The organism is Lysobacter sp. CCNWLW3 (genome assembly GCF_036697405.1).
Lineage (GTDB): Bacteria > Pseudomonadota > Gammaproteobacteria > Xanthomonadales > Xanthomonadaceae > Lysobacter.
Genome location: NZ_JBAHWA010000011.1, coordinates 55,927 through 99,661, shown reverse-complemented (window position 1 = coordinate 99,661; position 43,735 = coordinate 55,927). Strand labels below are relative to the sequence as shown.

The following is a 43,735-nucleotide window of genomic DNA, read 5'->3' as shown; positions in this document are numbered from 1 at the left end:
CGCGCGTCTGCGGTGCGGGCGCGGCCAGGGCGGCGGCCGCAGCGGCGGCGCCGGAGCCGCGCGCGCTTTCGCCCGTGCCCGTGCCCGTGCCCGTGCCGGAGGCCGCGGGCGCCGCGCCGCGCCCGTCCTCGCCCGCGGCGGGACGGAAGGCCAGCATGCGCAGCACGCTCATCTCGAAACCGGCGCGCGGGCTCGGCGCCAGCGGCAGATCGCGGCGGCCGTTGAGCGCCATCTGATACCACAGCTGCACCAGCTCGGGCCGAAGCCGCGCCGCCAGCGCGTCGACGTCGACGCCGTCGGTCTCCATCGGCGCGTCCGGCACCAGCTGGCGCACCTGCACGCGGTGCAGGGCCTCGCTCAAGGTGTCCAGCACCCCGCCCCAGTCGGGCGAGAACTCGGCCAGCGCCGCGACCTGCGCCAGCAAGGCATTGCCGTTGCCGTCGGCCAGGGCCTGCAGCAGCGCGCCGACGCGGGTGCGGTCGACGGTGCCCAGCATGGTCGCGACCGCGCCGTCGCTGAGCTGGCCGCCGGTGTAAGCGATGGCCTGGTCCAGCAGCGACAAGCCGTCGCGCAGGCTGCCGTCGGCGGCCTTGCTGAGCTGGCGGATCGCGCCCGGTTCGGCGGCGATGCCCTCGGCCTCCAGGATGCGGCCGATCTGGCCCGAGATCTGGGCCTCGTCCAGGCGCTTGAGGTTGAACTGCAGGCAGCGCGACAGCACCGTCACCGGCAGCTTCTGCGGGTCGGTGGTCGCGAGCAGGAATTTGACGTGGCCCGGCGGCTCTTCCAGGGTCTTGAGCAGGGCGTTGAAGGCCGACTTGGACAGCATGTGGACTTCGTCGATCAGGTAGACCTTGACCCGTCCGCGGCTGGGCATGTACTGGGCGTTGTCGATCACCTCGCGCACGTCGTCCACGCCGGTGTTGCTGGCGGCGTCGATCTCCAGCAGGTCGATGAAGCGGCCGGCGTCGATGTCGCGGCAGGAATTGCACTCGCCGCAGGGATCGGCCGAGGTGCCGCGCTCGCAGTTCAACGACTTGGCGAAGATGCGCGCGATCGTGGTCTTGCCCACGCCGCGGGTGCCGGTGAACAGGAAGGCGTGGTGGACGCGGCCGGAGTCGAGCGCATTGGTCAGCGCGCGGACCACGTGCTCCTGCCCGACCAGTTCGGCGAAACGCTTGGGGCGCCATTTGCGGGCGAGGACGAGGTAGGACATCGGACCCTTTGGTTGCGTGTGCTGGACTGGCTTGCGGCGGACCGGCCGGCTTCGGAGCGGCCGGCGCGCTGCCGCCACGGCCTCCGCCGCAGCGGCCGGCGCGGCGCAGGAACGGATCGGTCCATTGTGCCACGCCCGTTCGCGACGGCCGCCACCGCGGCAGCTCGACTTGTGGCGAACCGCCGCGACAGCTAGAATTCTCGGCCCTGAGTCCGACCGGATGTCGCTGTCGGCCCAGGCCCGGAGAGGTGTCCGAGTGGTTGAAGGAGCACGCCTGGAAAGTGTGTAAGCGGCTAAACCCCGCTTCGCGGGTTCGAATCCCGCTCTCTCCGCCAGAATCCAGCTTTGTCGCTCCAGTCCTGTCGCCGCGTCATGCGACACGTCTCGCGCCAGATGCGCACGTCCTATGGTGGCCCCGTCGGCCCCTCGCGACGCTAGGTCGAAAATCCCGCCAGGGCCGGAAGGCAGCAACGGTATCGACTGATGCGGGCGCCGAGGTCAGCCGGCGGGGCCGCCACCTTTTGGGGCGGCCTCATCGGGCGATGCCGAGCGGTTCGGCGCTCGCGCGCGGGAATCCCGCCGAGCCCCAAGCGATCCCGGAACCGTTAGCGGCGAGCTGTCGAGGCATGAACGGCGGACCTGCGCGGCCGTAAAAGCAAATCCCCCTCAATCCCCTTTTTCAAAGGGGGAAGACGAGCGGGGGCGGTCGCGACGCCAGGAGACGTGCGTGGCGAGCCTGTCGAACCATGGACGGCGAGCGCGCACAGCTGCGAGTACGAGCCTCTGGGAACGAGCGAGGCAGCGCCCGCGCTAAGGCGCCGTCAGCGCCAAGGCGTCCGGCTCGCGTCCGGTCGTCCAATGGGCGACCACTTTCCAGCGCTTGCGATCCACCACGGCCACCTCGTCGCCGCCGCTGATCGCCACGTACACGCGCGGCCGTTTCGGGTCGGCGATCACCCCGATCGGCAAGGCCGCGCGTCCGAGCAGGGTGTCGCGGTACTCCACGCCCTTGCGCGTCAGCTCGACCGTCGCCAACGGCTTGCGGCGGACGGCGTCGAACACCGCCAGGGTGCCGGCGCGCGCGTTGCTGACCAGGGCCTGGCGCCCGTCGGCGGTGAATGCGACCCGGATCGGAAAGCCGGGGCTGGGCAGGGTCGCCAGGACTTTCAGCGTGCGCGCGTCGTGCACGGTCACGCTGCCGGCTTCGCGATTGCTGACCCAGACCTCCTCGCTGCCCGGCCGCACCGCGATGCCCTCCGCACCCGCGCCGGCCTCGGCCTCGGCAAGCTTGGCGCCGGTCGTCAGATCGACCCGGCTGAGCGTGCCGCGATCGATCTTGCTGACGAAGGCGAACCGGCCGTCGGCCGAGACCGCGACCATATGCCCGCGCCCCTCGCCCATCGGGATTTCGGCCAGGATCTTGCCGCTGGCGATGTCGATGCGCAGCAGCTGCGCCGAGGCCTCGGTGGTGACCACCGCTTCGCGCCCGCCGGGCAGGAAGCGCAGGCCGTGCGGGCGGCCGTGCCGGCCCAGGTCCAGCACGCGCGGCGCGCCGCCGCGCAGGTCGAGCACGCTCAAACTGTTGCCCGGCGTTGAGCCGCCGTAATTGGCGACCAGCGCGGTCGCGCCGTCCGGACTCACCACGATCTCGTGCGGCGCCTTGCCGCTGGCGAACTCGCCCAGCTTGCGTCCGTCCTCCAGCGACAAGCGCCAGACCGTATCGGCCGATTTGTTGCCCACCAGCAACTCGGCCGCGCCCGCGGGCACGGTCGCCGCCAGCACCAGGAAAATCACCAGCCATCGCAGTCGCATCGCACGCCCTCCAGGCAACGAATCGAATTCACCTGCTTTGTGTAGGAGCGCCGTAAGCCGCGACCGAGTCGCGCCAACGACGGCGCAACCGCAAAGGCCCGCAGCCCCCTACCCCTGCGCAGGCGGCTCCGGATGCAGCCACCCCGCATCGCCCTCGACATAGCGCTCGTGCTTCCAGATCGGCACCCGCGCCTTGGTCTCGTCGATGATGTAGCGGCAGGCCGCGAACGCGGCGTCGCGATGCGCGGCGCTCACCCCGACCCAGACCGCGAGCTCGCCCACGCCCAGCTCGCCGACCCGGTGAATGCAGCGCGCCTCCACGATCGCGAAACGCTCCAGGGCCTCGGCCAGAATCTTCTCGCCTTCGCGTTCGGCCAGCAGCGCATAGCTCTCGTAGCGCAAGCCCAGCACCGCGCGCCCCTGGTGGTGGTCGCGCACCCAGCCTTCGAAACTGGCGTAGGCGCCGGCCTCGTCGCGCATCATCCACTCGCGGGTGGCGGCCGGGTCGAACGCGGTTTCGGACAAACGGAAGCGCGCCATCTCAGCCTCCCGACACCGGCGGTATGAAGGCGACCTCGCTGCCGGCGCGCGGCGCGTCGTCCCAGTGCGCGAACGCGCCGTCGACCGCGACCCGCAGGCGCTCGGCCGGCAAGGCGAAACCGTGGCGCTCGCGCAGCGTCGCGTACAGACCGCGCAGATCGGCCGCGTCGGTTTCCACGCTCTCGTCGCCGCGGCCCGCGGCATCGCGCAGGCTGGCGAAATACAGCACCGTGAGCCGGGTCGTGCCGCCTTGATTCATGCCGCACTCCCGAAGTCGCGCTTGCCGCCGGACTTGGCGAGCAGCTTGGCCGGCCCGATCACGATCCGGTGCGACAGCGCCTTGCACATGTCGTAGACGGTCAGCGCCGCCACCGTGGCGCCGGTCAGCGCCTCCATCTCCACGCCGGTGCGATGGGTGGTGCGCACCCGGCATTCGATCCGCAGCGAGTTCTCGTCCAGCCAGTCGATCGCGATCCGGCAGCCGTCGATCGGCAGGGGATGGCAGAACGGAATCAGCTCGGCGGTGCGCTTGACCGCCATGGTGCCGGCCACGATCGCGGTGTCGACGATGCCGCCCTTGGCGCTGCGCAGACCGCTGGCGCGCAACTGCGCGGCGACCGCGACCGGAAAGCGCACCCGGCACTCGGCCTGCGCTTCGCGCGCGCTGGCGACCTTGGCGGACACGTCGACCATGGCTGGGCGGCCTTCGGGGTCCAGATGGGTCAGCGTGGAACGCGCCGGCACGGACTTGGATTTGGGGGCTTTCAAACGATGGAGCTCCGGCAGGACGGGGCGCCTAGCGGTATCGGTGGATCAGGCAGCGGCCATGATACGCCGCGCGCTTCAACCGCCGACCAGGAACATCTCCACATGCCGGCTCGGTCGCGGCGCGTCGGCGGCGCGCAGTTCGCTGTAGCGGTCGGCGCGGCGCGACCACAGTGCGGCCACGCGTTCGGCCAGGCCGAACTCGCCCTCGGCCAGGGTCGGGCGCAAGTCGACGCCGTCGGCGGCGAACAGGCAGGTATAGAGGCGGCCGTCGGCCGACACCCGCGAGCGGTGGCAATCGCCGCAGAACGGCGCGCTGATCGAGGACACGAAGCCGACTTCGCCGGCGCCGTCGGCGTAGGCGTAGCGGGCCGCGACTTCGCCGCGGTAGTGCGCGTCCAGCGCGCGCAGCGGCCAGCGCTGGTGCAGGCGGTCGCGCAGTTCGGCCGAGGGCACCACGCGGGCGGCGTCCCAACCATTGCAGGTGCCCACGTCCATGTATTCGATGTAGCGCAGTACGTGGCCGCTGCCGCGGAAACGTTCGGCCAGCGCCAGCACTTGGTCGTCGTTGACGCCGCGCTGGACCACGCAGTTGAGCTTGATCGAGCCGAAGCCGGCGGCCTGGGCGGCGTCGATGCCGGCCAGCACCTGGGCGACCTCGCCGCGGCCGCCGGACAGGCGCCGGAACAGTTCGGGATCCAGCGCGTCCAGGCTGACCGTGAGCCGGCGCAGGCCGGCCTCGCGCAGCGCGCGCGCCTGGCGCGCGAGCAGCGAACCGTTGGTGGTCAGGGCCAGGTCCTCCAGACCCTCGATCGCCGCCAGCCGCGCGATCAGCTCGGGCAAGCCCTTGCGCAACAGCGGCTCGCCGCCGGTCAGGCGCAGCTTGCGCACGCCCACGCGCACGAAACCGCGCACCAGGGTTTCGATCTCGTCGAAGCTCAGCCGCGAGGCCGCGTCCAGGCCGTAGTCGTCCGGCACGCGCTCGGCCGGCATGCAGTACGGGCAGCGGAAATTGCAGCCCTCGATCACCGACAAACGCAGGCCGCGCAGCGGACGCCCGTAGACGTCCTGCGCCCATGGCGTCTGCTTCGGATCCGGCAACGCGCTCACGACGGCGGCACCTGCTCTGCGCTGGATTCGGCCAGGGCGACGCATTCGCCCGGTCTGCCCACACGATACCCCCGTGCGGCCAGGGTGTCGCCCTCGCCGGCGCTGGCGTAGTGGTAGAGCAGGCAGCGCGCCAGCAATTCGCGCGGGTACTCGCGCTCCAGGTCCTCGATGCCGCTGTGCGAGGGGTTGCCGTGCAGGGCGCAGTCGTGGGCGATCAGTTCGCCGGCGTCGGCATACTTGGCCAGGGCTTCCGGGATCGGCCGGGTGTCGCCGGTCCAGACCAGGCTGCCGCGCAGGCGCAGGCCGAAGGCGGTGTCGGGCCAGTGGTGGCGGGTGGCGAAGGCTTCCAGGCGCACGCCCCGGTGCCAGAACGCGGCGCCGACCGGGATCACCTGGAACGCATCCCAGAAATTCACCCCGCCCTCGGCCAGGGCGTTGGGGTAGTCGCCCACGCGCTGATGCAGCAACGGCACCACCGGCGCGGGCACGTACAGCTTGACCCGGCCGCGGCGCTCGGGATCGAAATAGGTCGAGACGAACAGCCGCTCGAAGCCGGCGACGTGGTCCAGGTGGGTGTGGGTGATGAACAAGGCGCGCGGCGCCTGCCCGTAATGCGCGAGATAGGCGGTCAGGCCCTCGCCGCCGCAGTCGATGGTCAGCCAGGGCGCACCGTCGCGCTCGATGGTCGCCATCGCCGAGCCCAGCTCGACCGCGGACGCGTTGCCGACGCCGTGCAGGCGCAGATGCCAGCTCATCAGTAACCCTTGTCCCAGGCGCGGTCGTAGGCGGCGCGCAGACGGCCGTAGTCGCGCTCGACCTCTTCGGCCGAACGCGCGCCGCGCAGTTTCAGCAGCGAACGCTTGAGGCGGGCGAGATTGCGCTCGCGCCAGCCGGTGGCGGGTATGTGCAGGCGGCCGCGGTCCAGATCGATCACCCAGCCGCGCCCGGTCGGGTCGAACAGCAGGTTGTGGGCGTTGAGATCGGCGTGATCCAGGCCGACCCGGTGGCAGCGCGCGATCAGGCGGCCGGCCTCTTCCCAGGGCGCGCCGTCGCCGGCGACCGCGGCGCGGTCGGCCAGCGAGCGCACGTCGTTGAGGCGCTCGAGCAGGATCGCGGCGTAATAGTAGAAGCCGTCGCGGCGGTAATAGGCCGCGATCGGCCGCGGCACCGGCAGGCCCTTCTCGGCCACCGCGCGGGTCAGGCGGAATTCGGCGAAGCTGCGGGTCTCGTTGGCGCCGCGCCACCAGTAGCGATCGCGGTTGAAGCGCGCCACCAGGCCGCCGCGCAGGTAGCGCCGCAGCAGGGCCGGGCCGAACGGCGCGTCGACGAACCAGGCACCGCCGCGGCCGCCGCTGTCGACCGGGCGCGCGCGTTCGCCCCAGAAGGCAGGCGAGAACCATTCCGGGCTCGCTTGCCGCACCCGGGTGCGGTCGAACAGAATCGCGCCGTAGCCGCTGTCGTCGCGGAACGGCGTCAATCCTTCGGCGGCGTCGTAGCCCGTCATCCGCCGGAGTCTAACAAGTCACGTGAACAACGCACCCCACTCGATCTGCCTGCTGCGGCTTTCCGCCCTGGGCGACGTGACCCACGTGGTCCCGCTGGTGCGCACCCTGCGCGCGGCCTGGCCGCAGCTCGAGCTGACCTGGGCGATCGGCAAGGGCGAGCGCCGCCTGCTCGACGGCCTGGAAAACGTGGGCTTCGTCGAATACGACAAGAAGACCGGCCTGGCCGGGATGCGCGCGCTAGGCCGCGAACTGCGCGCACATCTGGGGCCGCGGCGCCGCTACGACGCCCTGCTGCAGATGCAGGTGGCCGCGCGCGCGAACCTGCTGTCGGCCTTCGTGCCGGCGCGGCGCCGGATCGGCTACGACCGCTCGCGCGCCAAGGACCTGCACGGCCTGTTCGTCAACGAACGCATCCCCGACCGCCCCGGCATCCACGTGCTGGACGCGATCGGCAGCTTCTGCGAACCCCTGGGCCTGCGCCAGACCCAGGTGCGCTGGGACCTGCCGGTACCCGCGGAAGCGCGCGAATGGGCGCGCGCGCAATGGCCGGACGACGGCCGCCCCAGCCTGCTGATCTCGCCCTGCTCCAGCCACGCGCTGCGCAACTGGCGCAGCGAACGCTACGCCGCCGTCGCCGATCACGCCGCCGCGCGCGGCTGGCGGGTAGTGCTGTGCGGCGGCCGCAGCGATCTGGAACGCCGCACCGCCGACGAAATCCTGGCCGCGATGAGCGCGCCGGCGCTGGACCTGGTCGGCAAGGACACCCTGAAACAGCTGCCGGCCCTGCTCGAGCGCGGGCAGTTGCTGATGACGCCCGACTCCGGCCCCATGCACATCGCCAACGCCATGGGCACCAAGGTGCTGGGCCTGCACGCGGCCAGCAACCCCGCGCGCAGCGGCCCCTACAGCGACCGCCGCTACTGCGCCGACCGCTACGACGACGCCGCGCGCAAGTACCGCGGCAAGCCGGGTAGTGAGCTCAAGTGGGGAACCAAGATCGAGCATGACGGGGTCATGGATTTGATCTCGGTGGAAGATGGGATCGCGGCGTTCGAGCGCTACCGCACCGATCATCCCAGGGCTTGAGGCCGCGGCGTGGCCACCAGGCGATCGCGCGTCGATCCGCTAGGCGCGTCGGCTAAGGCGCCGGCGGGAGCGGAAGCGGCTCTCCCATCAGCGATTGGTAGGCATCCTGCAGCTGATGCACGTAGAGCATGCCCTGCGATTGGCTGTAAAAGCGGGCGTATGCGTTGTGCATCGAAATGCGCCAGGGTGGGCTGCCCATGCCCTGCATCAGCATGAAGGACTTCAGGGTGGCCAGCTCGAAGTGAACCGAGCCCGCATACGCGGTCGAAAAGACAAAACCCGCCTTGGCCAGCCAGTCGTTGGTCACCGGTACGCCGGACAGGTACTGCGTGATGTCCCGTTGCACCCTCGCGAACCGAACGACATGAGACACCTCAAGGGTGATTTCACCATCGGTAGGAAACGCGAAGCACGGGGTCGCGATGTACCGGTTTCCGATCCGTACCTCGTAGACACTGACCATACGCGAGCCCCCTTTGCGCTCCATACATGACGACGCCGGCCCCGTCGCGGGGCCGGCGTCGCTCCTGAGCGCACCATAGCGCAAACGCCGGCCTCTGCGACCGGCGCTGGGGGGCCGAACCGCCCGGCCTAAGACCATGTTCGGGCAGGCGCCGAAAGTGCGCGCAGCCCGATCCGGCGCAAGGCCGGACCGGGCCGTTCGATCGCTTACTTCACGCGAGACAGACCGCGCCAGGTGTTGTTGCCGCCGCCCATCACCGCGTCAGGCGAGCCGATCCAGAAGTTGAGGTTGAGGAAATCCTCGTCGTCCTGGTAGACGTAGCCGTTGGCCAGCGCGTACGGCCACGGCAGGTTGGTCTGCGAGAACACACCGTAGCCGAAGCCCAGGGTCGGGAACGAGGACATCAGCGGCGTCGGCGTGCCGCCGTCGTACTGGCAGGTGTAGGTCCACCAGTTGCCGCCCAGATTGAAGCTGGGGAACACGCCGCCGCTGGACCAGTTGGCGTTCGCCCAATCCTCGTTGTCGTGGCGGCGCAGCACGCGGCGCGAGCCCGGCGGGCAGAACATGCCCAGGTTCTGCACCGCGTAGTCGTACTGGTTGCCCCAGTTCGCCAGCGGCTTGAACGCGAACGAGGCGTCCCAGCTCAGGCGGCAGAAACGCCAGGTGGTATTGCTGCTGGAGGCGGTCGCGCCGATCCAGCCCCAACGCGAATTGGCGTTGCGACGGTCCTCGTCGTCCATGTGCATCTGCACCAGCACGTGCGGCGACGGGCACGAGGCCTTGTCGGGAATCACGCCGACGCTGTAGAGCAGGTTGAACAGCCAGTCGAACCAGCCGTAGCGGCCGACCCTGGCCGCGGCGCGTTCTTCATCCAGCGCGACAAAGCCGGAGCGGCCCAGGATCGACTGGCCGCTCTGGTCGGGTTCGCAGGGGCCGTCGAAGCCCAGCGCCCGGCAATAGATCAGCGCGGCCTTCTCGCCTTCCTCGGCCATGAAGCGCTCGGGGTCGACCTTGGAGGTGTCCGGATACCGGCGGTCCAGGTCCTCGACATAGGCCAGATGCGCCTTCACCGCTTCGGGCACCGGCGGTTCGTTGCGCTTGAAGTCCTGCTCTTCCTTGGGGGTTTCCTCTTCGGATCCGTCGGCCATCGCCACCAGCGGCGACACCGCCAGCAGGACCGCCATGCATATCGTCCCTATCACGTGTTCCTTTTTCACGTTGTTGCTCCTTGATTCGTCCATCCATTGATCGATCGGGCCGGTCCGTGGGCGAGAGGCCGCAAGACCTGCCCGCTGTCGCCCCGCCCGGCATGCGCGGAGCGCGGACCGGTGCGGAGCGCGGCCACCCTAGCGGCAGCCGATGGCGAAAAATGCGCCGCGGTTCCGCGCGGCGGCCAATCTGGCTGGCCGGCCCCGTGCGGGCGGTCGCGCAGCGGCAGGCCGGGGCGGCGCGGCGCTACCGAAGGCGGACAGGCTGACGAGACTCGCGCTCGCCGGGGCACTCTGGGTCGCCCGGCGCGGTGCGGACCGCTATCGCCGGAAGCAGGCGCTCAGTCCTGGGCAGCGACCTGCAAGCGCCGCCAAATCGACAACTGGGTGCGCTGGCGCCGGCGTTCGCGGTAAACCGCGGCGACCAGGGCCAGGGCGATCGCGAGCGCGGCCGTGCCGACCTGCGCGGCGGTCCAGCCGGCGTAACGGCCGGCCAGAGCGTCGACCGCGACGAACACCACGCCGGCCGCCGCCGCGTTGCAGGCCAGGCTGCACAGCACCTTCATGCGGTTGAGCACCGGGCGCGAGGACGGATCGACCGCCTCCAGGTACTCGCGCATGCGCCGGTCGACGTCGTGGAACACCGAGGTCGACATATGCGCGGCCTCGGGCAGTCGCAGGCCCTCGTCGCGCTGCAGGCGCTGGGCCAGGAACGCGATCGCCGGCGCCCAGGCCGCGCGCAGCCGCGGCCAGACGATGGCCTGGGCCAGGGCGTACACCAGGCGCCCGAGCGGGCTCAGCGCCAGGCCCAGCACGTAGGCGCCGGCGAACCAGGTCGGCAGGGTCAGCTCCGGCGCCTGCGCGCGCAGCAGTTGCAGGCCGGCCGGATAACGCAGGGCCAAGGCGGTCAGCAGCAGACCGCCCGGGCACAGCCAGGCCAGCAGGTCGTCGTATAGCCAGCCGCCCGCGGCGCGCGGCCGGGGGTCGCGAGGGGCCGCGGCGGGCATCCGGCGGCTCCGCTCAGGGGGCCGCGGCGCCGCTCTTGTAGTCCTGGTAGGACTTTTCCTCGACGTAGCTGGAGCCCAGGGCCAGGTTGATGTCCTTCTTGATCCGGGCGCGCTCGTCGTTTTCGAAATAGACGCTGCGCGCCAGGCGCACGAATTCCTCGTCGAAGGCCTGCGCCTTCTCCTTGATGCGGATATCGTCCTCGATCACCCACAGGCGCTCGTTCACGGCCTTGAGGTCGGCGCGCAGGCGGGCGATGTCGTGGCCGGCGGCCGGATGGGCCATCCAGGTCTGCTCCAGCGCCGACAGCTCGTTGCGGACGTTGGCCAGCTTGGCCGGGTCGCTCATGCGCTCGGACTTGATCTGCAGGATGGCGATCTTGTCCAGCAGTTCGCCGAAGGACACCGGAACCAGGATTTCGGACATGGCAGCGTTTCGTTCAGGGGGACCACAGTGTAGCCGCCCGGACGCACGCCTTGTCGGAAGGCTCCGCGACCCGTATCATTCCCGGCTCACTGCACCCGGAGAGGTGGCAGAGTGGTTGAATGTACCTGACTCGAAATCAGGCGTACGTTTATAGCGTACCGAGGGTTCGAATCCCTCCCTCTCCGCCAGATTATGCAAAGCGGGCCCGTCCGGGCCCGCTTTTTTGTTGGCCGCGGATCCCGCAGGCGGCGCCGGCTCGTGCGGAAATCGCGCCGAACCGTGTCGCACGGCATGTTTTTTACGCGATGATGCGCGGCCACGGTCATGTTTCGTTACTGCAACACCGGGCATGGTCGTGAGGGGGACGCGACCGCGCTTGCTGCACGGCCGCTGCGCCCCGATGATTCCGTTTACCTACCCGAAGAGCCCCCGACAAACGCGACCGGCATGATCGACTCATGATCGAATTCGGACACCTGACGCATGTCGGCCTGCGCCGCGAGCTCAATGAAGACACCTATTACGGTGATAGCGAACTGGGCCTATGGCTGGTCGCTGACGGAATGGGCGGCCATGAGTACGGCGAGGTCGCCAGCGCGCTAGCGCGCGAGGCCATCGTGCGCGAGGTCCGCGACGGCACGCCGCTGGCCCAGGCCATCCGGATCGCCGACGAAGAGATCATCCGCACCTCGCGCCGCCGCAACGATGCCCTGCCCATGGGCACCACCGTGGTCGCCGCGCGCGTCAACGGCAACCGATTCGAGGTTGCCTGGGTCGGCGACAGCCGGGTCTACCTGTGGCGCGACGGCCAGCTGGCCCAGCTCTCGCAGGACCACAGCTACGTCCAGGAACTGATCGCCAACGGCGCGATCACCCACGAACAGGCGCGCAGCCATCCGCACCGCAACGTGGTGACCCAGGCCCTGGGCGTGACCGATCCGCGCAATCTGAACGTCGAGACCATGACCGGCGAGCTCCGCCCCGGCATGCAGTTGCTGCTGTGCAGCGACGGCCTGACCGAAGAGGTCGACGACCGCAGCATCGCGCGCGTGCTCGCGCACAACGACTGCAGCGCGCAGGAATGCGTGGACAGCCTGGTCGCGGCCGCCCTGGACGGCGGCGGCTCGGACAACGTCACGGTGATCCTGGTCCGCAGCCACTGAATGCGGCGGAGGGCGCCCCGGGCGCCCTTCCTCGCGACACCGCAACAATTGGCGATCATCGGGATGACGACGGTGCGGTTATCACCGCACCCTACGGCCTCCGTAGGATGTGGTGAGCCAAAGGCGAACCGCATCGCCGCGCCGCACGGCGGACGACGATGGCGCGATATCGCCGTACCCTACCCGCTCGATTCTTCCGCGGCGACCATGGGGACGACGACGGTGCGGTTATCACCGCACCCTACGGCCTCCGTAGGATGTGGTGAGCCGAAGGCGAACCGCATCGCCGCGCCACGCGGCGGGTAACGACGGCGCGGTTATCACCGCATCCAACAGCCTCCGTAGGATGTGGTGAGCCAAAGGCGAACCGCATCGCCGCGTCGTCTCGCTTCAGGTCGCCGCCGGCGCTTCCATCGCATCCCACAAACACTTGCCGGCCTTCTTGCGCAGTTTCTCCAGGCGCGCCTCGTGCGCGGCCCATTCCTCGGCGCTGATCTGCACGCGCGGGCGCGGTGCGCTGGCGTCCAGGTCGAACACGGCCGCGGCCGCCTGCCCGCCGCCGTCCTCGCCCTGGCCGAAGCCCAGATCGCTCTGGCCCGAAGTCAGGCCGATGTAGACCTCGGCCAACAACTGGGCGTCGAGCAGCGCGCCGTGCAGCTGGCGATGGGCGTTGTCCACGCCCAGGCGCTTGCACAACGCGTCCAGCGAATTGCGCTGGCCCGGGAAACGCTGGCGCGCGAGCAGCAGCGAGTCCTCGATGGTGGCGCGATCGCCGAGCTTGCCGTACTGCGGCCCAGCCAGCGCCAGCTCGTTGTCGAGGAAGCCGACGTCGAAGGCGGCGTTGTGGATCACCAGCTCGGCGCCGTCGATGAAGGCCAGGAACTCGTCGACGATGGCCTCGAACTTGGGCTTGTCGGCGAGGAACTCCAGGGTGAGGCCGGTGACTTCCTGCGCGCCGGGCTCGAACTCGCGCTGCGGGTTGAGATAGGTGTGGAAGGTGCGGCCGGTCGGGCGGCGCTCGACGAACTCGACGCAGCCGATTTCGACCACGCGGTTGCCGCGCTCCCAGCTCAGGCCGGTGGTTTCGGTATCCAGGATGACTTGGCGCATGGGGGGGATTCTCGCCGAACTCAGCGCGCGCTGCGGTAACGCTGCGCCTGCGTGCGCGCCAGCACGTCGACGCGCTCGTTGTCGGGGTCGCCGGAATGGCCCTTGACCCACTTCCACTCGACCTTGTGGCGCAGGTTGGCCTGGTGCAGGCGTTCCCACAGGTCGCGGTTCTTGACCGCTTCGCCGCCGGCGGTCTTCCAGCCGCGCCGCACCCAGTTGCCCATCCACTCGGTGATGCCCTTGCGCACGTACTGCGAGTCGGTGTGCAGGGTCGCCACGCAGGGTTCGGTCAGGGCTTCCAGGGCCATGATCGCGCCCATCAGTTCCATGCGGTTGTTGGTGGTGTCGGGCTCGCCGCCGGACAGCTCGCGCTCGCGGCCCTTGTAGCGCAGCAGCGCGGCCCAGCCGCCGGGGCCGGGATTGCCCAGGCAGGCGCCGTCGGTGTGGATGTCGACGGTCTTGGTGTCGGTCGCCAATGCGTTGTCGTGCAAAGCCTACGGTCCTGTAAGAGGGCCGCGCATTATCGCCGCTGCGACGCCGAACGGCGCGCATTGCCGCCGATCAGCGCGCCGCCAGCCTGCCAGCGCAAATTGCGCAGCCGCGCCGGCGGGATCATCGCGGGCACGCGCTTGGACACGGTCAGGCCGATGCCCGCGCGCAGCCGGTCGGCCGCGCCGATCCCGACCGCGCCGTGCGCGGGCCGCCACAGCGGGCCCAACCATTGCAGGCTGACCGAATCGGAGGCGAAGCCGGCGCCGCGCAGCATCGATTGCCAGGCGCCGGTGTTGTAGGCATGCAGGCCCGAACGCGCCCAGCGCGCGCGGTAGGGGCTCCAGGGGTTGAGCGCGGCCAGCCACAGGGTGCCGCCGGGCGCGAGCACGCGCGCGCACTCGTCCAGCAGCGGCATCGGGTCGATGCCGTCGTCCAGCACGTGCTGCAGCAGCACCGCGCCCAGCGCCTCGCTGGCCAGCGGCAGCGGCAGCACGCTGCGGAAGGCGCCGTCGAAGCCCTGGCCGTGGCGGCGCAGGCGCACCCCGCGCGCGCCCGGGCCGCCGGGCGGCGAGGTCGCATCGACCCCGATCCAGGCCCAGGGCATGGCCTGGCAGCCGGCCAGCACCCGCGCCATCGCCGCGGACTCGACATCGAGCAGGCCCTGGCCGGCCATCCCGCCGAACCAGGCGAGGGCGGTATTGGGTTGACGGCCGGTGGACAGGGCGGGCATGGTCGCCATTCTGTCGGAACATCCATTTGAAAGCGCGGCCCCTTCGCAGGCCCGGCGGCGCGGCCCCTGTTCAGCGACAGGTTCAGCGGGAACGCGGCGCGGCCGGCCGCCCAGGAGCTCAACGAATGCGATTGCTGGCTCTGCCCGCCCTCAACGACAACTACATCTGGGCCCTGTCGGCCGACGACGAGTCGGCGCTGATCGTCGATCCCGGCGACGCCGCGCCGGTACTGGGCGCGGCCGTGCACGGCCTGCGCCCGACCGGGATCCTGCTCACCCATCACCACAACGACCATATCGGCGGGGTCGAGGCCATCCTCGCCCACTGGCCGGGCATCCCGGTGTTCGCGCCCGACGACGAACGCATCGGCACGGCCACCGCGCGCGTCGGCGACGGCGTGCGCTTGCACCTGGGCGGCTGGAGCGCGCGCGTGCTGGCGGTACCCGGCCACACCCTCAGCCACATCGCCTATCACCTGGAGGATGTCGGCGGCCACGGCCTGCTGTTCAGCGGCGACACCCTCTTCAGCCTCGGCTGCGGGCGCTTGTTCGAGGGCACGCCGGCGCAGATGCACACCTCGCTGTCGCGCCTGGCCGCCCTGCCCGGCGACACCCGCCTGTGCTGCGGCCACGAATACACCCTGTCCAACGCCGCCTTCGCGCGCGCGGTGGAACCGTCCAACCCGGCGCTGCTGCGCCGCATCGAGGAAGCCCAGGCCATGCGCAACGCCGGACGTCCGACCCTGCCCAGCACCCTGGCCGACGAAGTCGCGGCCAATCCCTTCCTGCGCGTGCACCAACCCGGGGTGCGCGCGGCCTTGAGCCGGCGCCTGGGCCGCGACCCCGAGGACGACGCCGAAGCCTTCGCCGAATTGCGACGCTGGAAAGACGGGTTCCAGGCATGAGCCGGGCCCGCAAGGCCAGCCGGCTGGCGGCGATCGTTCTGGCGCTGTCGGCCGTCGCGGCTGCGCCCGCCTACGCCCAATCCGCGCCCGCGGACACCGGCGACGCGGACACCGGCGCAGCGCTCGCCCAACCCGCCCCGCAGGCCGCGGTCGCCGGCCCCACCCGCAACGGCCGCGAGATCTACCAGCGTTTCCGCGAGGGCCTGGCCGATCCCAGCTGCGAAGCCGGCGCCAGCACGCGTTGGCGCCAGCACTTCGCCACCGCGCCCAAGCGCCTGGCCGCCAGCAACGACGACACCCTGCCCTTGTTCGGCTACGTGGTCGACGCACTGCGCGAGGCGCATCTGCCGACCGAATACGCCCTGATCCCCTTCGTCGAAAGCGGCTACAAGCCCGGCGCGCGCAGCGCCGCCGGCCCGGCCGGGCTGTGGCAGATGATCGCCCTGACCGCGCGCAACCACCGCGTGCCGATCCGCGCCGGCTACGACGGCCGCCTGTCGCCGGTGGACTCCACCCAGGCCGCGGTGCGCTACCTCAAGACCCTGCACGGCATGTTCGCCGGCGACTGGCGCCTGACCGTGATGGCCTACAACGCCGGCGAGTACCGCATCCTCGGCGCGCTCAAGCGCAACGGCCAGGTCGCGCGCAACGCCAAGCCCGAGCAGCTGACCGGCCTGTCCGACATCACCCAGGCCTACGTGCGCAAGCTGCATGCGCTGTCCTGCCTGATGGAACAGGCCGACGACCGCGAGGAATGGCTGCGCGCGCTCGACCGCCCGGTGCCGCGCCTGCAGGCGGTGACCGTGCCCGACGACGTCGCCGACATCGCCGCCTGGGCGCGCCGCAGCGGCCAGGACGCGGCCCAGCTGCAGCGCCTCAATCCGGTCTTCGTCGGCGGCCGCATCGGCCAGGCCGGCGGCACGCGCGCGCCGCTGTTGGCGGTGCCTGCCGGCGCCCTCGGCGCCGTCGACGGCGACCGGGCCCAGGCGACCAGCGCCGTGGCCCTGCCCGCCGCCGCGCGCGAGCAGCCTGCAAGCACCGAAAACACCGCCGCCGGCGACGAACCGCGCCGCCACACCGTGGCCCGCGGCGACAACGCCTGGACCATCGCCAAGCGCTACGGCATCCGCGTCGCCGATCTGTTGCAGCGCAACGGTCTGGGCGCCAACGCCGTGCTCAAGCCCGGCCAGGCCCTGCTGATCGACGCCGCGCCGGCCGCGGGCGCGCCGTGAACCGTACCGGATCGTCCGTCGCCGTCGCGCGGGTACACTAGAGTCTTTGCTCGACCGCGCATCGGCCGGGCGGTTCCGACACGCGGCCCTCGGCGGCCGCGTCCACCGCAAGATTTAGGGAGTGCACATGGGTTTCCTGCAAGGTAAGCGCGCATTGATCACCGGCATCGCCAGCGAGCGTTCGATCGCCAGCGGCATCGCCGAGGCCATGCACCGCGAAGGCGCGCAACTGGCGTTCACCTACCAGAACGAGAAGCTCAAGACGCGCGTGGAGAAGGCCGCCGCGGAGTATGGCAGCAACATCGTGATCCCGCTGGACGTCACCAGCGACGAACAGATCGCGGCCTGCTTCGCCGAGCTCGGCCAGCACTGGGACGGCTTCGACATCCTGGTCCACGCTATCGCCTACGCTCCGCGCGAAGCCATCGCCGGCCAGTTCCTCGACGGCCTCACGCGCGAGAACTTCGGCATCGCCCACGACATCTCGGCCTATTCGCTGGCCGCGATGGCCAAGGCCGCCCGCCCGCAGATGCAGGGCCGCAACGGTTCCATCCTGACCCTAAGCTACCTAGGCGCCGAACGCGCCCTGGCCGGCTACAACGTCATGGGCGTGGCCAAGGCCAGCCTGGAAGCGACCGTGCGCTATCTGGCCTACAACCTCGGCCCGGAAGGCACCCGCGTCAACGCCATCTCGGCCGGCCCGATCAAGACCCTGGCCGCGGCCGGCATCGCCGGTTTCCGCAAGATCCTCGGCCACGTCGAGGAGAACGCGCCGATGCGCCGCACGGTCACGATCGAACAGGTCGGCAACGTCGCCGCCTTCCTGTGCTCGGACCTGGCCTCGGGCGTGACCGGCGAGATCACCTATGTCGACTCGGGCTACAACATCCTGGGCATGACGGGGATCGACAGCGAGTGAGTCCGTGTCGCGCGTAGGCGCGATATCGGAGCAAAAAAGCCCGGCGCGATGCCGGGCTTTTTTATGCGGCATCGTCGCACGCTCCCCGCGCAGGCCCTCTCCCGCTGACGACAGAAGGGTTGGGGTGAGGGCCGCCGCAAACGCGCAACGCCAACCGCAGTCGCCGCCCTCATCCGCCCTGCGGGCACCTTCTCCCGCAAGCGGGAGAAGGGAACATCAAGAACCGGCCGCGATCGAGCGCCGGCGCCGCCAAGCCCCTCTCCCGCTGGCGGGAGAGGGGTTGGGGTGAGGGCCGCCGCAACAGCCGTCGGTCGCTCCAACACAAAACAAAAAGCCCGGCGGTGGCCGGGCTTTTTGTTCGCGATAACGCCAGCCGATCAGAGGTTCTGATCGACCACCGTCACCTTCATGCGCTTGCGCTGCGCGGCGACCAGCGCCTTGATGTCGTCGGCGCCGCTGATCTGCGCCAGCTGCGCCTGCATCTGCTCGCGTTGCGGCGGGCTCACCTGGGCCAGATCGCCCGGGCTGACCTTGCTGACCGCGAACAACACCGCGCGGCCGTCCGGCAGTACGGTCTTGCCCGGGCTGAGCTTGCCGGCCGCCGGCGGCGCGACCGCGAACACGGCCTCGCTCACGCTGGGGTCCGGAATCGGCGCGCCGCGCGGCAGGTTCGGAATCGCGTGCGGCGCCGGCAGCTGCTTGGAGGCCGCCACCGCTTCCAGGGTTTCGCCGGCGCGCACACGCGCCAGCAGCGCTTCGGCTTCCTTGGTCGCGGCCTTGACGGCGCGATCGGCGCGCACCGCGGCGATCACCTGCTCGCGCACCTGCGCCAGCGGCTGCGAGCGCTCCGGCGTATGCGCGGTCACGCGGATCAGCACGCTGTGGCCGGGGCCGATCTCGACCGGATCGCTGACCGTACCGCTCTCGATCAGGCTGTCGGAGAAGGCCGCGCGCAGCAGCGCGGGATTCGCCGCCAGGCCCTGGGCGCCGGTGCGCGCGCCATCGCGCGTGATCGGGCCCAGCTTCTGCACCGGCAGCTTCATCTCGCGCGCGGCCGGAGCCAGCGAGGACGGATTCTTGTAGACCAGATCGACCAGGCGGCCGGTGAATTCGCTGACCGCGCGCTCGGCATCGGCTTCGGCCTGTTCGCGCACCAGCGCTTCGCGCGCCTGCTCGAAGGTTTGCTGCTGGCCGGCCTTGACCTCGCGCACCTGGATCACGTGCCAACCGAAGTCGGTCTTGACCGGGCCCACGATCGCGCCCTGCGGAGCGGCGAACAGCGCCTGCTCGAACGGCGCCACCATCATGCCCTTGCTGACCCAGCCCAGATCGCCGCCGCCGGCCTTGGAGCCGGTGTCGTCGCTGTTGGCGCGCGCGAGGGCGGCGAAGTCGGCGCCGGCGGCCTTGGCCTGGGTGGCCAGCTGGGCCGCCTTCTGCTCGGCCGCCTTCTGCGCCGCGGCGTCCGCGCCGTCGGCCACGCGCACCAGGATGTGCGAAGCCAGGCGCTGTTCCTGGGCGACGAAGCGGCTCATTTCCTGTTTGTAGCGGGTACGCAGCGTGCCCTCGTCGGCCGGTGCCGGCGGCGGCACCGTGGCGGCGTTCACTTCCACGTATTCCAGGGTCACGGTTTCCGGAGCGCGGTAATCGGCCGTATGCGACTGGTACCAGGCCTGCAGTTCGGCGGCGCTGACCGCGCCGGTGTCCGGCGCGGGCTGCGGCAGCATCACCAGGGCGACGTCGCGGGTCTCGCCCATCAGGCGGATCAGGCGATCCATTTCGCCGGCGGTCACGAACTCGCTCTCGACCAGGCCGCCGGCCAGCAGCGATTGCTGCAGCGACTGGCGCACGGTTTCCTGGAACTGGGTCGGCGTCTGCGGCGGCACCTGCGAGGCCAGGGCCAGGCGGTAGCGGTCGAGATTGAACTTGCCGTCGACCTGGAACGCCGGCACTTCGGCCAGGGTCTTCTTGACCAGCGCGTCGCTGACCACCAGGCCCTCGCCCTTGGCCGCCAGTTCCTGCACGCGCCGGTCGATCAGCTGGTCCAGGATCGCGAGCTTGTTTTCCTTGCTCTCGAAATCGCGCGCGTCGAAAGCGTCGCCCTCGGCGGCTCGGCGGCGCTGGCGTTCCTGCTCGAAGGCGGTGCGGAAATCGGCGGCGTCGATCTTCTCGTGCTGCCACAGCATCGACACCGGCCACCACGACGGCGCGGTCTGCCAGTACGAGGGCGGCACGTCGATATGCGCGACCGAGGTATCGGTGCGCCCGCCCATGTACTGCTCGATGCCGACGAAGGCGAAGGGAATGATCAGCAGGCCGAGGATCGCGGTGGCGATCCAGCCGGAAGTCTTGTCGCGAAGTTTCTGCAGCATATCCGGGTCGCGTAGGTCGTAAGCCGGACAGTTTAGCGCGCTTGGGGGCGGGCGCGCGGGCCGGGCGCCCCTGGCGGGGCCGGCGCTCCCGGCCGGGGCGAAACCGCGAACGGCGCCGGAGAAACCGGGCCCGGGCCCCGGCTGCCGGGCCCGATCCCGGAACGCGGGCAAAAAAGAAGGCGCCGTTTCCGGCGCCTTCGGCAAAACTGGCGGAGTGGACGGGACTCGAACCCGCGACCTCCGGCGTGACAGGCCAGCATTCTAACCGACTGAACTACCACTCCGCTGTTTGAAACTGGGTTTGAAACTGGGTTTAAACCCCGGCCCGGCGATTCTACCGCTATGCAACAAAATCGAGGGCTCTCACTTATAAAACAAAGGCGCCGTTGCCGGCGCCTTTGGCGAAACTGGCGGAGTGGACGGGACTCGAACCCGCGACCTCCGGCGTGACAGGCCAGCATTCTAACCGACTGAACTACCACTCCGCACTTTTGAAACTCTTGGCTCTTTGCCTCGCGGCACTGCCGTTTCCGGCGGGCGGCTTAGCAGTAGGGCCAGTTTGATCTGGTGGGTGCTGAGGGTTTCGAACCCCCGACCCTCTCCGTGTAAAGGAGACGCTCTACCGCTGAGCTAAGCACCCGAGCGAGTCGCTTAGTTTACAGCATCCTTCAGCGCCTTGCCAGCCTTGAACGCCGGGTTCTTCGAGGCCTTGATCTTGATGGTGGCGCCGGTCTTCGGGTTGCGGCCCTGGCGCGCGGCGCGCTTGCGGACCTGGAACGTACCGAAGCCCACCAGCGTGACGGTGTCGCCCTTCTTCAGCGCCTTGGTGATCACGCCGATAACGGCGTCGACGGCGTTGGCCGCGTCGGTCTTGGACAGCTCGGCAGCATCGGCGACGGCGCTGATGAATTCACCCTTGTTCATTCTTTGGACTCCCTGTGCGGTGTTACCGCGTGTTCTGAGAATCGGCGTGGCGCGCTGCGCGAGCGGGCCACGCCGATCGAGTTTGCCGCGCGCTACTGCGTCTTTTGGCAGCTTTCGTGCGGTTGCGGTCGTTATACCAGCGGCATTTTGGGGGTGCAAGCCTGAAAGCTAATAACGACGGGCCTTCCAGCCGATTCGATCGCTTTCCGACCAACGGAATCCGTCAATGCTTGACGTCCGGCTGAGGCGATGCTTGACCGCCTTCGCGCACCGGAACTTCGGACGGACCGGACACCGGCGCGGGCGTCAACGGACGCTCCAGCGCGATGTCCAGCACCTCGTCGATCCAACGCGCGGGCACGATCTTCAAGCCCTGCGTCACGCTCTTGGGCAGGTCGGCCAAGTCCTTCTTGTTCTCTTCCGGAATGATCACGGTGCGGATGCCGCCGCGCAGCGCGGCCAGCAGTTTTTCCTTGAGCCCGCCGATCGGCAGCACGCGTCCGCGCAGGGTGATTTCGCCGGTCATGGCGACATCGGCCTTGACCGGATTCTTGGTCAGCATCGACACCAGCGCGGTGGCCATGCCGATGCCGGCGCTGGGGCCGTCCTTGGGCGTGGCACCCTCGGGCACGTGCACGTGCACGTCGTGCTTTTGCAGGAATTCGACGTCGATGCCCAGGCGCTGCGCGCGCGCGCGCACCACCGACAGGGCGGCCGAGGCCGATTCCTTCATCACGTCGCCGAGCTGGCCGGTCAGGATCAGCTGGCCCTTGCCCGGCACCAGCGTGGCCTCGACCTGCAACAGGTCGCCGCCGACTTCGGTCCAGGCCAGGCCGGTGACCAGGCCGATCTCGTTCTGTTCCTCGGCGCGGCCGAAATCGAAGCGGCGCACGCCCAGGTACTTCTCGAGATTCTTCGAGCTGATGCTGAGCGCGCCGTCCTTGCTCTTCTTGGCCTTGGGGCCGGCCAGGGCGATTTCCTTGACCACCTTGCGGCAGATCTTGGAGATCTCGCGTTCCAGGTTGCGCACGCCGGATTCGCGCGTGTAGTAGCGCACGATGTCGCGCACCGCCGATTCGACGATCTTGATTTCCTCGGCCTTCAGGCCGTTGGCCTTGATCTGCTTGGGCAGCAGGTAGCGCATCGCGATGTTGAGCTTCTCTTCCTCGGTGTAACCCGGGATCCGGATCACTTCCATGCGGTCCAGCAGCGGCCCGGGAATGTTCAGCGAGTTGGAGGTGGCCACGAACATCACTTCGCTCAGGTCCAGATCGACCTCGAGGTAATGGTCGTTGAAGGAGTGGTTCTGCTCCGGGTCCAGCACCTCCAGCAGCGCCGAGGACGGATCGCCGCGGAAGTCCATCGACATCTTGTCGATCTCGTCGAGCACGAACAGCGGGTTCTTGGTGCCGATCTTGTTGAGGTTCTGCACGATCCGGCCCGGCATCGAACCGACGTAGGTACGGCGGTGACCGCGGATCTCGGCCTCGTCGCGCACGCCGCCCAGCGACATGCGCACGAACTTGCGGTTGGTGGCCTTGGCGATGCTCTGGCCCAGCGAGGTCTTGCCCACGCCGGGCGGGCCGACCAGGCACAGGATCGCGCCCTTCATGTTCTTCACCCGGGTCTGCACCGCGAGGTACTCGAGGATGCGTTCCTTGACCTTCTCCAGGCCGAAATGGTCGGCGTCGAGCACGTCCTGCGCGGCCTTGAGGTCCTTGCGCACCTTGCTGCGCTTCTTCCACGGCACGCCCAGCAGCCAGTCCAGGTAATTGCGCACCACCGCGGCTTCGGCCGACATCGGCGACATCTGCTTGAGCTTGTTGAGCTCGTTGCGGGCCTTGGTCTCGACCGGCTTGGGCATGCCGGCCTCGGCGATCTTGCGGGTCAGCTCGTCGATGTCGTTGGGTGCATCGTCGATCTCGCCCAGCTCCTTCTGGATCGCCTTCATCTGCTCGTTGAGGTAGTACTCGCGCTGGCTCTTCTCCATCTGCGACTTGACCCGGCCGCGGATGCGCTTCTCCAGCTGCTGCACGTCGATTTCGCCGTCGACCAGGCCGACCAGCTGTTCCAGGCGCGCGCCGATGGCGTGGGTCTCCAGCAGCTTCTGCTTGTCGCCGATGCGCACGCCCAGGTGGGCGGCGATGGTGTCGGCCAGGCGGCCGGGCTCGTCGATGCCCGACAGGGTCTGCATCAGCTCCGGCGGCAGCTTGCGGTTGGTCTTCACGTACTGCTCGAACAGGGTCATCAGCGAACGCGCGATCGCCTCGACCTCGCGTTCCTCGCGGTCGACCACCGGCTCGACCACATGGGCCTGGCCGGCCAGGGCGCCATCGCGCTCGGCCACGGCGTCGACCTCGACGCGCGACACGCCCTCGACCAGCACCTTGATGGTGCCGTCGGGCAGCTTCAGCAGTTGCAGCACGTGCGCCAGGGTGCCGATCGCGTACAGATCCTGCGCGCCGGGGTCGTCGGTCTCGGCCGACTTCTGGGCGACCAGCAGGATGCGCTTGTCGGACTCCATCGCCAGGTCGAGGGCGCGAATCGATTTGTCGCGGCCGACGAACAGCGGGATGACCATGTGCGGGAACACGACGACGTCGCGCAGCGGCAGCACCGGCAGATCCAGCACGTCGCGTTCGGTGGGTTCGGTCATGACAGCTCCGGGGGGAGAAAACACTGAAAAAAATACTGGAAATCCGGTAGGCAAAACCGGACGCCGTCTACGGCGTACCGGACCGGGATCGCGGGCGATGCAGCCCCTTGCGACGGTTATGGGGGCCTGCGCCATAGGATGCAAGCGGCCCGCGCTTCGCAGCCCGGGCCGTGCAGGAAAAACACCATGGAATCAGCCGGTTACAGCCGATATGCGGCGCCCTCTCAGGAGCGCCGCCGGGGCCGCGTTCAGTCCGCGGCGGCGACCTTGGGCGCGGCGGCCGGCGGGGTCTGGTAGATCAGATAGGGCTCGGACTTGTGGTCGATCACCGACTCGTCCACGACCACCTTGCTGACGTTCTCCAGCGAGGGCAGCTCGTACATGGTGTCCAGCAGCACCGACTCGACGATGGTGCGCAGGCCGCGCGCGCCGGTCTTGCGCTTGAGCGCCTTGCGCGCGATCGCGGTAAGGGCGTCGGCGCGGAACTCCAGCTCGACGTTCTCCATCTCGAACAGCTTCTTGAACTGCTTGGTGATCGCGTTCTTGGGCTCGGTCAGGATGGTGACCAGGGCCTGCTCGTCCAGCTCTTCCAGGGTCGCGACCACCGGCAGGCGGCCGACGAACTCGGGGATCAGGCCGAACTTGATCAGATCCTCGGGTTCGACCTCGGCCAGGATCTTGCCGACCTCGACCTTGCGCTCGCTGCTCTTGACCTTGGCGCCGAAGCCGATGCCGCCGGCCTCGGTGCTGCGCTGCTGGATGATCTTGTCCAGGCCCGCGAACGCGCCGCCGACCACGAACAGGATGTTGCGGGTGTCGACCTGCAGGAACTCCTGCTGCGGGTGCTTGCGGCCGCCCTGCGGCGGCACGCTGGCGACGGTGCCTTCGATCAGCTTCAGCAGGGCCTGCTGCACGCCTTCGCCCGACACGTCGCGGGTGATCGAGGGGTTGTCGCTCTTGCGCGAGATCTTGTCGATTTCGTCGATGTAGACGATGCCCTGCTGCGCCTTCTCGACGTCGTAGTCGCACTTCTGCAGCAGCTTCTGGATGATGTTTTCCACGTCCTCGCCGACGTAGCCGGCTTCGGTCAGCGTGGTCGCGTCGGCGATCGTGAACGGCACGTTGAGCAGGCGCGCCAGGGTCTCGGCCAGCAGGGTCTTGCCCGAACCGGTCGGGCCCACCAGCAGGATGTTGGACTTGGCGAGCTCGACGTCGTCGTTCTTCTGACGGCTTTCGATGCGCTTGTAATGGTTGTACACGGCCACCGCGAGCGTGCGCTTGGCGCGCTGCTGGCCGATCACGTACTGGTCCAGCACCTCGAGGATCTCGCGCGGCTTGGGCAGGTGGCTGCGCGCCGACTGCGCCTTCTCCTCGAGTTCCTCGCGGATGATGTCGTTGCAGAGCTCGACGCACTCATCGCAGATGAACACGCTCGGGCCCGCGATCAGCTTGCGGACCTCGTGCTGGCTTTTGCCGCAGAACGAGCAATAGAGAATCTTGCTGCTATCGCCGGTGCTGCGTCCCTGTCGATCGTCGCTCATGCTTTTGCCCAAATGGTGCGGTGTTCTCGGAGTGCGCCCGCTCGGGCCGCATCCGGAGTTACGTGGTGCGCTGTCGGCCCGAGGATAACACAGCGCTCCGGCCCGTCCCCGGGCCGGTCGCCATGTCGGTTACTCGCCGAAAACAGGTGATCGATCAACGGCTTGCGCGGACCCGTGCCCGGCCTCAGGCGGCCTGGATCGAGTCTTCCGGACGGCGCTCGAGGACCTGGTCGACCAGGCCGTACTCGCGCGCGGCCTCGGCGCTCTTGAAGTTGTCGCGCTCGGTGTCGCGCGCGATCGTCTCGATCGGCTGGCCGGTGTGCTTGGCCAGGACCTCGTTCAGGCGCTGGCGCAGGGTCAGGATCTCGCGCGCCTGGATCTCGATGTCGGTGGCCTGGCCCTGCGAACCGCCGGAGGGCTGGTGGATCATCACCCGCGAGTTCGGCAGCGCGTAGCGCTTGCCCTTGGCGCCGGCGGCCAGCAGCAGCGCGCCCATGCTGGCGGCCTGGCCGATGCAGATCGTGCTCACGTCGGGCTTGATGTACTGCATGGTGTCGTAGATCGCCATGCCCGCGGTGACCACGCCGCCCGGCGAGTTGATGTAGAAGCTGATGTCCTTCTCGGGGTTCTCGGCCTCGAGGAACAGCATCTGGGCGACGATGACGTTGGCGACATGATCGTCGACGCCGCCGACCAGGAAGATCACCCGCTCCTTGAGCAGACGCGAATAGATGTCGTACGCGCGCTCGCCGCGGCTGGTCTGTTCGACCACCATCGGCACGAGGTTCAGGGCTTGGATTCGGTTGTCCATCTCGACGGCACCTATGGCTGACGTTGAATGCTTTGCAGAGCCTTCGGCGGCGCCGAAGGTTCCCGGGTAAGGCCAACTTGGGGCCTGCCGGTCCTCTACGCAAGGGCGTCCCGCAGTTCGGGACGCCGGCCTGGCGCGTTCGCTTCCTGCGGGATCGTCCCGGACGCTTACTGGCGGATCGCTTCGCTGAACGAAAGCGGCTGCTCGGTGTGCTGGGCGCGCTCGGCGATCCAGTCGATCACCTGCTCTTCCATCACCCGGCCCTGCAGGCTGTTCATCAGCTGCGGGTCGTTGCGGTAAAGCTCGATCACCTGCTGCGGTTCCTCGTAGGTCGAGGCGATCAGCTTCAGGGTCTCGTTGAGGCGGCGCGAGTCCAGGGTCAGCTGGTTGCGGCGCGCGATCTCGCCGACCAGCAGGCCGACCAGCACGCGCTTGCGGGCGCTGTCCATGAAGCTCAGGTGGGCGTCGGCCGGGGCCTCGATGTTGCGGCCCTGGCGGCGCGCCTGCTCGACGGTCTGGCGGGCCATGTCGCGGGCCTCGCCCTCGACCAGCTTCGGCGGCATTTCGACGTGCTGGTAGGCGGCGATCAGCTGCTCGCCCACTTCGCGGCGCAGGCGGGTCATCAGCGCGCCCTTGAGCTCGCGCTCCAGGTTGCTGCGGATGTCGGCGCGGAACTGTTCGGCGTCGCCGCTCTTGATGCCGAAGCTCTTGATGAAGGCCGCATCGACCTCCGGCAGCACCGGCTCGGAGACCGCGGTGGCCTTGAGGTGGACCTCGACCGTGCGGCCGGCGAACTGCGGCACGCGCCAGTCGGTCGGGAATTCGATCTGGGCGACCTTCTCGTCGCCGGTCTTGAGGCCGACCAGCGCTTCCTCGATGGCCGGGAACATGGCATTGGAACCGATCACGGTCGCGCCGCGCTCCACGCCCTCGGCGGGCAGGCGCTCGTCGCCGATCTGCGACCAGGTCTCGATCTCGACCGCGTCGCCGCTGGCGGCTGCGCGTTCGATCGGGTTCCAGGTGCGGCGCTGCAGGCGCAGGTTCTCGATCATCGCCTCGATGTCGGCGTCCTGGACCTCGGCGGTATGGCGCACCACGTTCAGCTTGGCGACGTCGATGTCGCCGAAGTCCGGCACCACTTCGAAGGTGGCGACGTAGGCCAGCTCGCCGCCCTCGGCGGCCGCCGGCTCGATCATCGGGTTGCCGGCGAGCTGCAGCGACTCCTGGCGCACCGCGTTGCTGAACCCTTCGCGCAGCAGGCCGTCGAGCACTTCGGCGCGGACCTGCTCGCCGAAACGCTGCTCGATCACCTTGGCCGGCACCTTGCCGGGACGGAAGCCCTTGATCTTGGCGCCACGCGCGATTTCGCGCAGGCGGCCGCCGACCTGGCTCTCGAGGCGATCCGCCGGGAGACTGAAGGTCAGACGGCGTTCCAGATTACCCAGCGATTCGACCGAAACTTGCATATCCACTCCTGCTACCGCGACGGCCCGTCGCGGCACGATGTTGAAGACCTGTCCGACCGCCGGCCGGGCCAGCGCCCTCCAGCGGAACTTGCTAGTTTCGCCGATTACGGCCCGCGCTGCCAGCCGGGCGTCCGGCGGCCCGTTCGCGGCGGCCCGGCGCCGGCTCAGCACAGGATGCGACGGAAGGTCAGGTTCACCCGCGGCCCGCAGGGCCGGGCCAGCTTGGCGATCCCGTGCAGCCAGTGGCGCTGGGTCTCCCCGCGCATCAGCAGCAGGCTGCCGGAATCCAGGGGAATGCGCACCGGGGGCGTGGCGCCGGGGGCCGCGCCGCGCACGCTGCGGCGCTTCATCACGAACACCCGGCGCTCGCCCAGGCTCAGCGAGGCGATGGTGGGGCGCGGGCCCAGCTCGGGCTCGTCGTCGGCGTGGAAGCCCATGCCGTCGCGGTGGTCGCGGTAGTAATTGAGCAGGACGCTGTTGAATTCGGCCCCGCTGGCGCGCTCCACCCGCCGTTTCAGCTCGGCCAGCAGCGGCGTCCACGGGCGCGGCCGCAGGTGCAGGCCGGAATAGGTGTAGGCGGCCCCGGCGTCTCCGTACCAGGCGCTCAGCCGCGGCTGCGCCACCTCGCGGCCGAACACCACGATGCGCTCGGCGCGCCAGGGCACCTGCGCGATCAGTTCGGCCAGCACCTCATGGTCGGGCCGGCCCAGGTCCAGGCGCGGCAGCCGCGCCACGTCGGCGCCCTCCATCGCCAGGAGTTCGAAGCCGTCGGCGGGGGCGAACAGGTCGGGCATGCGCGTGGGCGCTCCTTCAGGCCGGCGCCGGGGCTGGTGCGAAAGGCGGGACTCGAACCCGCACGGGGGTTACCCGCTGGAACCTAAATCCAGTGCGTCTACCAATTCCGCCACTTTCGCGTTCGCGCCGCCCGGCAACGCGGGCCGGGCATTCTAGGCGCCCGGCGCGGCCGCGCGCAAAGGTGCCGGGCCCGGCACGCGGCGCGTCGGCAGCTTAGTCCGATGCCCGGATGACGGAGTCGCCGACCGGCGCCACACCGTAAACCTCCTCGATCGCCGCGACCTTGCCGTCCTTGATCGTGATCAGGGTGGTCTTGCCGTCGCGGTAGTACTCGAAACGCTCGCCGATCTCGGCGCCGTGCTTGTTCTCGATCTTCTTGACCCGGCTGGGCGCGCCGGCCACCTGCTGGACCTGCCCCACCCCGTCGCCGATCACGATGACCCGATTGCCGAAGGCGACCGAATCGCTGGCCCAGGCCGGCGTCGACAGCGCCAGCGCCAAGGCGAATCCCAAGCTCAACTTATGCATGACCGCACTCCATCGTCCATGGAGCCGGCAGGCTACGACGCCGCCCCCGGTGCAGACTTAACCGATCCCGCACGATGCGACGAACCGGTACGGAGCGAGCTCATCGGCTGTGGAATATAGCCACGCGATCGGTGCGCCACGGCGCTGGCGCAGCCAGCCAGGATTCGTCGGCGACGACCGCGGTGCACGGCCCCAGCGTGCAGACCCGGATACTGCGCCGCCGCGCCTGCGAGGCCAGCGCGTCCAGCACCTGGCGCAGGATCGCGCCGCTGAACGGCGTGTACAGGTAGAAGACGGTGGCCTCGCCCAGCTCGGCCGCGCGCGCATCCGCGCATTCGAAGGTCGCGCGCGCCAGCCCCAGCTCGGCGGCGCAAGCGCGCGCGCTGGCGACGTAGGCCGGCTCGATCTCGACGCCGTGGGCGCGCGCCCGCGTGCAGGCCGCGACCAGCAGCGGCACGTGGCCGAGGCCGGCGCCCAGATCGGCCAGCACGTCGTCCGCGCGCAAGGGCAAGCGGCGCAGCAGATCGAATACGTGCCGCGCCGGCGTCGGCTGATAGAAGACCATGTCCTCGTCCAGCGCGGCGATGTCGTCGCTGGGCGCGGGCAGGCGCAGCACGCCGCTCACGAGTTCGTCGAGGTGATCGTAATGCTCGCCGCCGCCGGCGGCGCCGTCTAGCTGGCGTTCGGCCCAGGCCGTGAGCGCGGCGCCGTCGCCGCGGCGCAGGTCCTCGCGCAGGCGCTGGCAGAGCGCGCGGTCCAGCGCTTCCAGCCGGCCACGCAAGGCCTCTGCGCGCCTGCGCTGCCCCTCGTCGCCGCCCTCCAGGTCCAGAGCGCGCTCCAGGCCGTCCAGGGCCTGCGAGCGCTCGCGCAGCGCCTGCGGCGCGAGCAGGGCCTGATCCCGTTCCAGGGTATCGAGCAAGGCGTGCAGTGCGGTCATCGAATCGCGGATCGGGCGGTGGCGCGCAGGATAGAGGATGCCGCCGCGGGTCGCGCAGGGGGCTTCGTTCGCTCCGCGTCCGCATCGCCGCATGGACGCCAGGCCCGATGGGCGGACGGGCCGTTCTTCCCGGAGCGGCGATCGGCCACAATCGACCGACCGCGAACCCCGCACGACGCCCGCATGCCCGCCCTGCCCACTTCCAGCGCCTGGACCGGAACCCTGCTGCTGGGCGAGCACGTGGCGGCGCTGCAGGGGCGCGCCGGCGGCAGCCTGCGCCATGCGCACTACGCCCATCAACTGCTGCTCAGCGACGCCGAGCCCTGGGTGGTGGAGATCGGCGGCGAACGCAGGCAGGCCCAGCGCCTGTGGCTGCCCTCGTTCCAGGCGCATGCGGTGCTCGCCGCACCGGCCGAGGGCTGCACGGTGTTCCTCGAGCCCGGCCACGCCGACATCGAGGCGGTGCTGCGGCAACTGCCGCAGTTGCCGGCGCGCCTGCCGGCGCTGCAACCGCGCCTGGCCGGCCTGTGCCGTGCACAGCCGCTGGACCGGCGCCTGCAGGCGGCCATCGCCGAGATCGGCGCGCGCCTGCCCGACAGCGTCGCGGCCGCCGACATCGCCCAGGCCGCGCACCTGTCGACCAGCCAACTGCACCGGCGTTTCCAGTCCGATCTGGCGATCACCCTGCGCGGCTGGGTGCTGTGGCGGCGCCTGCACCAGGCCCTGCTGCGCCTGCTTGCCGGCGACAGCCTCACCGCCAGCGCGCACGCCGCCGGCTTCGCCGACCTCGCCCACCTGTCGCGCAGCTTGCGGCGCATGTTCGGCATCGGCGCCGCGCAGCTGCGCGAGCTGCGCTTGCAGGCCTAGCGCTTGGCGGCGCGGGCGAGTTCCGCCGGCAACGGCGGCGCCTGCCCTGCCGGCAGATCGCGAAACGGCGCCAGCAACTGGCCCAGATAATCGCGCGGATAGTCGGGCTGGCTGCCTATGCCCAGATCGCGACCGCCCAGGCGATAAGCGGGCGCATCGAAGGCCGTGCCCAGCAAACGGTCCCAGACCGTGAAGAACAGGCCGAAGTTGACGTCGCCGGCGCGGCCGTAGCGCAGATGGTGGAAGCGGTGCAGCGGCGCCCAGGCCATCAGGCGCCCGAGCGGGCCGGGCCGCAGATCGATGTTGGCGTGCTGCAGCAGCAGTTGGATCGCGATGGCGAACGCCAGCACCGCCGCCAGCGGATAGGGCATGCCCAGCAACAGCAGCGGCAAGACCCCGCCCACCGCCTCGAGCGCTTGGTGCAGCGGGTGCTTCATCAGGCCGTTGAACCCGTACATGCGGCTCACGCTGTGGTGCACGGCATGCAGGCGCCACAGCCAGCCGATGCGGTGGCTGGCGTAGTGCATCAGGGTGAGGCCGAAATCGGCGCCGACGATGGCCAGCAACAGCTGGATGGCGAACGGCCAGTGGCTGGGCCAGCACTGCCACGGCAGCCACCCCGCCAGCAGCGGGATCAGCCCGATCGACAGCAGATTCAGGCCCTCGTTGACCAGCGCGTGCGTCGCATCGCGCGCGCGGTCGCCGTGGCTGCGGTTGAAGCCGGCGTCGTAGGGCCACAGGTGTTCGGCCAGGAAAGACAGCAGCGCCGCCAGGCTCAGCAGCGGCAGCAGCCACAGCGCGTCGCCGTGGCGATGCCCTACCCACCACGCGGCCGTGCCGACGAAGCCGAGCAGGAACACGGGGGCGTACAGGCGCAGGATCCAGCGTTTCATCTTCGCTCCGGGCGATCATGGAGCCCGCATGCTGGCGCCCACGACACCCGCGCGGCTTGAACAAACCACGCATCCTGCGCGCGACGAATCGTCGCCGATGGAAGATGAAGCGCGGGCGCCTAGCGCGCGCCCGGCGTCGCTGCCTTGCCGCCCCTGCCCAAGGAGACCTCGCGCGTCTTCGACAGCGCGCCCGGCCGCCAGGACAGCGTCCAGCGGTAGCGCCCCGGTTCCGGGCAAGGATTGTTGACGCGGGGGCCGTGGGAGCGATTGCAGATCGGCGAATCGCGCGCGACGTCGAACGTGACCTGGATACGATCGCCGACGATCGCCAGCGTGCGCACGTCGCCCGGCACCTGCAAGGACGCATCCCCGACGTAGGCGCCCGGCACGGTCCGCCGAATACGCGCGATCGTGGCGTCGCTAAAAAACGGACGGTTGTTGCGCACGCGCGGATCGTCCTCTCGCAACGGGGTCATCACCGTGACTTCGTTGTTGCAGTCGAACCCCGCGCCGATGCAGGTCGCCGTCTGCAGATAGACGACCTCCTCCACGCCATCGCGGTCGAGATCCGCGATATGGACATGCTTCGCCCGGTGGTCGAACTGGATGTCGTCGCCCGGCGAGAACCGCGTCCAGGCATTGGCCGCGCGCACCGCGCCGCGGCTGTCGATGGCGTCGGCCGCGCCGCCGAACATCAGAACCAGCGCGGCGACCGCCATGACCACTCTTCCCTGACCCTTGCGCATCAGCAGCTCCTTGCCTGTCGTCGGAGCATTCTAAAGCGCCGGCGCCCGCTACCGGCACCGGCGTGGCGCATGAATGCCCCGCGCCGACGCGAGCCGACCGAGAAAAACATTCCGGCGCGCGGGCGGCATCCGCCGCCGCACAGGCCGGCGCGGTCGGCGCAGCCGGCTACCAGTACACGGCGTAGAGCGCGACCAGGATCGCGATCACGCCCAGGGCGCCGATATTGAAGCTCGCCGGGGTGCCGTAGTCGACATCGTCGACGCGGATCAGGTCGCTGCCCTCCTTCTGCCTGGGCGTGATCAGCGAGACGACCGCCGCCAGCGCCAATGCGGCCAGGAACACCAGGCCGACGCGATCGATGAACGGCAGCGCCGGCCAGGCCAGCTTCAAGACGATCGACAGCACGAACGAGCTGACCGCCGCGGCCAGCGCGCCGGCCTCGTTGGCGCGCTTCCAGAACAGGCCCAGCACGAAGATCACCACGATGCCCGGGGTGAAGAAGCCGGTGTATTCCTGGATGTACTGGAACGCCTGGTCGAAGCTGCCCAGCAGCGGCCGCGCGCTGAGGATCGCCAGCAGCACCGCGACCGCGGCGGCGATGCGGCCGACGCGGACCAGGTGCGCCTGGTCGTCGTTGCGCGCGCGCTTGGCGTAGAAGTCGAGGGTGAAGATGGTCGCGATCGAATTGATCTTCGACGCCAGCGACGCCACGATCGCCGCCACCAGGGCGGCGAACACCAGGCCGAGCACGCCGGTGGGCAGCAGGTCCATCATCGTCGGATAGGCCTGATCGGGCTTGGCCAGGTCGGGCGCCAGCACCACCGCGGCGATGCCCGGCACCACCACCACCAAGGGCATCAGCAGCTTCAGGAAGGCGGCGAAGATCACGCCTTTCTGCGCCTCTCCCAGGTCCTTGGCGGCGAGCGCGCGCTGGATGATGTACTGGTTGAAGCCCCAGTAGCTGATGTTCATGATCCACATGCCGCCGACCAGGACGCTGATGCCGGGCAAGTCCTTGTAGAACGGGTTGTCCTTGCTCAGGATCATCTCGAAATGGCCGGGATGCGCCGCGACCAGTTCGCGGTAGCCGGCGATCAGGTCGCCGTCGCCGATGCGCGACAGGGTCAGGAAAGTCACCGACAAGCCGCCCAGCACCAGCAGGCACACCTGCACGATGTCGGTCAGGGCCACCGCCTTGAGGCCGCCGTACAACTGATAGGCCAGCGCGAACGCGCCCAGCAGCACCAGCGCCGCCATCGGGTCGATGCCGGTCACCTGGCTGACCGCGATCGAACCCAGCCACAGGATCGAGGTCAGGTTGACGAACACGTACAGGCCCAGCCAGAACACCGCCATCAGCGTGCGTATGCGGTGGCCGTAACGCTGTTCCAGGAACTGCGGCATCGTGTAGATGCGGTTGCGCAGGAACACCGGCAGGAAGAACTTGCCGACGATCAGCAGCGTCACCGCCGCCATCCATTCGTACGAGGCGATCGCCAGACCGATCGCGTAGCCGGAACCCGACATGCCGATGATCTGCTCGGCGGAGATGTTGGCGGCGATCAGGGACGCGCCGATCGCCCACCACGGCAGCGCCTTGCTGGCGAGGAAGTAGTCGCTGGCGGACTTCTTGTGGCCTTGCTTCTCGCGCGACACCCATTGCGCGAGCGCGAATATGCCGATCAGGTAGACCACCAGGATCGTCAGGTCCAAGGTCGACAGTTTCAAGGCTTACCCCCTCAGTGCGGCGCCCGCCCGCGGTCGCGGGGAGGATTGGCTACAGGACGGCTCCGCCATTCCGCTGGTCCGGAACGGCGGGCCGGAACGATGTCTAGGAACTCCGCGTAGCGCGGCTCACCTGCGGGTCCTGCATTCGAGCGTCCGCTCCGCTTCGCCCTGCGGAACCAGGGCGATGCGCGAGAACGACAGCTGCAAGGGCGCGCCGGTCTCGATCGTCAACAGGCCTGTCACCTTCGACAGATCCGCGCCCGCCAGCGCGAAGCATTTCAAGGGCATGCCGAACGTGGTCCATTGGCCGACCGGCAACGCGGCCAACGACTCGCGCAGCGGCAAGCTCGCGCCGCAGGCTTCGCCGCAGGCCAGGCTCACCGCCACATCGCCTTGCGGCGGCGCGTCGACGCGCAGCGTCAGCGCCAGTTGCACGTCGCCGTTGGCCTCGCGCGTCAGGTCCTTGGCGACATCCGCGATCAAGGAGATGCGGGCGGGCGCCGAGCCGGTCCAGCTCACCCGGCGCGCGTCCTCCTGGCGCCGATGGTCGACCGCCGCGACACGGATGGCGCCGCCCGGCGATGCCGCCGGCAGGGTCGCGATGTCCATCGCGGGCTGGTCCGCGGTCTGCAACGCCATCGACAAGCCCGGCGCCAGCATGCCGAGCGCGTAGTACAGGCCCGGCTGCGCCTGCGCGAGCGATACGCCGGCGGTTTCCGGCAAGGCCGCGAGATCGCCCTTGTCGGCATAGCTCAGGCCGTAACCGTAGGGGAACTGCGGGTCGTAGTCCTGCTGGCCGATGTTGTTGGCGTACTGATCGGCGCGGCGCGGCCAGGAGAAGCTCAGCTTGCCCTTGAAGTCGTGGCGGACGCGGCCATCGGGCGCCCGCAGCAGCAGGTCGGCGATGCCGCCGCCCTCGCTGCCGGGCAGCCAGGCCGCGACGAAGGCGTCGGAGGCGTTGATCTCGCGGTTCACCCACAGCGGGCGGCCGCTGAGGAACACCGTCAACACCGGGATGCCGTCGGCCTTCAGCTTTCGGATCAGCTGCAGGTCGCCGTCGTCGCCGGGCTTGTACAGCAAGGTCGGCAGGTCGCCCTGGAACTCGGCGTACGGGTTCTCGCCGATCACCACGATCGCGGCGTCGGGCTTGCTGCGGTAGCGGCCGTCGGGCGCGAGCTCGGCGCTGCCGCCGGCGGCCTGCACCGCGTCCTCCAGGCCTTCCCAGATGGTCTGGCCGTTGGGGAAATCGGCGCGGGTGGTGCCCGTCCCCTGCCAGGTCAAGGTCCAGCCGCCGCTCTGCTTGGCCATGCTGTCGGCGCCGTCGCCGGCGACCAGCAGCTTCTTGCCCGGGTCCAACGGCAGCGTGCCGCGCTGGTTCTTCAGCAGCACCAGCGATTCGCGCACGGCCTGGCGCGCGACGGCGCGGTGTTCGGGCGCGCCCAGCAGTTCGAATCGGCCGCCCAGCCTGCGCTGCGACGGCTTGCCGGCCTCGAACAGGCCGAGCAGGAATTTCACCCGCAGCACCCGCCGCACCGCGTCGTCCAGCCTGGCCAGCGGAATCGTGCCCGCCTTCGCCGCGGCCAGCGTGCTCTCGTAGAAGGGCTTCCAGCTGTCGGGCGCCATCACCAGGTCGATGCCGGCGTTCACCGTCGCCGGGCAGCGCGCGTTGTCGCAACCGGCGATCTGGCCGTGCGCGTTCCAGTCGGTGACGACGAAGCCGTCGAAGTTCATGCGCCCTTTCAGCACGTCGGTGATCAGCGGCTTGTGGCCCGCCAGCTTCACGCCCCAGTAGCTGCTGAAGGACGCCATCACCGCCTGCGCACCGGCCGCGATGGCCGGCGGATAGCCGGCGTTGTGCACATCGCGCAACACGGACTCGCTGACCTGCGCATCGCCCTGGTCCTTGCCGTCGCGGGTGCCGCCGTCGCCCAGGTAATGCTTGACCGAGGAGATCACGTGCGCGCCGTCCAGGAACTCCTTGGCGCCGACCTTGCCCTGCAGGCCTTCGACCATCGCGCCGGCATAGCTGGCCACCAGCTTGGGATCTTCCGAATAACCTTCGTAGCTGCGGCCCCAGCGGTCGTCCTGCGGCACCGCGACGGTCGGCGCGAACGCCCATTCCATGCCGGTGGTGCGCGTCTCGACCGCGGTGATGCGGCCGATCTCGCGGATCAGCTCCGGATTGCGCGCCGCCCCCAGGCCGATGTTGTGCGGGAATACGGTGGCGCCGACCACGTTGCTCTGGCCGTGCACCGCATCGATGCCGTACAGGATCGGGATCGCCTTGCCGCCGCCGCGGGTGTCCATCGAGGCCTCGTAGAACGCGTCGGCCTGCGCCAGCCATTCCGCCGGCGTCGCGTTGTATTTGCCGCCCGGGTCGGAGCCGCCGCCGGCCAGCACCGAGCCCAGCCGGTAGCGGCGTACGTCTTCGGGGGTGAGGCTGGAGATGTCGCCCTGCACGATCTGGCCGACTTTCTCTTCCAGCGTCATCGTGCCCAGCAGCGCGTCGATGCGCGCTTCCAGCGCAGGATCGGCCGGCAAGGGGCGCGCCGGCGCGGGCCAGCGTTCGGGATGGATGCGGCCGCCGGCGGGCGTGTCTTCGGCGATGCCGGGGCCGGCGGTCAATCCCAGCGCCACGGCCAGGGCCAGCCCGCGGCGCAGGGTCGCGGCGCTCGCCCGCGGGTTGCTCGATGCGATCTTCAAACCGTGCTCCAAAAGGTCCGTGCGGGCCATGCGCCGGGCAGCCCGTTACACCGCGCGCCCATGCGCGACGCGGCACCAGGATCGAGTGCGATGCGCGCCCCGGCCTCCGCGCGCCCGCGGCGCGGGCACGGGAAGCCGGGCGCCGGTCAGAAATGCAGACCGAAATTCACCCCGTAGGTGAGCGGCGGCAGGTACTGCGAGACCCACAGGTACTGCCCGCCGCCGGGACTGAACCGGCCCGCCGCGGTGCGCGTCTTCTCGTCGGTGAAGTTCTGCACGTACAGGCCGGCCCACCAACGCCGCTCGGGCTCCTCGTAACGCAGCGAGAAGTCGCCGCGGCCGTAGGCCTCCTGCTGGTCTTCGCTGCCGAGATTGAACACGCTCAGCCAGGTTTCGGTTTCGTAGTGGGCGGTCAGCCGCGGCGTCAGCGTGCCGCCGTTGCCGAGGTGGAACTCGTGTTCCCACATCAGCGTCAGGGCGAAGTCCGGCGCATGCGGCAACTCGTTGCCGCTCACGTTCATGCAGTTGCTGATGCCCGATTCCGGCGGACACGCCGGCAGGCCCTGGTAGTCGTTGCTGCCCGCGTACAGCAGCCTGCCCAGTTCCTTCTTCGGAATACCCGAAACCGTCAGGTTGACGCGGTCGTTGTCGCCGATGAGCGCCGACAGTTCGCTCTCGTAACCCCAGACCTTGGTGCTGCCCTCCACGTTATTGAAGCCCAGGCCCCGATTGCCGTCGGGGAAGGTGACCGGCGCGGACAGCTGGAAGTTCTCGAAGTCCATGTAGTAGATCGCGCTGTTCCAGGTCACCCGCCCTTCCAGGAAGCTGAACTTGCCGCCGATCTCGTAGTTGGTCAGCTCCTCGTGCTCGTAGGTCGCGCCGCCGTCCTGCAGGCCGCCGGATTTGTAGCCGGTGGAGACGCTGGCGTAGAGCAGGCCGTTCTGGCCGACGTCGAAATCGGTGCGCGCCAGCCAGGTCACCTGGCTGTGGCCGTACTCGCCGTCGTTGACGGTGGAGATGTTGAATCCGTTACCGGGGCTGGGATAGGTGCCCGGGGAGATCGGCACCTGCGGCACGGTCGGGTCGTAGGCCCAGCCCCACCCGCGGCCGCCGACGTTGCGCTTCTTGTCGTCGGTGTAGCGCGCGCCCGCGGTCAGGCGCCAGTTGTCGCCGACGTTCCAGGTGGCCTGGCCGAATGCGGCGTAGGAATCCACCGTTTCCTTGGGCTGGATGAACGAGCCTTGCCAGGCCACGGTGCCGTCCTGGGTGCCGTTGAAGATCGGGATGTCGAAGCGGATCGAGTTCTTCTCGGCGGCGTAGTACAGGCCGACGATCCAGTCCACGGTCCGTTCGCCGGTCGAGGCCAGATTGAACTCGTGGCTGGTGCTCTCGTACTCGGAATCGTTGGTGCGGTCTTCCTGGTACTGAGCGGGGCCGCAGGCGAAGCAGGTCGGCACCAGCACGCCGCTGTCCTGGTCGTAGGTGGAGCGGCCCTCGAACTTGCCGAAGCCGGCGATGTAGGACAGGCGCAGGCCGTCGTTGATGTCCCAGTCCATGCGGCTGCGCAGCGCATAGGAATCGCGTTCGATGTAGGGCGCGGTGTCGATCAGCGCCGACCAGAAATCCTGGCCGGCGCGCGGCCGCTGCATCAGGTTCATGCTGGGCGTGCCGCGGTCGCGGAAGTATTCCAGCGCCAGGTTCCAGCTGAAGGCCTCGTTGGGTTGCCACAAGGCGCTCACGCGCGCGGCGGCCTGGTTCTGGGCGTTGTACTTGTCGCCGCCGGTGACGTACTGGTTCGGATTGATCGGCCGGAACGTGGCCGGATCGCCGCCGGCCGCCGCATACGCGATGCGCTGCGCGTCCACCGAGGGGATCTGGCCGACCGGGTTCTGATAGTCGACATAGCCGTCGTGCTGTTCCTGCGCCAGCGCCAGGCGCATCGCGAAGGTGTCGGTGATAGGCAGATTGACCACCGCGCGCGCGCCCACCGCGTTGTAGTTGCCGACGCTCAGCTGGGCGCTGCCGAAGTAGCTGCCGATCTCCGGCTTGGCGGTGCGGAAATTGACCGCGCCGACCGTGGAATTGCGGCCCCACAGCGTGCCCTGCGGGCCGCGCAGCACTTCCGCGGCCTCGACGTCCAGCAGCAGGCCGGCGGCGGCCTCGGCGCGTGGCGAATACACGCCGTCGACGAAGATCGCCACTTCCGGATCGGCGTATTCGGTCTTGGCTTGGTCGTTGCCGATGCCGCGCAGGGTCATGGTGACCACGTCGTGATCGCCCTGCCGCGTGGCCTGCATGCTCGGCACCAGCTTGGTGATGTCCTGCACGGTCATCACCCGCTCCTTTTCGAGCGTGTCGGCGTTGAGCGCGCTGATCGCCACCGGCGTCCTCTGCAGCGGCGTCTCGCGCTTGGTGCCGGTGACGATGACGGTGTCGAGCGTCTTGGCCGCGCCTTCCTGCGGCGCGGGTTGTTGCGGCGCGGCGGCCGCGGGCGTTTGCGGCTGCGCGGGATCCGTGGCCTGCGCCTGACCGGCGGGTCCGGCCAGGGCATCACTTGAAACGAGCGCGACAAGGATCGCGCCATACAGCGCGTGCGAGCGGTACGTCATGTCCCTCTTCCCTCCGGTTCGGACGCTCCCGTCTTCCGGCTCTTTTCGGCAGTCGCTGCCGCCGACCGGTGTGGAGCGGAGCGAGTGATACGGCAGAATGGCAGCGCTGTCAATTGCGAATTGACAGCGCTGCCAATTTGATCGGACAGCGCCGCTTTTGGCGCTTTTTCGGCCGCCGCGGATGCCGCGCTGCAGCAAAGAATCTGCGCCTCACCCACGCCGCGTCGCGGCCCGCGCAAGGGTACTTTTGCGGCCGCGGCGCCAACCGGCACCGCGGCGTGCGATAACATGATTCGCCACTACCCGCCTTCGGAACGTATTGATGCGCGCCAGAATCGAAGACGTCGCCCAGGCCGCCGGCGTCTCCATGAAAACCGTCTCGCGCGTCTTCAACCACGAGCCGAACGTGAGCGAGAAGACCCGGCTGAAGGTCGAAGCGGCGGCCCAGGCCCTGAACTACCGCCCCAATCCCTCGGCGCGCAGCCTGGCGGGCAACCGCTCCTATCTGATCTCGCTGGTGTACGACGACCCCGCCGCGGCCTCCAGCTACGTCATGGAGATCATCGTCGGCATGCTCGCCGCCTGCGAACAGCAGCGTTACAGCGCGATGCTGCGGCCGCTGGAGTATTCCAATGTCGACCATATCCGCGCGGTCGAGGAATCGATCGCGCAATACCGGCCCGACGGCCTGATCCTGGTGCCGCCGTTCGCCGACGACGTCAAACTGCTGCAGCGCCTCGATGCGATCGGCGTGCGCTACGCCACCATCTCCGCCAAGGCCAAGTTCGGCCACGCGCGCATCGGCACCATCCTGGACGAACGCAGGGCGGCGGCGGACATGATCGCGCACGCGGTCGAGCTCGGTCACCGCCGCATCGCCCATATCGCCGGCCCGCCGCCGCACGGCGGGCGCGCCTGGCGCCTGGCCGGTTACCGCGACGGCCTGCGCCGCGCCGGCCTGGCTTACGACCCCAAGCTGGTCGTCGAGGGCGGCTTCACTTTCGACGACGGCATCGCCGGCACGAAGCAACTGCTCGACCTCAAACAACCGCCCACCGCGATCTTCGCCGCCAACGACGACAGCGCCTGCGGCGTCATGCACGAGGCGTTCGAACGCGGCATGCGCATCCCGCAGGACTTGTCCGTGTTCGGTTTCGACGACACGCCGGCCTCGCGCCAGATCTGGCCCAGCCTGACCACGGTGCGGCAACCCTGCCGCGAGATGGGCCGCATCGCCGCCGAACAGCTGCTCGCCGCGATCCGCGACCCACAGGCGGGCGCGCTGGTGCGCGTGCCCTACGAGCTGATGATCCGCCAGTCGGGCGGGCCCGCGCCGGTTTCGGCGAAGCGACGCTGAGCGACGGCACCGCGAACGCCGCACGCCTTCGGTCAGACCTCCATGTCCGCCACGCCAAACAGGGTCCCGCTCGGCTTCTGGCAGATATGGAACATGTGCTTCGGCTTCATGGGGTTGCAGTTCGGCCTGGCGCTGCAGAACGCCAACGTCAGCCGCATCTTCCAGACCCTGGGCGCCAGCATCGACGACATCCCGGTGCTGTGGATCGCCGCGCCGCTGACCGGCTTGCTGGTGCAGCCCATCGTCGGCTACTACTCCGACCGCACCTGGGGCCGGCTCGGCCGGCGCCGTCCGTACTTTCTCGCCGGTGCGATCGTCGCCGCGCTGGCGCTGGTCGCGATGCCGAACGCGGCCACGCTATGGGGCGCGGCGGCGCTGCTGTGGATACTCGACGCCGCGATCAACGTCGCGATGGGGCCGCTGCGTTCGTTCGTCGGCGACCAGCTGCCGTCCTCGCAGCGGCCGGCCGGTTACGCGATGCAGACCCTGTTCATCGCCGCCGGCGCGGTCGTCGCCAGCCTGCTGCCCTGGCTGCTCGCGCAGTTCGGGGTCGACAACCTGGCCGCCGCCGGAGAGACCCCCGACACGGTGAAACTGGCGTTCTATCTGGGCGCCGCCGTCCTGTTCGGCACGCTCGCCTGGACCGTGCTGTCGACGCGCGAATATCCGCCCGAGGTGCTCGCCCGCTTCCAGGACGCCAAGCCGGCCGCGCCCCCGCGGCCCTTGCCGGCGCGCGTACGCTACACCGGCCTGCTCTGGTGCGCGGCGGGATCGGCGGCCTTTCTTGCCATCTACCTGGCGCAGGCCGATGCGCGACTGCATCTGCTGGCCGCCGGCCTGCTGGCCTACGGCGCGGTGCAACTGATCGCCGGCTACAGCCGCAGCCGCAACCCGCTCACCGCCATCATCGCCGACCTGCTGACGATGCCCGCTACCATGCGCCAGTTGGTGCCGGTGCAGTGCTTTTCCTGGTTCGCGCTGTTCGCGATGTGGATCTACACGACCGCGGCGGTGACCAGCGTGCATTTCGACACGCTGGACACGCGCTCGGCCGCCTACAACGACGGCGCGAACTGGGCCGGGGTGCTGTTCGCCGCCTACAACGGTTTCGCCATCCTCGCCGCCATGCTGATTCCGCGCATGACGCGCCGGCTCGGCCTGCGCCTGAGCCATCTGCTCAACCTCGTCCTGGGCGGCTGCGGCCTGCTGTCGTTCCTGCTGATTCGCGATCCGCACTGGCTGCTGTTGTCGATGGTCGGCGTCGGCTTCGCCTGGGCGTCGATCCTGTCGCTGCCCTACGCGTTGCTGTCCGACAGCGTGCCGGCGGACAAGATGGGCGTGTACATGGGCATCTTCAATCTGTTCATCGTCATCCCGCAGTTGCTCGCCGCCAGCATCCTCGGCTTCCTATTGAAGACGTTCTTCGGCAATTCGCCGATCTGCGCGCTGATGATCGGCGGCGTCAGCCTGCTGCTGGCGGCGCTTTGCGTATTGCGCGTGGGCGAGCATGCGGGACGCGACCGCCCGCAGTGAACGCAGGCTCCGGCCGTCGCCGGGTCGCCAAGCGCCCCGGCGCTGATGCCCCTTCGGCTAGGCTTCAAACCACAGGCCGCGCAGGAAGCGGCAGATCACGCTGATCCGGTGGGCCTGATCCTCGACGAAGCGCATGGCGGAGGCGCGTTCCTGTTTTCCGTACCAGCGGCCGTCCGCGACTACCGCGCTGATCCGTTGGGTATTGCGGATGTCGCGCAAGGGGTCGGCATCCAGCAGGACCATATCGGCGTACTTACCGGCTTCGATCAGGCCCAGCCGAGATTCGGCCCCATGCGCCCTGGCAGGGCCGACGGTTGCCGCAAACAGGGCTTGCGAAGGCGTCAGACCGGCCGCGACGAGATTCTGTAACTCCTGATGCAGGCTGAAACCATGAATCACGTCCGCATCCAATGCGTCCGACCCCGCCAGGACGGTCACGCCCGCCTCGTGGGCCTGCTTGGTCAGTCCAAGGGCGGCTTGGTGGACCTGCGCCAGTATCTTGCGTTCTTCCGGCCCTTCCTTTCCGGCCGATCGCAGGAAGGACCATATCCAACGCTGGGGAGCGATCACATACCGCTGCGCCGGCGCTCCGGTCGATGATGCGCCGCTGGCAAAAGCCGCGTCTTGCCCGCTTGAGGCGATGTGGGTCGGAGTGTAGGTCCAGCCGTGTTTGCCCAGATGCTTGAGCACGCGCTCGCACCTCGCCCGGTTCATGCCGGCCAACAGCGCCGCCTTCGAGCGATTTTTCCCGTCGAAGCGGGCGCGGAAATCCGAGCACTGAGGCAGCAGGCTGCCGTCATGTTCGATGCCGGCTAGCGGGTGCGTGCCCTCCAGGAGATCGACGGAGAACGGGATATGGCCCGACACCCTGTAGCCTTCCTCGCCCGCCACGCGCATGACCTTGGCGAAGTCGTCGGCCGGAACCTGCTCGTCCATCTGTATCTTCAGGAAGCGCTCGCCGCGGCCCTTCAAGGTAGCGATCAGCTCGCGCAGCTCGGCGTCGTGTTCCGGCACGTCTTCCAGGTGATAACTCACCGACTCGACGATCCGCGGGCCCGTAATTTCGCCGGCTTGGATCTGCGCGCGCCAGCGCTGCGTCCCGGGCTCGCAGTCGGCGGAGCCCGACCACGAACACGCGTTCCCCATGTCCCGCACGCTGGTCACGCCGTTGGCGATGAGGAGAGGAAAATGCAGTTGCGGCGACAGTCGCAGGGTGTGTATGTGCGAGTCCCACAACCCCGGCATCAGATACTTGCCACCGGCCGGGACCACCTTGGCCCCTGCCGGCACCGGCCGGCTGCCGTCGGCGCCGACGTACGAGATCGTGTCGCCGACGATCACGATCATCTGTCCGTAGGCGATGCTGCCGTGGCCGCGCGGGTCGACCACGTTGGCGTTCGATATCACCGTGACCGGGCTGCGCACCGGCGCCGGCAGCACGGACGGCTCCGGCAGCGCCAGCAGATTGATCGCCAGGAACGCCAGCAACGCGGCCGCCAGCGTGGCGACGAGCGCTCGCCTGAGTACCGCCAAGAGTGTTCGCATGCGTTATTCGGCCCCTGATGCTTGGATCGAGCCGAGCGGCGA

Annotated in this window: 38 protein-coding genes, 6 tRNA genes and 1 other RNA gene; 11 read left to right on the top strand and 34 right to left on the bottom strand. The window is 69.3% G+C overall.

Going from position 1 to position 43,735, the window contains the following annotated elements; genetic code table 11:
* Nucleotides 1-1,213, bottom strand: a 1,213-nt coding sequence (gene dnaX, locus V1318_RS16300; RefSeq protein ID WP_332940772.1) for a DNA polymerase III subunit gamma/tau, incomplete at its 3' end; no start/stop codon positions are given.
* A gap of 242 nt (nt 1,214-1,455) precedes the next feature.
* Here dnaX and V1318_RS16295 point away from each other — a divergent pair.
* A tRNA-Ser gene (locus V1318_RS16295) sits at nt 1,456-1,548 on the top strand.
* Between the two features lie 80 nt (nt 1,549-1,628).
* An RNA gene (gene ffs, locus V1318_RS16290) (signal recognition particle sRNA small type) lies at nt 1,629-1,725 on the top strand.
* 298 nt (nt 1,726-2,023) lie between these two features.
* Here the strand turns inward: ffs and V1318_RS16285 are convergent.
* The 7 genes from V1318_RS16285 to V1318_RS16255 all read right to left on the bottom strand — a co-directional run bounded on the left by V1318_RS16285 (nt 2,024) and on the right by V1318_RS16255 (nt 6,944).
* Nucleotides 2,024-3,025 (bottom strand): cytochrome D1 domain-containing protein, encoded by a 1,002-nt coding sequence (locus tag V1318_RS16285; protein WP_332940770.1) that lies wholly within the window; start codon nt 3,023-3,025, stop codon nt 2,024-2,026.
* Nucleotides 3,026-3,133: 108 nt separating this feature from the next.
* Nucleotides 3,134-3,565 (bottom strand): molybdenum cofactor biosynthesis protein MoaE, encoded by a 432-nt coding sequence (locus V1318_RS16280; RefSeq protein ID WP_332940769.1) that lies wholly within the window; start codon nt 3,563-3,565, stop codon nt 3,134-3,136.
* Between the two features lies 1 nt (nt 3,566).
* Nucleotides 3,567-3,824 carry a MoaD/ThiS family protein gene (locus V1318_RS16275; protein ID WP_332940768.1) on the bottom strand — a complete coding sequence of 86 codons (258 nt, stop codon included), beginning with the start codon at nt 3,822-3,824 and terminating at the stop codon, nt 3,567-3,569.
* Nucleotides 3,821-4,309, bottom strand: coding sequence for a cyclic pyranopterin monophosphate synthase MoaC (gene moaC / locus V1318_RS16270; protein ID WP_332940781.1), 489 nt, complete (start codon nt 4,307-4,309; stop codon nt 3,821-3,823). The genes V1318_RS16275 and moaC overlap by 4 nt, the downstream gene beginning before the upstream one ends.
* A gap of 99 nt (nt 4,310-4,408) precedes the next feature.
* On the bottom strand, nt 4,409-5,440 hold the full coding sequence (gene moaA / locus V1318_RS16265) for a GTP 3',8-cyclase MoaA (protein ID WP_332940767.1): 1,032 nt from the start codon (nt 5,438-5,440) through the stop codon (nt 4,409-4,411).
* The gene (locus V1318_RS16260; protein WP_332940766.1) at nt 5,437-6,195 is read right to left on the bottom strand and encodes an MBL fold metallo-hydrolase; all 759 of its coding nucleotides are present in this window, start codon (nt 6,193-6,195) and stop codon (nt 5,437-5,439) included. Before V1318_RS16260 ends, moaA begins: the two co-directional genes overlap by 4 nt.
* Nucleotides 6,195-6,944: a 3-deoxy-D-manno-octulosonic acid kinase gene (locus V1318_RS16255; protein ID WP_332940764.1), complete on the bottom strand. Its 750-nt coding sequence runs from the start codon at nt 6,942-6,944 to the stop codon at nt 6,195-6,197. Before V1318_RS16255 ends, V1318_RS16260 begins: the two co-directional genes overlap by 1 nt.
* A 22-nt stretch (nt 6,945-6,966) precedes the next feature.
* Between V1318_RS16255 and V1318_RS16250 the strand changes: the two genes are divergently transcribed.
* Complete coding sequence (locus tag V1318_RS16250; protein WP_332940761.1) at nt 6,967-8,031, top strand: glycosyltransferase family 9 protein; 1,065 nt, start codon at nt 6,967-6,969, stop codon at nt 8,029-8,031.
* Between the two features lie 52 nt (nt 8,032-8,083).
* Here the strand turns inward: V1318_RS16250 and V1318_RS16245 are convergent, their stop codons facing one another.
* The 4 genes from V1318_RS16245 to V1318_RS16230 all read right to left on the bottom strand — a co-directional run bounded on the left by V1318_RS16245 (nt 8,084) and on the right by V1318_RS16230 (nt 11,133).
* Complete coding sequence (locus tag V1318_RS16245; protein ID WP_332940759.1) at nt 8,084-8,494, bottom strand: hypothetical protein; 411 nt, start codon at nt 8,492-8,494, stop codon at nt 8,084-8,086.
* 206 nt (nt 8,495-8,700) lie between these two features.
* Nucleotides 8,701-9,711 carry a hypothetical protein gene (locus tag V1318_RS16240; protein ID WP_332940757.1) on the bottom strand — a complete coding sequence of 337 codons (1,011 nt, stop codon included), beginning with the start codon at nt 9,709-9,711 and terminating at the stop codon, nt 8,701-8,703.
* 332 nt (nt 9,712-10,043) lie between these two features.
* Complete coding sequence (locus V1318_RS16235) at nt 10,044-10,709, bottom strand: hypothetical protein (RefSeq protein ID WP_332940755.1); 666 nt, start codon at nt 10,707-10,709, stop codon at nt 10,044-10,046.
* Between the two features lie 13 nt (nt 10,710-10,722).
* Nucleotides 10,723-11,133: a DUF6165 family protein gene (locus V1318_RS16230; RefSeq protein ID WP_332940754.1), complete on the bottom strand. Its 411-nt coding sequence runs from the start codon at nt 11,131-11,133 to the stop codon at nt 10,723-10,725.
* Nucleotides 11,134-11,230: 97 nt separating this feature from the next.
* Here V1318_RS16230 and V1318_RS16225 point away from each other — a divergent pair.
* Nucleotides 11,231-11,321 (top strand) — tRNA-Ser (locus V1318_RS16225).
* A gap of 270 nt (nt 11,322-11,591) precedes the next feature.
* On the top strand, nt 11,592-12,296 hold the full coding sequence (locus V1318_RS16220) for a PP2C family serine/threonine-protein phosphatase (RefSeq protein WP_056173368.1): 705 nt from the start codon (nt 11,592-11,594) through the stop codon (nt 12,294-12,296).
* 390 nt (nt 12,297-12,686) lie between these two features.
* Here V1318_RS16220 and dnaQ read toward each other — a convergent pair whose 3' ends face one another.
* The 3 genes from dnaQ to V1318_RS16205 are packed head-to-tail and all read right to left on the bottom strand — an operon-like array spanning nt 12,687 to nt 14,628.
* Nucleotides 12,687-13,406, bottom strand: a complete 720-nt coding sequence (gene dnaQ, locus V1318_RS16215; RefSeq protein WP_332940753.1) for a DNA polymerase III subunit epsilon — start codon at nt 13,404-13,406, stop codon at nt 12,687-12,689.
* A 20-nt stretch (nt 13,407-13,426) separates the two neighbouring features.
* Entirely contained in the window at nt 13,427-13,882 is a 456-nt protein-coding gene (gene rnhA, locus V1318_RS16210) for a ribonuclease HI (protein ID WP_332940779.1), read from the bottom strand.
* A 44-nt stretch (nt 13,883-13,926) separates the two neighbouring features.
* The gene (locus V1318_RS16205; protein ID WP_332940752.1) at nt 13,927-14,628 is read right to left on the bottom strand and encodes a methyltransferase domain-containing protein; all 702 of its coding nucleotides are present in this window, start codon (nt 14,626-14,628) and stop codon (nt 13,927-13,929) included.
* 125 nt (nt 14,629-14,753) lie between these two features.
* Between V1318_RS16205 and gloB the strand changes: the two genes are divergently transcribed.
* From gloB to V1318_RS16190, 3 genes are all read left to right on the top strand, one after another.
* A complete protein-coding gene (gene gloB, locus V1318_RS16200) occupies nt 14,754-15,533 on the top strand; it encodes a hydroxyacylglutathione hydrolase (protein ID WP_332940751.1) in 780 nt (259 codons plus the stop codon).
* Nucleotides 15,530-16,765, top strand: a complete 1,236-nt coding sequence (locus V1318_RS16195; RefSeq protein WP_332940750.1) for a transglycosylase SLT domain-containing protein — start codon at nt 15,530-15,532, stop codon at nt 16,763-16,765. The genes gloB and V1318_RS16195 overlap by 4 nt, the downstream gene beginning before the upstream one ends.
* A gap of 127 nt (nt 16,766-16,892) precedes the next feature.
* Nucleotides 16,893-17,684 carry an enoyl-ACP reductase gene (locus tag V1318_RS16190; protein ID WP_332940749.1) on the top strand — a complete coding sequence of 264 codons (792 nt, stop codon included), beginning with the start codon at nt 16,893-16,895 and terminating at the stop codon, nt 17,682-17,684.
* A 377-nt stretch (nt 17,685-18,061) separates the two neighbouring features.
* Here V1318_RS16190 and V1318_RS16185 read toward each other — a convergent pair whose 3' ends face one another.
* From V1318_RS16185 to V1318_RS16125, 13 genes are all read right to left on the bottom strand, one after another.
* A complete protein-coding gene (locus V1318_RS16185; protein ID WP_332940747.1) occupies nt 18,062-20,053 on the bottom strand; it encodes a peptidylprolyl isomerase in 1,992 nt (663 codons plus the stop codon).
* Between the two features lie 207 nt (nt 20,054-20,260).
* Nucleotides 20,261-20,337 (bottom strand) — tRNA-Asp (locus tag V1318_RS16180).
* 124 nt (nt 20,338-20,461) lie between these two features.
* Nucleotides 20,462-20,538: transfer RNA gene (locus tag V1318_RS16175), tRNA-Asp, on the bottom strand.
* Between the two features lie 80 nt (nt 20,539-20,618).
* Nucleotides 20,619-20,693, bottom strand: a tRNA-Val gene (locus V1318_RS16170).
* A gap of 11 nt (nt 20,694-20,704) precedes the next feature.
* Nucleotides 20,705-20,977, bottom strand: a complete 273-nt coding sequence (locus V1318_RS16165; protein ID WP_056173345.1) for an HU family DNA-binding protein — start codon at nt 20,975-20,977, stop codon at nt 20,705-20,707.
* 223 nt (nt 20,978-21,200) lie between these two features.
* Entirely contained in the window at nt 21,201-23,633 is a 2,433-nt protein-coding gene (lon, locus tag V1318_RS16160) for an endopeptidase La (RefSeq protein ID WP_332940746.1), read from the bottom strand.
* 248 nt (nt 23,634-23,881) lie between these two features.
* Complete coding sequence (gene clpX, locus V1318_RS16155; protein WP_091636370.1) at nt 23,882-25,174, bottom strand: ATP-dependent Clp protease ATP-binding subunit ClpX; 1,293 nt, start codon at nt 25,172-25,174, stop codon at nt 23,882-23,884.
* 184 nt (nt 25,175-25,358) lie between these two features.
* Entirely contained in the window at nt 25,359-25,985 is a 627-nt protein-coding gene (clpP, locus tag V1318_RS16150; RefSeq protein WP_056173335.1) for an ATP-dependent Clp endopeptidase proteolytic subunit ClpP, read from the bottom strand.
* A gap of 167 nt (nt 25,986-26,152) precedes the next feature.
* Complete coding sequence (gene tig / locus V1318_RS16145) at nt 26,153-27,451, bottom strand: trigger factor (protein WP_332940745.1); 1,299 nt, start codon at nt 27,449-27,451, stop codon at nt 26,153-26,155.
* Between the two features lie 164 nt (nt 27,452-27,615).
* Nucleotides 27,616-28,245, bottom strand: a complete 630-nt coding sequence (locus tag V1318_RS16140; RefSeq protein ID WP_332940744.1) for an alpha-ketoglutarate-dependent dioxygenase AlkB — start codon at nt 28,243-28,245, stop codon at nt 27,616-27,618.
* A 34-nt stretch (nt 28,246-28,279) separates the two neighbouring features.
* Nucleotides 28,280-28,365, bottom strand: a tRNA-Leu gene (locus V1318_RS16135).
* Nucleotides 28,366-28,459: 94 nt separating this feature from the next.
* A complete protein-coding gene (locus tag V1318_RS16130; protein WP_332940743.1) occupies nt 28,460-28,774 on the bottom strand; it encodes a hypothetical protein in 315 nt (104 codons plus the stop codon).
* Between the two features lie 100 nt (nt 28,775-28,874).
* Entirely contained in the window at nt 28,875-29,711 is an 837-nt protein-coding gene (locus V1318_RS16125; protein ID WP_332940742.1) for a hypothetical protein, read from the bottom strand.
* 183 nt (nt 29,712-29,894) lie between these two features.
* Between V1318_RS16125 and V1318_RS16120 the strand changes: the two genes are divergently transcribed.
* A complete protein-coding gene (locus V1318_RS16120; RefSeq protein ID WP_332940741.1) occupies nt 29,895-30,578 on the top strand; it encodes a helix-turn-helix domain-containing protein in 684 nt (227 codons plus the stop codon).
* On the opposite strand, the gene V1318_RS16115 is transcribed toward V1318_RS16120, so the two are convergent.
* The 5 genes from V1318_RS16115 to V1318_RS16095 form a co-directional block, all read right to left on the bottom strand.
* Nucleotides 30,575-31,471, bottom strand: a complete 897-nt coding sequence (locus V1318_RS16115; protein WP_332940740.1) for a sterol desaturase family protein — start codon at nt 31,469-31,471, stop codon at nt 30,575-30,577. The two genes, V1318_RS16120 and V1318_RS16115, sit on opposite strands and share 4 nt — an antisense overlap.
* Before the next feature lie 119 nt (nt 31,472-31,590).
* The gene (locus V1318_RS16110; protein WP_332940739.1) at nt 31,591-32,217 is read right to left on the bottom strand and encodes a hypothetical protein; all 627 of its coding nucleotides are present in this window, start codon (nt 32,215-32,217) and stop codon (nt 31,591-31,593) included.
* A gap of 166 nt (nt 32,218-32,383) precedes the next feature.
* Nucleotides 32,384-33,946: a sodium/sugar symporter gene (locus tag V1318_RS16105; RefSeq protein ID WP_332940738.1), complete on the bottom strand. Its 1,563-nt coding sequence runs from the start codon at nt 33,944-33,946 to the stop codon at nt 32,384-32,386.
* Between the two features lie 126 nt (nt 33,947-34,072).
* Nucleotides 34,073-36,643 carry an exo 1,3/1,4-beta-D-glucan glucohydrolase gene (locus tag V1318_RS16100; protein ID WP_332940777.1) on the bottom strand — a complete coding sequence of 857 codons (2,571 nt, stop codon included), beginning with the start codon at nt 36,641-36,643 and terminating at the stop codon, nt 34,073-34,075.
* Between the two features lie 152 nt (nt 36,644-36,795).
* Nucleotides 36,796-39,258: a TonB-dependent receptor gene (locus tag V1318_RS16095; RefSeq protein ID WP_332940737.1), complete on the bottom strand. Its 2,463-nt coding sequence runs from the start codon at nt 39,256-39,258 to the stop codon at nt 36,796-36,798.
* 322 nt (nt 39,259-39,580) lie between these two features.
* On the opposite strand from V1318_RS16095, the gene V1318_RS16090 reads away from it, so the two are divergent.
* Nucleotides 39,581-40,615, top strand: coding sequence for a LacI family DNA-binding transcriptional regulator (locus V1318_RS16090; RefSeq protein ID WP_332940736.1), 1,035 nt, complete (start codon nt 39,581-39,583; stop codon nt 40,613-40,615).
* Nucleotides 40,616-40,657: 42 nt separating this feature from the next.
* Nucleotides 40,658-42,148 carry an MFS transporter gene (locus tag V1318_RS16085; protein ID WP_332940735.1) on the top strand — a complete coding sequence of 497 codons (1,491 nt, stop codon included), beginning with the start codon at nt 40,658-40,660 and terminating at the stop codon, nt 42,146-42,148.
* A gap of 57 nt (nt 42,149-42,205) precedes the next feature.
* Here V1318_RS16085 and V1318_RS16080 read toward each other — a convergent pair whose 3' ends face one another.
* Nucleotides 42,206-43,693: an amidohydrolase family protein gene (locus tag V1318_RS16080; RefSeq protein ID WP_332940734.1), complete on the bottom strand. Its 1,488-nt coding sequence runs from the start codon at nt 43,691-43,693 to the stop codon at nt 42,206-42,208.
* Between the last annotated feature and the right edge of the window lie 42 nt (nt 43,694-43,735).

What these genes read in the sequence shown, in the direction of transcription:
- V1318_RS16285 (WP_332940770.1), bottom strand. Translation starts at nt 3,025, where the DNA reads ATGCGACTGCGATGGCTGGTGATTTTCCTGGTGCTGGCGGCGACCGTG.
- V1318_RS16280 (WP_332940769.1), bottom strand. Translation starts at nt 3,565, where the DNA reads ATGGCGCGCTTCCGTTTGTCCGAAACCGCGTTCGACCCGGCCGCCACC.
- V1318_RS16275 (WP_332940768.1), bottom strand. Translation starts at nt 3,824, where the DNA reads ATGAATCAAGGCGGCACGACCCGGCTCACGGTGCTGTATTTCGCCAGC.
- V1318_RS16260 (WP_332940766.1), bottom strand. Translation starts at nt 6,195, where the DNA reads ATGAGCTGGCATCTGCGCCTGCACGGCGTCGGCAACGCGTCCGCGGTC.
- V1318_RS16255 (WP_332940764.1), bottom strand. Translation starts at nt 6,944, where the DNA reads ATGACGGGCTACGACGCCGCCGAAGGATTGACGCCGTTCCGCGACGAC.
- V1318_RS16245 (WP_332940759.1), bottom strand. Translation starts at nt 8,494, where the DNA reads ATGGTCAGTGTCTACGAGGTACGGATCGGAAACCGGTACATCGCGACC.
- V1318_RS16235 (WP_332940755.1), bottom strand. Translation starts at nt 10,709, where the DNA reads ATGCCCGCCGCGGCCCCTCGCGACCCCCGGCCGCGCGCCGCGGGCGGC.
- V1318_RS16230 (WP_332940754.1), bottom strand. Translation starts at nt 11,133, where the DNA reads ATGTCCGAAATCCTGGTTCCGGTGTCCTTCGGCGAACTGCTGGACAAG.
- V1318_RS16220 (WP_056173368.1), top strand. Translation starts at nt 11,592, where the DNA reads ATGATCGAATTCGGACACCTGACGCATGTCGGCCTGCGCCGCGAGCTC.
- dnaQ (WP_332940753.1), bottom strand. Translation starts at nt 13,406, where the DNA reads ATGCGCCAAGTCATCCTGGATACCGAAACCACCGGCCTGAGCTGGGAG.
- V1318_RS16205 (WP_332940752.1), bottom strand. Translation starts at nt 14,628, where the DNA reads ATGCCCGCCCTGTCCACCGGCCGTCAACCCAATACCGCCCTCGCCTGG.
- gloB (WP_332940751.1), top strand. Translation starts at nt 14,754, where the DNA reads ATGCGATTGCTGGCTCTGCCCGCCCTCAACGACAACTACATCTGGGCC.
- V1318_RS16195 (WP_332940750.1), top strand. Translation starts at nt 15,530, where the DNA reads ATGAGCCGGGCCCGCAAGGCCAGCCGGCTGGCGGCGATCGTTCTGGCG.
- V1318_RS16190 (WP_332940749.1), top strand. Translation starts at nt 16,893, where the DNA reads ATGGGTTTCCTGCAAGGTAAGCGCGCATTGATCACCGGCATCGCCAGC.
- V1318_RS16185 (WP_332940747.1), bottom strand. Translation starts at nt 20,053, where the DNA reads ATGCTGCAGAAACTTCGCGACAAGACTTCCGGCTGGATCGCCACCGCG.
- V1318_RS16165 (WP_056173345.1), bottom strand. Translation starts at nt 20,977, where the DNA reads ATGAACAAGGGTGAATTCATCAGCGCCGTCGCCGATGCTGCCGAGCTG.
- lon (WP_332940746.1), bottom strand. Translation starts at nt 23,633, where the DNA reads ATGACCGAACCCACCGAACGCGACGTGCTGGATCTGCCGGTGCTGCCG.
- clpX (WP_091636370.1), bottom strand. Translation starts at nt 25,174, where the DNA reads ATGAGCGACGATCGACAGGGACGCAGCACCGGCGATAGCAGCAAGATT.
- clpP (WP_056173335.1), bottom strand. Translation starts at nt 25,985, where the DNA reads ATGGACAACCGAATCCAAGCCCTGAACCTCGTGCCGATGGTGGTCGAA.
- tig (WP_332940745.1), bottom strand. Translation starts at nt 27,451, where the DNA reads ATGCAAGTTTCGGTCGAATCGCTGGGTAATCTGGAACGCCGTCTGACC.
- V1318_RS16140 (WP_332940744.1), bottom strand. Translation starts at nt 28,245, where the DNA reads ATGCCCGACCTGTTCGCCCCCGCCGACGGCTTCGAACTCCTGGCGATG.
- V1318_RS16130 (WP_332940743.1), bottom strand. Translation starts at nt 28,774, where the DNA reads ATGCATAAGTTGAGCTTGGGATTCGCCTTGGCGCTGGCGCTGTCGACG.
- V1318_RS16125 (WP_332940742.1), bottom strand. Translation starts at nt 29,711, where the DNA reads ATGACCGCACTGCACGCCTTGCTCGATACCCTGGAACGGGATCAGGCC.
- V1318_RS16120 (WP_332940741.1), top strand. Translation starts at nt 29,895, where the DNA reads ATGCCCGCCCTGCCCACTTCCAGCGCCTGGACCGGAACCCTGCTGCTG.
- V1318_RS16115 (WP_332940740.1), bottom strand. Translation starts at nt 31,471, where the DNA reads ATGAAACGCTGGATCCTGCGCCTGTACGCCCCCGTGTTCCTGCTCGGC.
- V1318_RS16110 (WP_332940739.1), bottom strand. Translation starts at nt 32,217, where the DNA reads ATGCGCAAGGGTCAGGGAAGAGTGGTCATGGCGGTCGCCGCGCTGGTT.
- V1318_RS16095 (WP_332940737.1), bottom strand. Translation starts at nt 39,258, where the DNA reads ATGACGTACCGCTCGCACGCGCTGTATGGCGCGATCCTTGTCGCGCTC.
- V1318_RS16090 (WP_332940736.1), top strand. Translation starts at nt 39,581, where the DNA reads ATGCGCGCCAGAATCGAAGACGTCGCCCAGGCCGCCGGCGTCTCCATG.
- V1318_RS16085 (WP_332940735.1), top strand. Translation starts at nt 40,658, where the DNA reads ATGTCCGCCACGCCAAACAGGGTCCCGCTCGGCTTCTGGCAGATATGG.
- V1318_RS16080 (WP_332940734.1), bottom strand. Translation starts at nt 43,693, where the DNA reads ATGCGAACACTCTTGGCGGTACTCAGGCGAGCGCTCGTCGCCACGCTG.